We start from the raw sequence: 57,671 nt of genomic DNA, 5'->3' as shown, positions 1-57,671 counted from the left end.
TTCAGCAAGGCATTAAAACTGTGGGTCGACAGCATGTGCACTTCGTCGATCAGATAAACCTTAAAGCGGCCCCGGCTTGGCGCATACTGAACGTTATCAAGAAGTTCACGGGTGTCTTCGACTTTGGTGCGCGATGCGGCATCGACTTCAATCAGGTCAACAAAGCGACCTTCGGCAATTTCACGGCAGGCACTGCACTCACCACAGGGACGTGCACTGATGCCCTGCTCGCAATTAAGGCATTTGGCAAGAATCCGGGCGATGGTCGTTTTACCGACTCCGCGGGTACCGGTAAACAGATAAGCATGATGCAGGCGCTGCTCATTGAGGGCATTAATGAGCGCTTTCAGCACATGCTCCTGCCCCACCATTTCATCAAAGAAACGTGGTCGCCACTTTCGAGCAAGTACTTGATAACTCATGAATTTTCCAGCACCAGAGATTACGCAATGAGGCGCATAATACCTTGTAAGGAGGGGAAAGTCAGGAGAATTTGGAGATGACCTCTACCAGCCACACCCCGGCACACGAGTCAGCCACTACCGTTGCTCCCTTCCGGGCCTGGCGGGGTTCGCGGCGTATCGTTGCGAGGGGACCAGCAGAGGCCACCATAACGACCCGATGAACATCAGGTGGCGGCACATTAGCGAAAACTCATTGAGATATCAAGCAGTTATCTGATTTTCAGCCATCGACCAGCGCACTGCTGAGATTTAAATCCTGCAATGCATCAACAAAACGCTTCAGCCGCTGCTGTGGCCCCAGCATTTTCGGGCGTGAAAAATAATCCGACATAGTTCCCGAAATACGCTGTTCAACGGTTTGACCGGCAAAGTAAACCCGCAGCATAACCGTCTGACGACTGGCAATGCGGTCCAGCTGATCCGGCGTAGTCACAAAATAGCCGCAAGAAGCGCCGGCAACCGCATCTGAACGCTGCAGCGTTAATATTTCATGCTCACCATCAAGATAAAGCACCAATGGTTTGTCTGCATCGAGCTGACGCTTGCGGAGATCACATAATTGCAGCAGCGGATCATTGCCACTCTGCCACTCCGCACCCAATGACAACTCAGGCATGCCATAGAGCGGCACGGGATTGAGACTCAGCTGGCCAGATGATTGATTCAGATCGCCAGGTGCTGGCGCATCAGTCATGGCAGCAGACGTCTTTGCCTGGCCACCACTTACGCAGGCAGTCAGTGATAAAAGAAGGGTCAGGCCGATAATGCCCGTTCGCATTCCATGCACAACGATATCCTTTCGTTAATACGTATCCGTTGGTATGAGTTCAGTTTAGTGAACAAAGGAACAGTAATGCAATTGACCAGCTGCGCCACAACGGCAAATACCGCTTAAGACTGAAAAATCACAAATGCAGCCAATGCTTCAGCGCCAGCTCCAGGACATCCGCCCTTGCCAGATTCAGCTCCGCGCAAACCTCGTCCAGACGCCCAACCACCTGCGCATCGAGCTTCACCTCCAGCCGGTGCAGACCGCGCTCCTTGTCACGCTGGCGCTGGGTCCTTTTGTTAAACCGACACTGCTGCGAACGCTCATACGGGTTACTGCGTGGCCGGCCCGGACGACCGGGGGCAAACATATCAATAGTAGTTCTGTCTTCTGGCTGAACGGACATGCATCCCCCGCGATAGTCAAAGCGGCGCAATTATCACCAGCGACGGCAGAATTGCAACGCCGGCCGACTTGCCAAGCACCGCTGTTCTCAATACTGTACCGCCTTTATCCGCCGATATTGACGACTCCGAATGGCCAAATCCCAAACTGCTGTTAACGCTTCCGCCCTGACACAAAGCATCAACCCATCTGCCCTGACCTTTGCCGACACCCGCGAACTGGAAACTTTTCAGGGGGTTCTTGGACAAGACAGAGCGGTCAATGCGATTCAGTTTGGCGTTGCGATGCAGCGCCCGGGCTACAATATTTTTGTGATGGGTGAGACCGGCACCGGCCGCTCATCCTATGTGCGCGATTACCTGAAAAGCGAAGCAAAACGTCAGGCGACACCCAGCGTCTGGTGCTACGTTAATAATTTCCGCAACCCGCGGGAGCCTCAGGCCGTAGAAATGCTGCCTCAGGAGGCCGGTATATTCCGCCAGCAGATCAGCGAACTGATTGATCAGCTGCTGGCCACCTTTCCGGCCGCTCTTGAACACCCGACCTATCAGCAGAAAAAATCGGCCATTGATTACGTTTTCAACCGGCGCTATGACAAAGCCATTGAGCATGTCGAACGTGAGGCACATAAGCGTGGTGTTGCGGTTTACCGAGACTCCAGTGCCATCAGCTTTACCCCCATGCGCGAAGGCAAGGCGCTCGACGAAACTGAATTCGCCCAACTGAGCGAAGAAGAACGTGAAGGCTTCCATAACAACATCGCCGAGCTGGAACAGATGCTCAGCGATCAGCTGGCCGAACTGCCCCAATGGAAACGCGAAAGCAGTAATGACCTGCGCCAGCTGAATCAGGAAACCATCAAAAATGCGATCACACCGCTGATCGAACCGATCCGCAATCGCTTTGAAGGCCATGAAAAGCTGCTGGCTTACCTGCAGGACATGGAAGAACACCTGCCCAGACTGGTCCTGGAAGAACTGGTCGAGGAACGCCTGCTGGAATTACGTGAAGAATACGTTAAACGCAGCAGTCTTGAAGAATCGCTGATGCCCAATATCGCCACACATCATGTGGAAAACAGCGGCGCCCCCGTCATTTACGAACCACACCCAAGCTATGCCAACCTGTTTGGCCGTATCGAATACGCCAATGAACAGGGCGCACTGGTCACCAACTACCAGCGCATCTGCCCCGGCGCACTGCACAAAGCCAATGGCGGCTACCTGATTCTGGATGCGGAAAAGGTATTGTCTGAACCTCTGGTCTGGGACGCACTGAAACGCGCACTGCAATCCCGCCAGCTGAAGATGGAGTCGCCCTACTCCGAAATGGGTCTGATCAACACTACCACCCTGCTGCCAGCGGTTATTCCGCTGGATTTCAAACTGGTTCTGATCGGCTCCCGCCAGGTGTATTACCTGCTGCAGGAATACGATGAAGACTTTAAGCGTCTGTTCCGTGCCGTTGTCGACTTTGACAGCGATCTGCCGCTTAACGATGACCATCTGCTGGCTTATGCCCGCCTGCTGAAAAGCCGCATCGAAGAACAGGGTTATGCCGATCTGGATCAGAGCGCCGTGGTACGTATGGTCCGTTACAGCGCACGCCTGGCAGAGCAGCAGGATGTTCTCAGCGCCCGCATTGGTGAGCAATTCGACCTGCTTGCTGAAGCCGACTTTATTCGCCAACTGGCTCAGGACGAACTGATTTGCGCCGATCATATTGATCGTGCTCTGGCGGCTAAGTTTGAACGCACCGGACGGGTTTATGACAAGCTGTTCGAGCAGATGCTTGATGGAACTGTACTGCTGGAAACCAGCGGCAAAGCCATCGGTAAAATTAATGGCTTAACCGTAATGTCATTGGGCGATACCAGTTTCGGCTCGCCGGCACGTATTACCGCAACCGTTTATCCGGGCAGCAAAGGCGTGGTCGATATTGAGCGTGAGGTCTCTCTCGGCCAGGCAATTCACTCCAAAGGGGTGATGATTCTCAGCGGATTTCTCGGCAACCGTTACGCCCAGCGCTTTCCGCTGGCCATTTCGGCGCATATCGCCATGGAGCAGTCTTACGGATACATCGACGGCGACAGCGCCTCACTGGGCGAACTGTGCTGTCTTATTTCAGCACTGATTCACTCTCCGATTGAGCAGAGTTACGCCATTACCGGTTCGGTCAACCAGTATGGCGAAGTCCAGGCTATTGGTGGCGTAAATGAAAAGATCGAAGGCTTTTTCCGCCTCTGTGCCGCGCGCGGCCTGAACGGCGATCAAGGGGTTATCATTCCCGCCTCCAACCGCCTGAATTTAATTCTCAATGACGATGTGGTCAGAGCCGTTGCCGCAGGAAACTTCCATATTCACTGCGTTACCCATGTCGATCAGGCGATTGAAATCCTGATGAAACGCAAGGCCGGGAAAATGAACAGCAAAGGGGAATTTCCGGCCGGCAGCGTTAATGGTGACATTATTGCCCGCCTGGAAGCCATTGCCCGTATGGGCGAAAAGCGTCAGAGTGACTGAACCAGACCGGCCCGCTAGCGGGCCTGTAATAACCACCGGATCAGGCGCTGCCGATCCAGTGGTTTGCCCTGCACATCATCCATACCCGCCTGCAGACATTGTTCCCGCTCGGCATCGACAATACCTGCAGTGAGTGCCAGCAAAGGCTTGCTGTAACCGGATTCACGCAAGCGTCTGGCCGTGGCCGGACCATTCAGTTGCGGCATATGGTAATCAAGCAAAATTACATCCGCGCAGATATACGACCCCGATTCCAATAACGACTGACCATCGGCAAACAATTCGACCTGCGCCCCTGCCTGCTCCAGAATCCTGCGGATGATTTTTTGACTGGTCGGATCATCTTCACCCACCAGAATCGTCCAGCCAGCAAGAGCCCCATCCTGATCAGCGTTATCTGCCGCCGCATCATCAATAGCATGTCCGGGCTGCAACGGCACACGCAGCCAGAAACGGCTGCCATGCCCAAACTCACTGTCAGCACCAACACTGCCTCCCATTAACGTGGCCAGACTGCGCGATAAACTCAGCCCCAGCCCCGTGCCGCCGTAATGACTTGCCGTCTGAACACTTTCCTGCTCATAGGCGTTAAAAATATCGGCCAGACGCTCTGCACGGATACCCTTGCCATTATCTTCAACCTCGGCTATCAGCTCATACCCACCGGCAACGTTCACACAGGTGATCCGCAGAGTAATCCGGCCGCCCTCGGGGGTAAATTTAAAAGCATTGCTGAGATAATTAATAAGCACCTGCTGAATGCGCTGAGCATCACCGCGCACCCAGGTCACCAGATCTGCAGTGCATTCAACCTGAAAGCGGATAGATTTCTGCTGCATGCCGGCCGCAAAAATAGCACTGACCTTTTCCAGTAATTTCGGCAGATTAAAGTCGTGAACATTCAGTTCCAGCTTACCGGCCTCTATTTTGGCAACATCCAGTACATCGTTCACAATATCCAGCAGTGCTGAACTGACATAACGCAGATCCTGCAACAGCTCTGCCTGCTCTGCCGACAAGTCTGTTGCAGACAACAATTCAACAATACCAGCAACACCATTCAGCGGAGTGCGGATTTCATGGCTCATATGCGCAAGAAAATCCGTCTTTGCCAGCGAAGCCTGATCAGCAAGCCGACGCTGATGTTCGGCATCAGCAACACGCCGCGCCAATTCTTCTGCGCGCAGAATATCGCTGTAACTGCGAATAGCCGCCGTCAGCGATAAAAACATCCGCCCCTGAGTAGCATCGGATTTAACCAGATAATCGTTAATGTCATAATCCTGCACCACCTGTCGCTCAGGCGCATACCCAGCCTGACCTGTACGCAAGAGAATTCGGATACGATGATTATTCAACTGATTACGGATATGCCCGACCAGACGCAGACCGGCATCATCACTCTCCATCACCACGTCCAGTAAAATCACTGCGACATCAGGACGCAGAGCCAGAAGCTCCGAAGCCTGAGCTGCGCTACAGGCTTCCAGTATTTCCAGCGGGCGATCTTTATAGCGAAAACGGGAAAGTACGAGGCGGGTAACCTGCAACACGGCTTCATCATCATCAACCACAAGCAGAACAATCCGCTCAGGCAGGAAGCTGTCGACCGACACAGGTGAAGAAGCTGCTTCGTTATTACTCACAGCCAGCCCCACCGGGAATGATAATTAAGTTCAGCAACCGTTTACGTCCTTGAGGTATATAACAGAGTTAAGCAACATCCGGCCGATAAGCCAAGACCGCAGCAAGACAAGCAGCAGAGCCAGATGCTGCCAGTCAGACAAAAAAGCCGGGGCTATATTCCCGAATATTGATATCACTGCAACATTTGCGGACAAATTTACATTCGGCTTTCATGCTGCCCAATACAGAGCAGACAAATTATCCGGATTTTCCGCATAAAAAGAACAAACTGTCCTTATTTGACCAAACACCACCAAACCACACCACCAATACAAAAGCCGCTGCCCTGATCAGAATACACAGGCATAAAAAAACGGGCCGCAGCCCGTTTTTTTATGCCCGGCGTATCAGCCGTTAATCATGCTCTTTTTCAGAGATTTCTGGATCGGATCTTCAGACAGCCAGATACCAAACAGAGCCTGTTTGAACTTAAGCCCCTTAACATTCGATTTCTCTTCACCGTTACGATAAACGGTTACACCGCTTTCCGGGGTATAAGCCAGCTCATAAACATCGCCTTCTTTTACCTCATCACGGAACGCCTTGATCAGCTCCTCCACATCATTTTCAATAGGTGCAAGGTTGCCGCCGGTTGAACGTACAAAGCCGTCACGGGTGGATTCCGACATACGCTTGCTGTTGATCATACCGGACACAATATGCAGACGAATGGCCATTGGCTCATCGGCAGCGATAATTGCCGCGGCATCATTGCTTTTATTGCCGAGGTACAGTGCCGCAACGTATACATCAAGAAAGAATTTTGAACGGACACCAGCACCATTGAGAGTCAGCTCCTGACCGTTAAGGGTCAGCTGCTCAGCTATTTCAGCACCTTCTAACTGTCTGGCGTTCGCATTGAATATCAGGCCGAGAGCCAGCGTGAGGCCCAGTAAGATACGCATCATGGGAGAATTCCTTAGTACTTGTTTTTATTAATAGTTAACTGACGTTTTTTATTGGCCGTACTTCAGATGCAAATACCCGCATTTCTGATATCACGACAGCCAGTGCGGAATAAAAATCAGCGTGCCGATAATAACAGATGCCAATGCTGATACCAGTACTGCAGCTGCGGCCAGATCTTTGGCTTTGCCAACCAGAGGATGATGGGAAGGATGGAGCGCATCAGCCAGTGCTTCCAGCGCCGTATTCATGGCTTCAAGTGACAACACCAGAGCCATCGACAAAATAAGCACAGTCCACTCTGCCGGTGCCAGACCAGTCAGGCAGCCCGCTGACACAACCACGACTACAGCCAGCAGATGAACCTGCGCATGAGGCTGAGTACGCAGCATATAGATCAGACCGGAAAAAGCATAACCAAAGCTCTGCCGGCGCCGGACAAGCCATCGGATCATAGCAGCCCACATCCACTGATCAGGGAAATAAAAAAGCCGGCAAAAGATCACCGGCTTTGAGTTCAGCGAAACTCTTTGAGATTTTTACTGACAAACAGCAGCGTCAGCCCAACCAGATTCTCGCCCACATCATAAAAGCGGTCATCAAGCTCGGCGATATCATCAGCGTATTCGCTTTCAATATGATCGAACATCTGAATACGCTCGTCTTCATCTTTCGGGATTTTTTTCCCATCAAATAAAGCAATCAAACGCTCCAGCAGGGTGTATGTTCCCTTTGCTTTGATTTTCTCCAGCGCTTCGAGAGTTTCCTCTGCATACGCTCCTACGTCGTGGTGGATAAACTGAACGAAGCCACCGTTTTCCATTTCCTTTAACAGGTTATCGATACAAAAAACGGTTTTCTCTGCATCCGTCAGCGCTTCAAATCCTGACTCAGCTTCCTTGTCGTAAATGACGTCGGTAATCTGAAGAAATGAATCAGTTTCATCGGCAACATCAAGCGCTGCCTGAATCTCCATGTTCATAAATCCTACTCGTAGTTCTCTTTTATTAGGTCAAATGGTTAAGCCACAATAGCTTACCCTTATTTATTTGACAAAGGTTTTAAGAGACAACCACTTTCAGGGGTTTATGGCCAACAATTCTTTAATCCGCTGAGCCGTCTGTTCAGGCTGTTCCATTGGGAAGCAGTGGCTGCCCGGCGCCATTTCAAAGCGGATATGCTGATTGGCTTTAGCAGCTTTGCGCGCCGACTTAAGAATAAACGGATAGCTGTCAGCAGCCACCAGAATATCCACCGGCACCCTCACCCGGTGCACTGCCTGCCACAACCCTCGCGGATAAGAACCAAAGATGGCGGCCTCCCAGGCAGGATTACAGGCCAGTTCAAGCCCTTCTGAGGTCGGCTTCGTTGCTCCCAGAATAAAACCTTCGAGTGCTGCAACATCCCAGTTACGGTACAAAGACTTACGCTGCAGATCCTGACGCAGACTGGCCGCATCCGGCCAGACCGAACGGCGCCCCTGCACGGCTTTCACCAGAGCACCGCGCTTCCATAAGCCGGTTTTACGGGCCAGACGCTGAAACAGCAGAATCTCAGCGGAGAACAATACCGGGTCAAGCAGAATGATGCGCTCAAACAGATGCGGGCGCTCAGCCGCCAACATCAGCGTCATAACCCCACCCATTGAGTGGCCGATACCAATGGCCTTACGGCCACCATTACGCACTTCCAGAGCATCACCAACCCGGCGTGCCATACGCAGCCAGTCCGGCATATGATGCGCAGGCTGTTGCGAGCCACCGTGCCCCGGCACATCAGTCAGCAACAGATTCCAGTCCGACGGTAGGGCATCCGCCATAGGCACCAGCGTGTGAGCACTGAAACCATTACCATGCAGAAAATGCAGTAACGGCGCCCCATCAGCCCCCTCACGCTGAAGACCATGCAGATCACGGCTCTGCCCATCCCACCATGAGGTCAATGTACTGAACATGTTCGATTCAACAGACATAAACTGGTAACAACTCTGAGAGAAAAATAGCGGCGCCTATAGTAACGGCTGCGCCCGGTGATAAAAAACCTTTATATCAGCACGACACAAAAGCCAGCATCGGGCATAACTGCCAGCAATAATGCAAAAAACGCCATATCGACCGGTATTTGTCCGCATTGAAGCGGCAGGAACAGAATAATACTTCCGACAGATTCCACTCCTGCTGATTATTTCCTAGGCTTGGAAAAGCAGAACAAACAGGGAGAAAATCATGACCGCACGTACTGTTCTTAACGCACTGGAAGCAAACCGCCGCTATACCGACCTGAAAGATGCCGAAGCCCGCCTGGATCAGGCGCGCCGTGACCTGGACGCCGGCGCTATTAACGCAGAGGAGTACAGCAATATTGCCGACGTTTGCCGCAAAATCATCCGTGCCAGCAGTGACGGCTGATTAAGCCGCCACAGGCACACCGCTGTGAAAGCGAAATTCAGCATCGGGGGATTCGATCAGTTCACGCTCGAACTCACGGAATTCCGCCACCCGCTCAGCAATGGGCGCATCCGCATACTGCGCAGCCAGCGCCAGATAATCCTGATAATGACGACCTTCAGAGCGCAACAGTGAGCGGTAAAATTTTGCCAGCACGTCATCCAGAAACGGCGCCAGCTTGGCAAAACGCTCACAGGAACGGGCTTCGATAAAGGCGCCGACAATCAGCACATCCACCAGTTCATTTATCCCCCCCTTGCGCACCTGCTCACGCAAGCCCGCCGCATAGCGCGACGAGGATACATGGCGGTAAGCAATGCCACGGTCTTTCATGATGTTAACAACCTGCTCAAAATGCAGTAGCTCTTCACGCGCCAGCTGGCTCATTTTTTTCAGCAGATCTTCGCGATCGATGTGCTTATAAAGCAGATTCATCGCCGTGGTGGCGGCTTTTTTTTCACAGTTGGCATGATCAATCAGCAAGGTCTCCTGATTATTCAGAGCCTCATCGATCCAGGCATCCGGTGTTACACACCCGAGAAAGCCATTAATCTCAGCCAATACATCTTTCACGCTCATAAACCATCCTCAATCATGGTTTCCAGCACCGCCCGGGCATTGCCTTCAATCGGCACGGCTTTCTGAGTTTCCGAATCCATCAGGCAGAAAGTGACCACCGCATCGGCAATCAGCGTGCTTGCCTCACCGTTTTCCAGCAAACGGACTTCCTGCACCATCTGCGCACTTTTATTACCGATTTTTTCCATCCGCGTGCTGATACGGATAACTTCACCCGCATACGCCGGACGACGGTAACTGATGTTGATATTGGCCACGACAAAAGCCAGATTCTGCGCTTCAAACAGCTGAATAAACTGATGACGGTCGAAGTAATCCCAACGCCCCTCTTCCAGAAATTCCAGATAGCGGCCGTTGTTTACATGGTGGTAGATGTCGAGGTGATAACCCCGGACTTTGATATCGACGGACATACAACGTCCTCACAGAAAAGGCGGCGATTTTAATCAATCGGGCCGCCGAGTGCCAGCCGCCCTTGCTCCAACGTTTTTTGCCCCAGCACTTTTTTGACCCAAGGCTCAGCCGCCCACTATCTGAGGTCTCAGCGGCCGTTTTGCCAGCGCAGATCGTGCAGGTTGAACCCCAAAGGCACATCGGTTCGCAGCCTTGCCAGAACCCGCGTCAGCAATGCCGTCGGCCAATGCTCATTCAGCGCGTTACGTACTTTGGTATCACACTGCTCACGCTGCACCAGCAACACATCCAGCGATCCGAACTGATCCAGCAGATGACCAGCGGTTTTCGGGCCAATACCCGCCACACCGGGCAAATGATTGGTACTGTCGCCGGTCAGCGCCCAGAAATCGGCCAGTTGCTGGGGCTTCAGGCCAAATTTCTGCTCAACCATCAGCTCATCCCAGGTAAAGCGGTCAAAATGATTACGTACACTCAGGCGTGGATTCACCAGCTGGCAGAAGCCTTTATCGGTCGACAGAATCGTCACCTGCAGACCGGCAAAAGCAGCTTTACTCGCCAGTGTGGCCATCACGTCATCGCCTTCCCAACCGGCCAGGTCGAGGCAAAACACGCCTGACTGCTGAAAATAACGCTGCATATCGGCCAGATCGTGTTGCAAGGCTTCTGGCATCGGTGGCCGGCCCAGCTTGTAATCCGGCCATAATTCATGGCGCCAGGTCTGGCATTTCTGCTCAAATACCATCGCCACATGCGTAGCCTTGGCGTATTCCGCATTACGCGCAATGGCACTTAAACAACGGCTGCGGGTCGCCTCCAGCGGTAATTCGGTGTCGGCCGCCGCCGCATAAATACGGCGGATCAGGTTCATTGCATCAACAATTAACAGGTGCATTACTTTTCCTCAGCGTCCACGTGCTCAGCAGCATCCGATTGCTGTTGCGCCTGCCACAATGCGGCATAGGCACCGCCGCCGGCCAGCAATTGCTGGTGGGTGCCCTGCTCGACCACCTGACCATTCTCCAGCACCGCAATACAATCAGCATCAACCACCGTCGATAAACGGTGAGCAATAATCAGTGCCGTATGACCACGCGCCACTTCGCGGATTTCGGCCATAATGCCGCGTTCGGTATGGGAATCGAGCGACGAAGTCGCTTCATCAAACACCATAATTGCCGGGCGTTTAAGCAGCATACGGGCAATGGCGATGCGCTGTTTTTCACCGCCGGACAATTTCAGCCCACGCTCACCAACCACGGTATCCATACCATCCGGGCATTCATTCATCAGTTTCTGTAAATGCGCCATACGGATCACCTCAGCAAGTTCAGCATCTGTTGCCTCGGGGCGGGCGTACAGCAGGTTATTTTTCAGTGTATCATTAAACAGCACCGTATCCTGCGGCACGATGCCCAGTGCCTGCCTTAATTGTTGCTGCGGTACCGACTGTATGGGCTGACCATCAATCAGAATCTCGCCCTGCTGTGCATCGTAGAAACGGAATAATAATTTGGTCAGGGTCGATTTACCGGCACCGCTGGAACCAACCACCGCCAGTGTTTTTCCGGCATCCAGGGTTAAATTCAGGCCGCGTAAAATAGGTCGCTCCGGCTGGTAGGCAAACTGAAGATTACGGAATACCACTTCACCCTGACCAACCTGCAGGGTTCCCGTGCCGTTATCTTTGACCGCTGACTGCTCATCCAGCAGCTCAAACATACGCTCGATATTGGCCATCGACGCTTTAATTTCACGATAAACAAAACCCAGAAAATTCAGCGGTACAAACAGCTGGAACATAAAGGCATTCACCAGAGTAAAGTCACCCAGAGTCATGCGGCCAATCAGTACATAGTAGGCTGCGAATAACAACATTGAGCCCATCGCGACACTGACAATCAGCGCCTGCCCGCTGTTCAGGCTGAACAGCGAAAAGCGGTTCATACGCCGCGCCTGCTCCCACTGCGCCAGCGAGCTGTCATAAGCCTCAGCTTCGCGCTGCTCGGCGGTAAAATATTTGACCGTTTCATAATTCAGCAGGCTGTCTAGGGCGCGGGCATGGGTGGTGGAATCCATACGGTTGGCTTCACGCACATAATGGGTACGCCATTCCGTTACTTTTACCGAATAGGCCACATAAGCCACGACCGCTACAGCGGTAATAATGCCGAATACCGGCGGATAGTTGGCCAGCAACAAGCCGATCACCAGAAACAACTCGAGGAAGGTCGGAATAATATTGAAGATCATAAAGCGCAGCAGAAAACTGATGCCGTTGGTGCCACGCTCAATATCACGCTGCAATGCGCCGGTCTGGCGGTTTAAATGAAATTCCAGGCTCAGGGTATGCAGATGCTCAAACACCTTCAGCGCCATGCGCCGCATGGCCCGCTCAGTAACCCGGCCAAACAATAAATCACGCACCTCGCCCATAAAAACGTTTAAAAAACGCACGGCGCCATAAGCCAGCAATAAAGCCAGCGGAAACCATAACCACCAGTCCACCGGATTAATGGCCTGTTTGTCGACCGCACTCAGGTGATCGACCTGATATTTCAGCAGAAACGGCATCGACACACTGGCCAGCTTCGCCCCCACCAGACACAACAAAGCAGCAAGAACGCGCCAGCGATGCTCCATCAGATACGGCCATAGGTTTTTCACCCAGTGCCAGCCGCGGTAACGGTCCGGAGGAGTATCGGGCAGCGACTGGGAAGATTTCATCGAATTGTTACTCTATTCTGGTAAAGAGGACGGCTGAGCAGAATAAGGATGCAGCCAACGTGATTCAACGGATTTACCAAATTAATAAAGCCCTGCCCGAACTGACCGAACTGGAACAACTCATTGAGCAAGGCCGCCATCATCTGCGGGTATCCGTTCCTGCTCATATCCAACAGGGTTCATTCAGATTGCCGTTTTATGTGCTGGAAATGGGCGCCACCACACCACTGGCTCCGACACTGGCACTGATCGGCGGCGTACATGGTATCGAACGTATTGGCAGCCAGGTGATTTTATCGTTCTTACGTACCCTGCTGCGCCGCCTCGACTGGGACCCTACCGCCATGGAAATGCTGGCTCAGATCCGGCTGGTGGTTATTCCGATCGTGAATCCCGGCGGCATGTGGAATAACAGCCGCGCCAACCCTAACGGCGTTGATTTAATGCGTAATGCGCCGGTCGATGCAATTGGCAGCACACCCTTTCTGGTCGGCGGACAGCGCATCAGCCGTCACCTGCCCTGGTATCGCGGACGCAAAGGCGAACCTATGGAGACGGAGAGTCAGGCCCTGATCGACAGCATCCGCGCCAGTCTGAAATATCAGAAACACTGCATCACCCTCGATTGCCATTCAGGGTTTGGCTACAAAGACCGCATCTGGTTTCCCTACGCCAAAAGCACCGAACCCTGGCCCGGACTGCCGGAAGCCTGCGCCCTGACACAATTGTTTGAACACAGCTACCCCAGCCATAATATGTACCTGTTTGAGCCTCAGGCGCACAGTTACACCACTCATGGCGATCTGTGGGATTACCTGTATGACGACTACATGGCACAGCAACCTGATGGCCTTTATCTGCCGCTGACACTGGAAATGGGCTCCTGGCTGTGGGTGAAAAAAAATCCGCGCCACCTGTTCCGTTACCACAGCCTGTTTAATCCGATTCTGCCGCACCGGCATCAGCGTATTCTGCGCCGCCATTTCACTCTGATTGAGTTTTTAATGTCAGCAGTGCGCAGCATGCCCACCTGGGCACCTGACAACGCTGCCGATAAACAGCAGCTGTACCAGCGCGCCTGCGACCGCTGGTATCCATACAACCGTAGCGGCCCCAACCTCTGAAGCGGAACTTTCAGCCCCGGCGCTTGCCCGAAATAGCGCCCGGCCAGTATCACGCCAGCAAATACACCACAAACACATCACAGCGCCGCAGAAACATCGTATGATAGCGGCCTTTATCTGATCACTAACGGAAAGCGCTAGTCACATGTCTGTATTCCGCCCTCTGCTTACTGCCTCTGCCGCTCTGACGATGCTGGCAGCCACCACCGTCCATGCCGAACTGAACGCCAATCTGGGTCTGACTTCAGAATACGTTCGCGATGGTGTCAGTCAGACCGGTGGCAATGCAGCCCTGCAGGGCGGCCTGACCTTCCGCCATGACAGCGGTTTTTACACCGGCCTGTGGTCTTCTGGTCTGGACCGCAAAGGTGATCATGCCACCTACGAGCACGATGCCTTTGCTGGCCTGTATCTGCCGCTGAGTGATGGTATTGCGATGGATATTTCCGCGACCCGCTACACCTTTGCCGGCGACGCCAGCATTCAGGATCAGGCCTACAGTGAAGGAACGCTGCGCCTGCTGGTCGACGATGCCCTGACACTGGGCTGGCGCCACAGCGATTCTTATCTGGATTCAGGATTTGCCAAACGCAGTCTGGAACTGGGTTACACCATCCAGACCGATAGCTTTTCGATTGAGTTTTTTACCGCCCAGCACCGCTACCTGGAAATCAACGACGACTTTAATTTTGGCGGCGGACACAGTGATGATTACTGGCAATTCCGCGTCGGCGTTGAACGCAGCTACGGTCCGTACGACTACCGTCTGAGCATCGACCGCACCAATCTCAGTTCAGATTACGATGCCGGCACCACACTGCAGTTCAGTGTGCACCGCTATTTCAACTTCTGGTAACGGAATAACCTGATATGCGCATGGATGCTCAGCAGGACACTCAACAATCCCAGCCCGAATGGGTACTGATCCGCGGCCTGATCCGCAGCCGCTTTCACTGGGGTGCCTTTCCCGACCAGTTGCTCAGCCAATTACAACAGCAGCAACTGGCACCATCGGCATTACTGCTGCCGGAGCTGGCTGGTAATGGCGAGCGCTTCCGCGATAAAACCCCCTTCAGCATTCATAATATGATGCTCGACATCCGCCATCAGGTGCAGAAACTCAGTCCGGACAATACCCGTCCGCGGGTTCTTGTCGCCATTTCGATGGGCGCGATGATCGCCAGCGAATGGGCACGCTGCTATCCGCAGGAAGTCGCCCGCCTGCACCTGATTAATACCAGTTTCAGTAATTCTTCGACGCCCTGGCAGCGGATGAAAATCCGGCCATTATTAGGATTTCTGCGCAGTTTACGCAGTTCAGACAAGCTTGAAGCCGCCATTCTGAAGTGGACGCTGAATATGAAGGACAGCGAATGCCTGCTGCCGCTGTGGTGTGATTATGCCGCCGCTCATCCGCTGTCATTACGCAACGGCCTTGCCCAGTTACTGGCCGCCAGCCACTTCCACGGCCCGGCCAAGGCTCCCCTGCAGGATGCTTTTTTCTATAACAGTCTGGCCGACCGTCTGGTAGATGCAGCCTGTACACGCCGCATTGCCGAACGCTGGCAGAAAAATCTGCTCAGCCATCCCAGGGCGGGGCACGACCTGCCGATGGATGATCCGGATTGGTTAATTCAGCAGATCATTGCGAACGAGCAGACATCCATGGCACACAAAGATCCGTCTCAGCTTCCGCGCCCCGCTGTCGCTGACATAAACCACTGAACACGGGCGCAGTGATGTTCAGCAAAGCATCACTGCCCTGTAAATGAACATCGACCCCACGCGGGAACTGCACCTCGCCGTTATCGGCAACGCCTGATGGAAAACTCAGCACGTTGCGGTAGTACCCCAGAAGCTCCGCACCTTCGAACACCAGCAGGCTGAAAAACTGCTCGTAATCATCACCGCGCACCCGCTCAAGGCCAATCAGCGTGCGCTGATCCAGCCGGCCAAAGTAATAAAACGACATAACGTGATCGTTCGGGCTGTCATCGAGCAAGGCCGAGTTGCGGGTATAGAGATAACGCTCGACCCACTCAGGCGTTACCTGAACGGCCTGATTCGCGGTTTCAGCGCTGACCATTTCAGACGTGACCGCTTCAGCTGCAGTCGCCGGAGTAACCAGCAACTGCCAAAGCAGAAGTGCAAACAGCGTGGCAAAACGTGGCAGAAAGACCATCCTGCTTTCTGCGCCCCGCCGGGGGGAGGTGTTGCCCCGGCCTGACCGGGACAACAGAGTGAACGGCAACAGCATCCGCCAGAAACTCCTGTTCAATAACGGTTCAATCTACCCTTTGACAGCCATCCTGTTGCATCCGTCCGATGCCACAGTGCAACAGTTCAGGGCTGCGTCAGTTCCAGCTTGGTGCCCAGATATTTCTCCAGATCCGGCAGTACGAACGCATCATCTTCGGAAATAAAGCTGACCGACACCCCTTTTGCCCCGGCACGCCCGGTACGGCCGATACGGTGCACGTAATCTTCCGGGTCTTCCGGCAGGGTGTAGTTGATCACATGGCTGACGCCGTCAACGTGGATACCGCGACCGGCAACGTCCGTTGCCACCAGAATGCGGACGTGGCCGGAACGGAAACGTTCCAGTGTTCGGATACGTTTTTCCTGCGCAACTTCACCCGACAACAGCACCGCCACATGGCCGTTTTTGTTGAGTTTGTCACACAGATTACGGGTCAGGTCACGACGGTTGGCGAAGATAATACAACGCTCCGGTTTTTCGTCGGCCAGAACCCGTTCCAGTTGTTTGTATTTGTCACTCTCAGCAACCAGATAGCAGCGCTGCTCCACCCGATCGGTCGCGACCTGTTCAGGCTCAATCACCACTTCCAGCGGGTCCGTGGTCCACTGATCAATCAGGATGCGCACATCGTAGTTGAAGGTGGCGGAGTACAGCAGCGTCTGACGCTGATCTTTGGTGGGCGTGGCGCGGACAATGCGGCGCACATCCGGAATAAAGCCCATATCGAGCATACGGTCGGCTTCGTCCAGCACCAGCACTTCAACCTGATCGAGGAACACATCCTGACTGCGCATAAAGTCAATCAGACGGCCCGGCGTTGCCACCAGAACATCGACCACATGGTTACGCAGCTGTGCACGTTGCTTCTCGTAGTCCATACCACCAACGATGGTAACAACGTTCAGTCCGGTGTACTTCGCCAGACCTTCCGCGTCTTTACCGATCTGCATCACCAGTTCACGGGTCGGCGCAATCACCAGAGCACGGGGTTCGCTGGCAAAACGTTCTTCCGGCTTAACGGTGAGCAAGCGGTTGAGAATGGTGAGCAGAAAGGCTGCGGATTTACCGGTACCGGTCTGCGCCTGACCAATGGTGTCGCGGCCACGTAAAGCGGCTGGCAGACTTTCTGCCTGAATCGGGGTGCAGTACTGGAAGCCCAGCGCATGAATACCGCGCATCACAGAATCCGGCAGATCCAGATCGTGGAAGCGGGTTTTGGCCGGGTCAACGTCTACTTTGAAGTCATCGATGGACCATGGTGTATCGTCAATGGCCGGGCGCTGCTGGTCGTGCTTGCCGCGCGTCTGGGACTTTTTGTTGTCCGCCTGACCGCCATGGTGAGGCAGATGGGCCGCTTTGTGGGTGTCTTTGGCTGGCTGATTGCTTTTTTTACCGCCACGCTTGGCGTTTTTATTGTCTTTTGCGCTGAGATCCGCGGGCTTTTTCGCCCCTCGGCCCTGCGTTGCGGGCTTACTGCCCGATCCCTGTTTTCCGGCCGGTTGTTTCTTACCGGTTACGGCCTGCAAAAATTTCTTTAACAAAAGCTACTCCGCTTCTAAATTCGTTCCGGTGCAAACAAGTGCACACCAAATAGTGACTGGCGCTGATAATAATCTAACAGCGCCTTTTTTAATACTTCTGCCCGTGGTGGCAGGCCATGCTCGAGGTAATGACAGGCCTGGACCCAGACGGCCTGGCGAAAACGCGCAAGCCCGGATTCTACTGCGGCGGAATCACCATTCAGGTTGTCGGTGCTGACATAAAAGCGCCGGCCACAGGCCTCCGACAGAATCCACTCTACCGCCTGAGGTTTTACCTCCACCTGCTCAAAGGCGCGCTGCTGCTGTGCGCTGCGGCCATCCGGTTCATACCAGTAGCCAAAATCGACCAGTTTGCGCCGCTCCGGCCCGGCAATACACCAGTGGCTGATTTCATGCAGCGCCGACTCATAAAAACCATGGGCAAAGATCAGCCGGTGCTGCGCATGCTGGTCATCAGCCGGCAGATAAATGGGCTCGTCGTCACCAGCCATCAGCAGGGTATTTTCTGTTTCCTGAAACAGACCGTTGAACAGCCGCATCAGATCGTTGATATCAAGTGGAATCGTCATAAACCAATAACAATGTATTCACAGAACAGCACTGGTCTGTACCGCACTTTCAGGGCAAAATGCGCAGATTCTCAACAGTGCATTTTTGTATTCGCAGCCAGCGCTGTTGTCCCCTGCGACCCTATTGCTTGCTCAGAACCCTGAGCTGCGCACGGACACTACCGGCATGACGTTCAAAGCTCAAGAAATAAGAGCCCTGCTTAAACTGACTTTTCCTATTCTGGCGACCCAGCTGGCGCAGATCGGCATGGGCACCGTTGATACCCTGATGTCCGGCTATGTCAGCACCCGCGATCTGGCCGCCGTCGCCATTGGTACCAGCCTGTGGCTGCCCACCTGGCTGTTTCTCGCCGGTGTATTGGTAGCATTGTCGCCACTGGCTTCCGGCCTGAACGCCGCGCGCCGTAACGACGAACTGCCCAATCTGCTGGCCGCGGCGCTGTGGGTGGGAATTGTACTGGGCAGCCTGGCGGGTCTGTTGCTCGGAGCCGGCTCTTCCGCCCTGCCGCTGCTGGTGGATGATCCGGTTACTGCGCGTATTGCCGCGGAATACACTCTGGCGATTGCCTTTGGCATGCCCGGCGCTGGCGTGTTTCTGGCCTACCGTTTTTACGCCGAAGCACTGAACGAGCCGGGTCAGGTCACCCGCATCATGCTGACCGGCTTGCTGATGAACGTACCGGTTAATGCCATTTTTGTTTACGGCCTGTTTGGCATGCCGGAACTGGGCGGCGTTGGCTGCGGCATCGGTTCCAGCCTGATCTTTGCCGGCATGGCCATCGCCATGGCGCGCAATACCCGTAAAAAGCGCTTACCGGCAGAATACCCTCTGTGGCGCCATGTGCTGCGCCCGGTGAAGGCTCAGGTAAAAGAAATGCTGCAGATTGGCGTACCCATTGGCGTGGCGATTTTCTTTGAAGTCAGTCTGTTCTCCGTGATTGCCCTGTTCCTGACCGAACTGGGCCCGACCATTGTTGCCGGCCATCAGGTGGCGCTGAACCTGTCGTCGCTGACCTTTATGATCCCGCTCAGTCTGGGCATGGCCTTAACCGTACGCGTGGGCCACTGGCTGGGTTCCGGCCAGTATGTTCTGGCGCGGCGCACCGCCTGGATTGGCATCGGTCTGAATCTTGGAATTTCGATGTTTAACGCCAGCGTGATGGTGCTGTTTGCTGCCAGTATCGCCCGCCTCTACTCGCCAGACCCGGCCGTAGTCTCTACCGCCGCTGGTCTGCTGTTATTTGCCGCGGTGTTCCAGTTATCGGATGCGATCCAGGTCGCTGCAGCCGGTGCTCTGCGCGGGTATAAAGATACCGTCGCCGTGATGCTGATTACCTTTGTTGCTTACTGGCTGATCGGCCTGGGCCTTGGTTACTGGCTGGCGTTCAGTGAGCAAATGATGATGGGAGCCGAAGGCTTCTGGACCGGTCTGGTGGTCGGATTAAGCGCTGCCGCCGTCGCATTGGGCTATCGTTTGTACAGGATCAGTCATCGTCCGGATACGCAAACCGATACTCAGCCAGCCAGTTAAACAGACTCCCAGCCAGACACCGGGCCAGATATCCGGTCCGGCGGACTGAGGGCTTGCGGTTACGACATGACGACCTGAAATCCACCACACAGGAGCCGCAGGTTGTCTTATTCACTGAAGTACAGGCTTAGCTATTGGTTTAACTATCCACGCCGCTGGCTGAAACGTTTATTACTGCTGACCGGAGCCTTGTTCTGGCTGCTGCTGTTATCTTCTGTCGCCTGGCTCAACTGGCTGTTACAGGATGTGCCGGACGCTGCGCAGCTTAATATGAAGAATTTGCAGCAACAGGCCATCAACCGTACAGAGCAACGCCTTGAACAGGCCAGCGGCATTGATGTGATTACCCCGCAATGGCTGCCACTGGATGCCATCAGCCGCAATCTGGTATATGCCGTGGTACTGAGCGAGGATGCCGATTTTTTCAGCCATCAGGGCATCGATTATGACGCCCTCCTCGCCGCACTGGGCGAAAATATCAAACAGCGCGAATGGAAATACGGCGCCAGCACCATCAGCCAGCAGGCTACCAAGAACCTGTTTTTCGACGACCAGAAAACCCTGACGCGCAAATTTCAGGAACTGGTTGCTACCCGCCATCTGGAACAGGCGCTGAGCAAAAATCAGATTCTGGAGTTGTACCTGAATATGGCCGAATTCGGCCCCAACCTGTATGGCATCGCCGCTGCCAGCCATTACTATTTCCGCAAACCCGCCGCCGGGCTGAACGCTGCCGAAGGCGCTTTTCTCGCCCTGCTGCTGCCATCGCCACGGCGCTACCACTACACTCTGGTGCAAAACGGCAACTGGTCTCCGAGCCTGCGTAAAAAAATGCAGCGCATTCTGCGCGATATGCGCTTTAAGGATTACATCAGCAGCGAGCAGTACGACGACTTCCGCAGCTGGCGTTATGCGGGGCTGCCAGACGACTGAGCCTGACTGCAGTAATCCATAGCCAACATGATAAACTGCCGGTTTTTCTGCCCGCCCACACAGTCCGGATTACCATGAGCATCAGCATTTCATCTTCTGCCTCACCGCGCATTGCCGTGATCGGTGCCGGCCCTGCCGGTCTGATGGCCGCCGAACGCATAGCCCGCCAGGGTCTGGCCGTTGAGGTGTTTGATGCCATGCCCAGTGTGGCGCGCAAATTCCTGCTCGCCGGTGTCGGCGGTATGAACATTACCCACGCCGAAGATTACGCAGATTTTGTCAGCCGTTACGGCAACGCCAGCCACTGGCTGCGGCCGATGCTGGATGATTTTACCCCGGATAATCTGCGCAGCTGGATTCATGAGTTGGGCATCGAAACCTTTGTCGGTACCTCCAACCGCGTGTTCCCCAAAGATATGAAAGCCGCCCCGCTGTTACGCGCCTGGCTGCACCGTCTGCGCAGCCAAGGCGTCAGTATTCATCCGCGTCATCGCTGGCAGGGCTGGCAGATGGAAAACGGCAAACAAATCTGGCGTTTCAGCACGCCAGAGGGCGAAAAGCACCAGCAGTTCGATGCAGTGGTACTGGCCTTAGGCGGCGCCAGCTGGCCTCGTCTTGGCTCCGACGGTCAGTGGTACAGCCTGCTGACACAACAGGGCGTCAGCATTGCACCGCTACTGCCCAGCAACTGTGGTTTCGAGTTGCCCTGGAGCGACTTTATCCGCGAGCGTTTTGGCGGCACGCCACTGAAAAACATTGCCTTATCGCTGACCGACATCCATGGCCAGCCATGGTGCCGTAAAGGCGAATTTATCGTCAGTCAGTACGGTATTGAAGGCAGTCTGGTGTATGCCCTGAGTGCCCCGCTGCGTGACCTGATGCTGAGCAAGCAATCAGAGAAGCAGCCAGGCAAACAATCAGACAAGCCGGCGCAACTCTGGCTCGACTGGCTGCCACAGAACAGCCATGAACAGATCATCAGTAAGCTGCAGCAACCGCGCAAAGGCATGAGCTTCGCCAATGTACTGCGCAAAAAACTGAACCTGCCAGCGATCACCAATGCATTACTGAAGGAGTGCTGCCCGGAGCTTGATCTGCACGATCATCAGGCCGTCGCCGGTGCATTAAAATCCATGCCACTGCCCTGCCCGACGTCCACACGCCCGCTCGCCGAAGCCATCAGCAGTGCCGGAGGTGTTACACAAAACGCCGTTAATGAAGATCTGATGCTGAGCGCCCTGCCCGGTGTCTTTGTTGCCGGGGAAATGCTCGACTGGGAAGCGCCGACCGGTGGATATTTATTAACGGCCTGTTTTGCCAGTGGAAAGCGTGCCGGTGATGGTGTCTGCAACTGGCTTGCCAGCCACAGCGAATAATGCGGAAAGATAACGCCGGGGCTTCTCTCCACAACAACCAATGCTAAAGTTTGAAGATAAAAGAGCGCAACCAACACAGCACGACACGACACGACACGACATACCACAACACAGGACCCGTTGAATGGAAAACAGCTACAGCCATCTGGTGCATATTCAGAGTCACGACGAACTGCGCCTGTATGAGCTGATCCCCAATGTTGTCTGGATTTTTGATCTCGACCGTCACGGCTGGTGGTGGGGCAATCAGGCGGCCATTGATTTCTGGGGGCTGAAGACCGTCGACGAACTGATTAATAAAGATCTGTCCGGTGACACCCAGGGTGCCAAAGACCGCACCGCACAAACCTTCGAACTGGCGGCCCGTCAGGGGCTGACCATCGATCCCTGGACCACCTACCCTAACGGCAAGCCAAAAACCCTGCATATGATGCACCGCGCCGTGTTGCTCGGCCCGCAAAGACATCGGGGCATCATTGCCTATATCAACGAAGAAGTGAATCTGGGCGAAACACCGGAAAATCTGCTGCTGGTCGAAGCCATGCGTTACACCAATGTGCTGGTCACCAGCTTCACCTTTGACGGCGCCATGGTGATCGAAAACCCGGCAGCAACGGAGGCCTACAAACAGATTAATACAGCGGCACTGACGGATGGTATTACGGAATTTTCCGTACGTTTTGCCGACCCGGCAGAAGGCGCCCGTTGTCTGGAAAAAGCCATCGCCGAACGGGGCGGCCGCTGGACACACCGCATGCAAACCTCTGCCGGACTGCGCGACCATACGCTGGATATCCGCATTACCCGCCACCCGCTGAGTGGTGATTTTCTGATCCTGATGTCGGAATACGATGTTACCTCACTGCATAAAGCCCTGCAGGATGCCCGTGAGGCGCAGGAAAAACTGCAGCAGATGGCCTACTACGAAGCTCTGACCGGACTGCCGACCTTACATTTATTTCAGGATATGGCCCGCGCACAACTCACCCATGCCAAGCGGATGAAGGAAAAGCTTGCGGTCATGTTTATCGACCTCGACGGTTTTAAAAACGTCAACGACAGCTATGGCCACGAAACCGGCGATCAGGTACTGAAAGATGTGGCGCAGCGTCTGAAAGATAAACTGCGCGCTTCCGACCTGCTTGCCCGTTTTGGCGGCGATGAATTTGTCGCCCTGCAACTTGATGTAAAAAGCGCCGATGATGCCATCCTCTTTGCCGAAAAAATTATTAGCGTTCTGGCAGAGCCCATAGTGACCCAACAAGGCAATATTACAATCGGCGCCAGCGTGGGTATCGCCCTTTATCCGCAACATGGACAAGATCTGAAAACACTGATCAACAAGGCCGACAAAGCCATGTACCGGGTAAAGCATGCTGGCAAAAATGGTGTCCGGTTGGCCTCCGGCGATGAGTAATGACAGGAATCAAGCAAGGATCTGATAATACTAATTAAACAGGCCCCAACAGGCACAGGGAGGATTTATGCAAGACAGTGCTTCACCCTGCACCCGTAACTGTTGCCTTAATGATCAGGATATTTGTCTGGGCTGCTACCGTTCACTGCGTGAAATTCTTTTTTGGCAATCGGCCAGTGCGGAAGAAAAGCAGATGATTCTGCGCAATTGCGCAGAACGGAAACAGAAATCAGGAAAATAAAAAGACATTAAACCGAGAAAAGAGGCATAAAGGAAAAGCACCCTCTGATTATTCCACTGGCATTTTCGCATGGCCACTGCTGTCCCACAGCTTGGAGTGACATCGCGTCACTCCAAATTGCAGCATTAATCGACAACTGTTTTTCAACCTGAAACGCCTTTCCGGGGCAAGCCCCTGGCCCCCTGCAAGGAGAAGTATCTCCTTACGATCCTCTCTTTTCGGCGCGTCCGGCTTCATCCAGCCAACTGCAATGATTATGTGGCACGCAAAACAATTCGCCCCGGAACGACTCTTTTAAGTACCAACAATTTGTATCGTTCCGGGGCCGGGTTTTGCTCTGAAGGCCACAGAATCATCTGGTTGTCTGGCGCCGCACGATCGCCGGTTTGAGCAATCCGCTCAGCCGTATTCCAGAGGAAACCGTGTTTGAGACATGATATTTCAAAAATGCGTTTGATCTGAAAAACGGCATCGCGGTGACGGTGTTCTGCGCCTCTGGGGCCGCCGCAGAAACCGATGATATTTCTGGTCTGTCCGCAGGGATGCGGACAAGCGGCTCCGGCCATGGATGGCCGATGAGGCGCGCGGCCAGTAAATATCAAGGTTTCAAGGGTGACGGTCCAGAAAGCGCGAAGCTGGGGTCGGCCCGCCGGCAAGGGGATAAGTTCCCCTGGGAGGCATTGGGCCTGGATGTTAAAAAATGCAGTTTTTGCCAGCTGCGGTGCTGATTAAAAACTATGGGACAGTAGCGGGATCATGGGCAAGGATTGGAATGCACTTTATGAATGGCATTAATGCGTTCAAGTATCTCCGCCGTTAATACCACATCCTCCGAATCAATATTTTCCTGCAACTGCTCCATAGTAGTCGCGCCAATAATATTCGAAGTCACAAAACCCTGCTGAGTAACAAAGGCCAGCGCCAGAGTCACCGGACTGATTCCCAGATCCGTTGCCAGGTCGACGTATTTCTGCACCGCCTGTTCCGCATGCTCACCCTTATAACGGCTGAAACGTTCGAACAAGGTGATGCGCCCTTTAGGCGGCAGCTGGCCGTTCAGGTATTTACCACTGAGCACACCAAAGGCCAGCGGCGAATATGCCAGCAAACCAACCTGTTCGCGGTGAGAGACTTCCGCCAGGCCAACTTCATAGCTGCGGTTCAGCAGATTATAAGGATTCTGAACGCTCAGAGGTCGCGCCCACTGATTCTGATCAGCAATCTGCAGCACCTTCATCGTGCCCCAGGCGGTTTCATTCGACAGACCGTAATGGCGGATTTTGCCTTCGTTAATAAGTTCCTGCAGCGCGCTCAGTGTTTCTTCCAGCGGTGTGCTTTCAAGCTCCTGATGTTCGTAGCCCAGTTTGCCAAAAAAATTGGTTGGCCGTGCCGGCCAGTGCAGCTGATACAGATCGATATAATCGGTCTGTAAACGTCGCAGGCTGTTTTCTACAGCTTCACGGATATGTGCACGGGTCAGTTGTGGCCCATTGCGCAGATGAGTCATCCAGTCACCCGGGCCCGCTACTTTACTGGCCAGAATAACCTTGTCGCGGTTTCCGCTTTTAGCAAACCAGCTGCCGATGTACTGCTCAGTACGCCCCTGGGTTTCGCCCTTCGGCGGTACCGGATACATCTCAGCGGTATCGAAGAAATTAATACCACGCTCCAGCGCATAATCCATTTGCTGGTGTGCTTCCGCTTCCGTGTTCTGCTCACCCCAGGTCATGGTCCCCAGGCAGAGTTTGGTTACCTGTAAATCGCTGTTACCCAATGGTCGCTTTTGCATCCGTTATTCTCCGCTGCCAGTTTAATGGCCGCATTATGAAGAACTGAGCAGCAACTGATAACCCTGAACGCCTGAACACCCTATGCAGGAAATATGAACAGTAGCGTTTCAATAAAAATCGACTTGATAGATAACGGTATAAAATTTATCAAGCGCAGCGGCCAACACGCAACGACCCTCAGCCCCTGACGAAACCGTTCCAGGGTTACAGTTACACGAAAGATAACGGTATAAATAAAAACAGCATGGCGACAAACGACCGTTGCCTACCAAGCACTTGCTTGGTAATTTGATTTTAATAACGATATTTAAATAACAGCAACCGGCCAAACAGGCCGGTACCACGCACACCATGGGGACGCTTTATGCCGTATCAATCAACGCTGCGCGCCGGCATCTTTGCCGGCAAAACCTTAATTGTTTCCGGAGGCGGCAGTGGCATTGGCCGCTGCACTGCCCACGAACTGGCTTCTCTGGGCGCCAACATTGTGCTGATCGGGCGCAACGAAGACAAACTGCACAGGGTATTGGGCGAAATTCTCGAAGATGGCGGTCAGGCCTGCTGCTACAGCCTGGATATCCGCGATGAAGAAGCCGTGACCGCCACCATTGCCACCATTGTGGCTGAGCACGGCCCGATAGCCGGTCTGTTTAATAACGCCGGCGGCCAGTTCCCCTCCCCGCTTGAGTTTATTAACAAAAAAGGCTTTGAAGCGGTACTGAATACCAACCTTACCGGTACCTTTTTGATGATGCGCGAAGTCTATCGTCAGTCGATGCAGAAATACGGTGGCGCCATCGTCAATATGACCGCCGACAACCTGAACGGCATGCCGGGAATGGGGCATTCTGGGGCTGCCCGTGCCGGGGTAGAAAACATCACCAAAACCGCGGCCTGGGAATGGGGAAAAAGCGGCGTACGGGTTAATGCCGTCGCACCAGGCTGGGTTGCCTCCAGTGGCTTTGATACCTACAGCCCGGCAATGCAGAAAACCATCCGCAACCTGCGCCATCACGTACCGCTGAAACGCATCGCGACCGAAGCCGAAATCAGTTCTGCTGTCTGTTTTTTATTAAGCGAAGGCGCCAATTTTATCAGCGGTGTCTGCCTGCGTGTCGATGGCGGATCATCGATGGGTTCGGCACCGGCCATTATTCCGCTGCCGGATAAACCTGCCACCAACAGTGAATCATTCAACGGTTTTCATCGCTATGAATTACCCGATGTGCTGAAAAATAACGACTAACGGAAGGAACCTCATATGCTGACGTTTGACTCGCTGCGATTAGCCAGCCCCTATTACAACGACAACCATGCCGAATGGCGCAGCCAGCTGCGTAAATTTGTCGAACGCGAAATAATGCCCCATGTCGACGACTGGGAAGAAGCCTGTGATTTACCGCAAGCGCTGTGGCATAAAGCGGCCGAGGTCGGCCTGCTGCAACTGGGCTATCCGGAACAATACGGTGGTCTGACTGAAGGCACCGATATTTTTCATACCATTATTGCCGTGGAAGAACTCAGCCGTACCGGCGCCGGTGGTATTTATGCCACATTAATGGTGCATGGTATTGGCCTGCCACCGGTCGTGCATTTTGGCAGTGATTATTTAAAAAACATGGTCATTGCGCCGGTATTAAGTGGCGAAAAACATATTTCATTGGCCATTACCGAACCCGGCGGCGGTTCAGACGTTGCCAACCTCAGCACCAGTGCCGTGCGCGATGGCGACCACTATATTATTAACGGCAGCAAAACCTTTATTACCGGTGGTATCCGTGCCGACTGGTACACCGTTGCCGTGCGTACCGGCGGCGAAGGTGTGGGCGGTATTTCCATGATATTAGTGCCGGCCGACGCCGCAGGCTTCAGCCGTACGCCATTAAATAAAAAACAGGGTTGGTGGTGTTCGGACACAGCGACCTTGTATTTCGATAATGTACGGGTACCGGCCAGTTATTTAATTGGCGCTGAAAATCAGGGGTTTATGCCCATCGTACATAATTTTAATAATGAACGGCTGGCGTTAACCGCCGGTGCTTTAGCCAGTGCCAAAGTCTGTATCGAAGAAGCTGCCGCCTGGGCAAAAGAGCGCAAAACCTTTGGTAAACCACTCAGCAAACATCAGGTTATCCGCCATAAATTTGCCGAAATGGTGCGCCAGGTGAATGCAACTCAGGCTTATATGGACAGCTGCGCCTGGCAGATTCAGAACGGCAAAGCCAAACCCGCCGATATTGCCTTATTAAAGGTGCAGGCCACCATGGTGATGGAATTCTGTGCCCGGGAGGCATTGCAGATATTAGGTGGTGCGGGCTATATGCGCGGCTGTAAAAGCGAGCGCATTTACCGTGAAGTACGGGTTAATGCCATTGGTGGCGGCTCGGAAGAAATTATGCGTGATCTGGCCGCCCGTCAGCTCGGTCTTTAATACCTTCAGGACGATATTGGCGTCGTCCGGCTTAATTGCCGGCGACGCAAAACAATAATCAGCATCAGCGCCATACAGGCCAGCGCCACCGCCAAAGGAAACAGCAGCGTAACCCAGGAATAATGCTCCAGAGCTGCAACCACCAACAGATTACGTAATAAAAATAAGGCAAAAAAACCGAGCGATTCTGACTGCGGATACGCCCAGGCTTTACGCAGTGTCGGGCCAAAGCCGAATAAATCCACGGTGGTTAAAATAATAACCGCCATTAATGCAGAATCACTGAAATACCAGAATGGCAGCGACGATAAAGCCGCAATAAAAAATAACCAATCCAGTTTTGTGATAGCCAGATCACCCCGTTTTAAAAACGCCAGACAGGCGATAAACAATGTGATACTGGCCGATAAGCCTACCGCCCAGGCACCCGCCCCACCGTTATCACTCAGTTGCGCGAAAAAAACCACCAGAGTGGTAATTCCCCAGATCACCCAGGAAAACACATGGGCCTTAATCGCACCGGTCAGAATTCCGCGGATATAAGGTAAAAAAGCGCTGAAAGTAATGACCATCGCCAGAGCACTGGCGAGTACTTTAAAAGACATCATTATTCTTCATCCGGGTAATTCAGGGTCGGTTAAAACGGCAACGCTGGCAATTCAAACAACCGGCGGCGGTAACGGTTAGCCAGCACACGATCCGGCAAAATATCAATCAGTTCAACCAGCCGTGCCTGCACCTGCTGATAGTCAGCGTCCTCTGTAAGCGAGGTAGACGCCTGCGGGTTGTCGTGGCAACGGGACTGTAAAAACTCCAGCAAGGACTCCAGGGCTGCCGGATAATTCCCCTCCGCCGCCAGAGCACCCGAAAGCGCCAGTACCAACTGTCCATGCTGCGCGTCCGGGTGCGCTAATTGCTGACGCAACACGCTGATATCATCCGCCGGCTGTTGCCACTGCTGGCGCTGTAACGTCAGCCGGGCCTGTGCCTGTTGCAGTTTCGGTTCGCGCAACACACTGAAATCGGCGGCGGCCAGCCAGCCTTCAGCCAGCTGAATCAAAGCACCACGTTCTGAACGCGGCAAGCAACCAAGCCCTTCCAGCAAGACATTCAGAATATCGGCCAGCATCCGTGCTGTACTGCCCTGTGCACCACAGGCAAGCTGGCAGGCCTGATTCAGACTGAATGCCGCCTGATCCGCATCAGCGGCAGCAAAGGCACGCTCTGCCTGCTGCAGACAGCCGGATATCAGAGCACTCTCCTGCGCTGGCTGCCTGAGCCAGGGCTGAATAAATGCGCGGATCTGTGATTCGGTGAGTGTCTGCTGAAAGCGATCAACCTCCATGCCGTTCTGCAGCAACAGAACCGCCGGCAGACCTTTAACCGCAAAGCGCTGCTGCAGCTCGGGTGACTGTTCTGCATCGACCTTGAACAACAGTATCTGCCCGTTAAGCTCCAGCACCAGCTTTTCCAGCAATGGCAGAATTGCCCGACAAGGCGCACACCAGCTGGCCCAGAAATCGAGCAACACAGGAACCCGGGCAGCGGCCAGCTGCGCGGTCAACTGCTCTTCGGTCAGCGATACAATCCAGGGAGGTTCTGCCAGAGCTGGCGCTGAGGGTTCCGTCATAGTGAACGCATAAGTGTCTGCAAAGCTGCGTATCCTAACGCTCTGAAGATTAAATGCCACAGCAGATAACCCAGTGAGTAACAAATACAGCCGGCACAATTCCGCGGATTGATAACCAGATCGAACCAAAAGATAACGGTATAAATCAGTAAACCATACGCACAAAATACGGCAATCCTGAGGTATACTCGCCCAGACCCGGCCAAACCCAACCAGCAGCGAAAAGCCCCATGACCAAACCCGCACCGTCCAGCAACAAACATCCTGCAGGCACGCCGTCACCGGCCAGTTCAGCAAAGAATATCTGGCTGGCCCTGCTGGTCAGTGTCTGGCTGCTGGCAACCCTGGCCGGCTTATGGTGGTTTCAGCAACAGAACGTCCGCCCCTTTGTGAGCAACAACGACGATACCCGTTTCTGGCAGGCCAGCCAGGTCGGCCAGATGCTGCAGCCGTTACTGCAGCAATTGCCACCGTCTGCGATCCCGGAAGGCACAGACGAACCCGTGCTTTTGCTGCATTTCTGGAACCCCGATTGTCTGTGCAACCAGCTCAGTCAGCGCCATTTTGATGGCCTGATCAGTCAGTTTAACCCCGGGCAGTTACGTATCGTGGTGATTGCCGCTCCGGGCACCAGCGATGAGCAGCTACAGAATTTCCGCCAGCTGAACGGTACCCGTATGGAAGTGATGCGCCAGCCACAGGGCCTTGATCTGCCCCTGCCCAGCAGTCCGGCGCTGGCTTTGTTAAGCCCGCAAGGTGAACTGGGTTATTTTGGCGCCTACGGCTTCGGCGCGCTGTGCACCGTCGCCAATGATGACTTTTTCCCGAATATTGTGCGCGAACTGGGCACAAAGGGTTACGGCCCTTTTGCTAACGTAGCGGGTGATGGCTGTTTCTGCGCCTGGCCGTCAGAGAAAAAAGCAATCATTGCAATGCCCGACTGAACCCCGCAGGCTCAGTCCCTGCCCGCGCGCAGTTGGCGGCGAACCTTAGCCATCGCATGCAGCAACTGACGCTGTTGTTTTTGTATCTGGTGTTTATCCACCTGCGGCTGATACAGGCTGCGGTTAATCTCTCCGGCCAGCCAGCGCAGCAAGCTCTGCTGCTGCGGGCAATGCTGCTCAAGACGCTGCAGATAACTGCCCGCAGTTTCTCCAGCCTGCGGCTCTACCCCCAGTTTTTGCCCTTTTTCCTGCAACCGCTGCCAGCTGCGCATAAAAGGTGACAAGGGCACCGGGCGCTGGCGCCACCAGACAACCAACGAAGCCAGCAGGAAGAAACCGCCAAAGCTGCCACCCAGCACATAAAGTCCCTGCTGATAGTCTTCCAGCCCCAGCCAGCCATTAAGAAAACTCTTTTGCCGCTTGCCGTCATACGACAGCACCCACAGCTGCCAGTAATAGTTCAGGCTGTCCATTTCCATACGCAGCTTGTTTAACCAGCTGACACCTTTAAAGCGATGCGGTGACAGCAGATTATCCTGCAGGAAGGTCCCCTCTTCAGCGACCGCACGCTCCAGACCGAACTCAATACGCTGCGGCGCAACCGCCGCCGTCGGATCAACCCGCACCCAGCCCTGCCCGCTGAGCCAGACTTCCGCCCAGGCGTGGGCATCGTACTGACGCACGGTTAAATAACCATCGGCAGCGTTCCATTCGCCGCCCTGATAGCCGGACACCACCCGCGCCGGAATCCCTGCGGCACGGGCAAGAAACACCAGCGCACCGGCATAATGGGCACAGAAGCCGCGACGCTGATTAAACAGAAAGTCGTCAATCTCTTCGCTACCCATTAGCGGTGGTTTCAGGGTGTAGTAAAAATCCTGCTCACGGAAATGGCGTAACAACCCATTAATGTACGCGGCATCATCAACCGCCTCTGCACGACGCTGCTGCGCCCAGGCCCGCGCCTGAGGATTACGATCACGCGGTAATTGCAGATTCTGGCGTTGCTCAAGCCCGGCCAGGCCATCTTCACTGATGCTGACCGAAGGCCAGGACAGTGCCTGATAACGCTTACGCTCATGTAATGGCCGCCGCACAACCAGGCGGTCATCCATCGTCATGCCAATGCGCTCTTCCTGCGCAGCAACACCACGCAGGGCAAACAGCCACTTCTGGCTGGTTGCCTCCTGAATAATTTCATAACGAATCAGCCCTTCAGCGTCCGCCGGCGGCTGCCAGCTTTGCGGATACCACTGGGCTTCAGAGGTAACGCCGCTGGGCTGCCAGCGCCGGCCATCGTAGTCATCCAGAACCAGTGCACGCCAGTAAAGCTGATCGCGGGCAGGTACCTGGCCATCACTGAACGACACACGGAAAGCCAGCTCATCGGACTGACTGAGATCGGCAATATCACCCGGCGCCATTTCTGCCGACAAACCGGTTTTTGCCTTACCTGACTGCAGCGCCATGCTCCACAGCGGCGCTAGGCGCGGAAACAGCAGATACAACACCAGCATCAGCGGCAGCGACATCAGCAGAATGGCCGCCGCCAGCTTTGCTGCGCGACGGCTGCGGCGGACACTCGGCGCATCATGGGAGAAACCGTTCTGATGCAGGGCAACCAGCGCACTGGTCAGCAACCACACTGTCAGAATGCCGTATAAACCCGCCAGAATGCCCTGATCAAAGAGAAAGCCGGTGCCGAGCAGGAAGTAGCTTAAAAAAACCACCACATAGCCATCGCGGCGGTTTCGCATTTCCAGCAACTTCAGCAAGCTGGCGGCAATCAGGAAGGCGGCCGCACTTTCCAGAGTAAAGGTTTTCTCAAAGGCCACTACGACCGCGGCCGACGCAGCGAACACCGCCACCGCTTTGGCCCAGCGGTTTGGGTAGGATAATCGCCCCAGATGCGTCAGCCCGCGCCACACCAGAACAAACAGCGCCAGCCCCCACATCCACAGTGGCAGGTGCTGTCCGTGCGGCAGTAAAGCGGCCAGATTACTGCCCAGCAACCACAACAAGGCGCTGCGCGGAATCTGCAGATCGGTATTCGGATGACCGGTGCTGCTCATTAATCCCCCGCTTCGACTCATAGCGCCCCCCGGTCAAAACCATACAGGGCCAGCGCTTCGAGACAGCGGTCACGATGACCGTCACTGTGATCCGGAGCGATTTCTTTACCCGGCAGACGCAGGCCGTAACGCCAGCCCAGCTGGTGTGCCTGTAAAACCCAGCCACACAGACGCGACAACCGCACTTCTGTGCTTTGCGGCGCTAGCACATCCCAGTCGAGCCAGCAGGTGGCGCCTTCGTCATGGTCAAAATCTTTGCTCACCAGACCTTTGCCGCGGGCCAGCTGTTTCCAGGCGATCTGGCGCATGGAATCGCCGGGCTGATAATTTCGCAGCCCCTGAAAATCCTGCTGACCGGACACACTGGATGGCGCTCCGGCCAGCTTATCTCCCTGCTCACCGGCAGCAAACACAAAGGGCACGGTTTCCGGTTTCGGGTACACCAGCGCGTTAAAGTCGAGTTTTACCCAGGTCCAGGTATTGAACAGCCCCAGCGGAAAGCGCGAGTCCAGCCGCAGGCGTTCAGCCTGCAGCGGCCCACGCTTATGAGTGCGGAAACTCAGCGCCAGCGAACGGGTCTGGGCAGTATCGACATCGGTCAGTTGTGACGGATTATCGGGAAAACCCAGCAGCAAGGCTTCATGAAAGCGCTTGGGAGCCGCGATCAGGCGCAGCGGTAGCTCAATCACATCACCGGCAAAACAGGGATACGCCCGCCCGGCTGCCAGCGTCAGTCCGGACAGGTTACGGAAAGTGAACATCATCGCCGCCAGCGACACACTGAACAGCCAGAAGGTCAGGCCGTAAATCAGGCTGTTCTGGTAGTTAATCGCCGTCAGCAGAAGGACAATCAGCAACAGCGTGAACAGCAGCCCGGTACGGGTTGGCAGAATAAAAATGGACTTATGATTAAGCGTTACCTGAGGCGCCGGCGGAATACGCCGGTCAAGCCAGCGTTTCCAGCGCGCGCGCCAGCGACTGGCGAGTGTCGTCATACCAGAACCGGCACCGTATTGAGGATACGTTGCGACACGCTGTGCGCGCCGCCATCGGCCGCTTCTGCCAGGCGATGATCAACCACCGCCGGCAGCACCGCCTGAATATCCTCCGGCAGCAAGTGCTGACGGTTACCATCCACCAGAGCCCAGGCCTTGGCACTGCGCAGCAAAGCCAGCGCACCGCGCGGTGATAAACCGTACTGAAAGCCCCCCTCATAACGGGTAAAAGCAATAATGCGCTGCACATAGTCCAGCACACTGGCCGAGGCCTGCACGCTGTTTACCTGCTGTTGCAGCTGCGCTAATTCCTGCGTGGTTAAAAGCGGCTTGAGGTTGCTGGCCATGGTGCGGCGGTCACGTCCTTCGAGCAGTTCGCGTTCAGCCTTCTCATTGGGATAGCCCAGCTGAATACGCATTAAAAAACGGTCGAGCTGAGATTCCGGCAACGGGAAAGTTCCCGATTGCGACACCGGGTTTTGTGTGGCGATCACGAAAAACGGCATAGGCAGTGGCCGGGTTTCCCCTTCCACCGTCACCTGCCCTTCTTCCATCGCCTCGAGCAACGCACTCTGTGCTTTAGGCGTTGCGCGGTTAATTTCATCGGCCAGTAATAACTGGGTGAACACCGGCCCCGGATGAAAACGGAAGCGGCCAACATCCGAACCGCTTTCACGCTCAAAAATACTGACGCCAAGAATATCGGCGGGCAATAAATCAGAGGTGAACTGAATGCGGTTATATTGCAGACCCAGCACACCAGCCAGAGCGTGGGATAAGGTGGTTTTGCCCATGCCGGGCAAATCTTCAATCAGCAGGTGACCACGGGCCAGCAGACAACTGAGCGCCAGCTTGAGCTGCTCTTCTTTACCGAGAATGACAGCACTGAGTTGCTCAAGCGCACGTTGAATAGGAGTGGTCATAGTGTTTCCTGTTACTGCCCGTCATAAAGCTCAAGCATAAGTGACTCAGGGTTGCAGGGAAATGGGCAGACACTCAGGCTGAGGAAAGAAGCACAGAATTGCGCGTAAAGAATGGTCAGACTGATAACCGTACGGGGAAAAATGAGACCAAAAAAAACGGGAATAACCTGGGTTATTCCCGTTCTTTTTTACTCGCGGATATTCACAGTGCGTCCAGACCGCGGGCCAGATCGCGCTGAATATCATCGATACTCTCCAGACCCACAGCAACACGCAGCAACGCCTGAGAAATACCGGCTTTCTGCCGTTCGTCTTCACTCAACCGGCCATGTGTGGTGGTACCCGGGTGAGTAATGGTGGTTTTAACATCACCGAGATTAGCGGTAATAGAAATCATGCGGGTGGCATCCACCACCTTCCAGGCTTCTTCACGGCCACCAATCACTTCAAAGGATAAAACACCGCCAAAACCACTCTGCTGTTTTTTCGCCAGAGCATAGCCCGGATGATTTTCCAGACCGCAATAATTTACGGTTTTTACTTTCGGATGCTGCTGCAGCCATTGCGCCAGCTGCATTGCATTCTCGCTGTGCGCTTTCATGCGCAGCGACAATGTTTCCAGACCTTTGGTGAACACCCAGGCATTAAACGGGCTCATGGTCGGACCTGCTGAACGCAGTACACCAATAACAGGTTCAATCAACTCTGACGAACCAACAACCGCACCACCGATACAACGTCCCTGCCCATCGATGTATTTAGTGGCAGAATGCACCACCAGATCGGCACCCCACAGCAAGGGTTTTTGCAACGCCGGAGTACAGAAGCAGTTATCAACCACAAATAAAGCGTTAGCCTCTTTGGCGATCGCAGCAATGCCTTCCAGATCAGCCACATCATTTAATGGGTTGGATGGTGATTCCAGAAAAAATAAACGGGTATTTTCCCGGGTTTTATTTTTCCAGTCGTTCAGATCCAGCAGATCGACATAATCGATCGACACATTAAATTTACGCAGGAATTTTTCGAACAGCATAATAGTGCTGCCGAACACACTGGCTGAACACAATACGTGATCACCGGCTTTCAGATGAGCAATCGCCACCGCGTAAATAGCCGCCATACCGGAAGAAGTTGCCGCACAGGCCTCGCCGCCTTCCAGTGCTGCCAGACGATCTTCAAAGGTACGTACCGTCGGATTGGTGTAACGCGAATAAACATTACCCGCTGACTCGCCACCAAAACGCGCTGCGGCTTCAGCAGCAGAATTAAACACGTAACTGCTGGTCGGAAAAATCGCTTCAGAATGTTCGCATTCTGCACTGCGTACCTGACCGGCACGAACAGCCAGCGTCTCAAAGGCGCAGCCTTCGAGATCTGACTGATAACGATCATTAAATTGCGAAAAATCGTTCATAGCACACCTGTTTCCCGGAATTCAGCTTCAGGACTCTGCTTCGTTGTGCAGATCAATGGCAACATTTTCTACCGCTGCACGCTTGCCTTTGCTGGCATCGTTACGCAACTGTGACAGACGATCAAAGTAGGCTTCATTGATATCGCCGGTCACATATTCGCCGGTAAAGACCGAACAATCGAACGAGCGCGCTTCGGTTTTACTGCCTTCCAGACAGGCACTGATCAGGTCATCAAGATTCTGATACACCAGCCAGTCGGCACCGATTTCTTTGGCAATTTCATCGGTGCTGCGGCCATGGGCAATAAATTCTTCTTTCGCCGGCATGTCGATACCGTAAACGTTCGGGTAACGCACAGCAGGTGCCGCCGAGGCGAAGTACACTTTATTGGCACCCGCTTCACGTGCCATTTCAATAATCTGTTCGCAGGTGGTACCGCGCACAATAGAATCGTCAACCAGCAGAACGTTTTTACCGCGGAATTCCAGATCCAGCGCGTTCAGTTTTTGCTTAACCGATTTTTTACGCTGCTGCTGACCCGGCATAATAAAGGTGCGGCCGATATAACGGTTTTTCATAAAACCTTCGCGATATTTCACGCCCAGTTTATTCGCCAGCTCCAGTGCCGAAGAACGGCTGGTATCCGGAATCGGAATAACCACATCGATATCATGCTCCGGATACTCGCGCATGATTTTTTCCGCCAGTTTTTCACCCATACGCAAACGCGCTTTATACACGGCAATACCATCAATGATGGAGTCCGGACGGGCAAAATAAACGTGTTCAAAAATACAGGGCGTCAGCGAGGTATTTTCTGCACATTGCTGGGTAAACAGTTCGCCTTCTTCGGTAATAACAATGGCTTCACCCGGAGCAATATCGCGCTCAAGTTTAAAGCCCAGCGCATCCAGTGCTACCGATTCAGAAGCCACCATGTATTCCGGCCCCTGAGCGGTATCGCGGCGACCAAAGATCGCCGGGCGGATACCGTTCGGATCACGGAAAGCCACAATGCCGTAACCGCTGATCATGGCGACGACAGCATAGCCACCACGGATACGGCGATGAACATTTTTCACTGCTTTGAAAATCACTTCCGGCGATGGCTGCAGTTGCTTCTGTTCCTGCAGTTCATGGGCAAAAATATTAAGCAATACTTCCGAGTCGGAGGTGGTGTTGATATGACGCAGATCTTCGCGATAAATATCATCCGCCAGCTGTTCGGTATTGGTCAGGTTGCCGTTATGCGCCAGAGTAATACCGTACGGTGAGTTCACATAAAACGGCTGAGCTTCCGCTGAGCTTGAGCTGCCGGCGGTCGGGTAACGCACATGGCCGATCCCCATATTACCGGTCAGACGCTGCATGTGACGGGTACGGAACACGTCGCTGACCAGACCGTTATCCTTACGCAGAAACAGCTTATTTTCAAAGCTGGTAACAATACCGGCAGCGTCCTGGCCGCGATGCTGCAACACCGTCAGGGCATCATAGATGGCCTGATTAACATGGGTTTTGGCAACGATCCCCACAATTCCGCACATGCGCGTATAACCTCAGCAGAAACTAAAAACTAATTGGTAAGAGACATCACCTGATCTGCAGCGCCCGGCAGCGTTTTACGTGCCCAGTCAGCCAGCGTGGTCAGATGAGGAATAAAGGTTGAGTCCTGCCACCAGGCATCCTGGGGCACTAACGTAAACTGCAGGCCGTAGACGATGGCAACCAGCACCACAAGGCCACGGATCAGGCCGAACACCATACCGAACACCCGGTCGGTACCGCCCAGGCCGGTCATACGCACCATTTCGACCAACAGGTGATTTACCATGGCGCCGATGGTGACCGTACCGGCAAATAAAATAACAAAGGCAAGGATCCAGCGTACCGAGTTGGTTTCCACCACTCCGTCCAACAGAGTCGCGAGGTTGCCGCTGAACAGACGGGCAATGATAAACGCTGCTATCCAGCTGGCCAGAGACAGAGCTTCTTTGACGAAGCCACGCTTCAGACTGATCAGACTCGATACCGCCAGTACGGCCAGTATCACCCAATCAATTACCGCCATTGATCGCCCCGGAGCTGGAAATTGGAAAGCGCGCAGTATACCAAAGCGGCCCGCTTAGGAAAGCAGTACTTGGCCTGAGGCAGCGAAGTTACATGCTTTCCGGCTTCGCCGGCCAGAGATAAAACCGGCCGGAAGAATGGCCGGCTCAGGATTCGGCACGGTAACGTTTGATATGAATATCCTGCTGCTTCAGCTCTTTGCGCAGCTGTTTCTGCAAAGTCTCAATCTGGCTGCGCTGCAGCTCCGGCCCGACGTAAACCCGGGTCAGCTTATCGCCGGTAAATTCCTGGGTATACGCCTTGTAACCTTTGGCACGCAGCTGATCGCGCAATGCAAAGGCATTTTTCTGTTCCGAGAAAGCTCCCAGCTGCAGCGTCCAGGCATAGGGCAACTGGTTGCTGTCGAGCTCGGTACGGTCGCTTTGTCCACGCGGAGGGGCCGGGTCGTTCTGTTCAACCACATCCGTGTCCGGCACTGCAATCTGCGCGGCGGCTTCGCCAGAAGCCAGCTGCTCCAACTCAATACGGACCCGGCGTTCATCTTCAACACGGGACCATTCCGGCATATCCGGCATCGGTGGAATATCGCTCTGCAAGGCCAGCTGGCTGCGCGAACCATCCAGTACAATTGGCAAAGCAATGGCCACCGCGATCACCGTAACAAAGGCACCGAGAATGCGTTTTTTCAGATGTTGTTCCATTGCCCCTTCCCTTCTGCCTCCTGTTGCTGCATCCACTCCAGCGCGGCCTCTACCGTATAAAAAGAGCCACACACCAGCCAGTGACCACTGGCCGGTAGCGCATCCAGAGCCGCGGCGACCGATTCAAAACAGTAAGCCGCCTTAGCCGTTAATGCCTGCGCACGTTCCAGCAACTGTTCCGAACTCAGCGCCCGGGGCCCTTCGAGTCCGGCCAGATACCAGTGTTCACTGGCCGGCAAAGCCTGAATCACTTCATTAACCGGCTTATCGCCCAGCATCCCCAGCACAATGCCATCCACCTGTTGCAACTGAGCGCCGATATAGGCCGCGGCCTGCTCATTATGCGCAACATCCAGTGTCAGCTGCAGACGCTGCTCCGCCTTCTGGCGCACATAGTGCTGCAAACGACCGGCGACCTGTAACGAGCCAACCACACGGGCAACGACAGCTTGCTCCGGAAGTTGCCCCAGCACCGCCAGAGACTGCACCGCAGTCGCGACATTATGATAAGGAATATGCGCCCCCGGCAGTTGCCAGGTATGCAATTCACCATTCTGCACAAAACGCAGCTCTAACCCTTGCTCAGAGCGCCCGATAAAGAAATCTTCATCACGGCACAGCCACTGTGCACCAATAGCATCAGCGGTTTCTTTTGCCGTTGCCGGTGGCTGTGGCTGACCACACACCAGCGTTTGCCCGGGCCGGGCAATGGAGACTTTTTCGTAAGCAATCTGCTCCAGCGTATCCCCAAGCCAGGCCTGATGATCAAGACCAATACTGGTTACCACGGAAATATCCGGCTCAGCAATATTCACCGCATCCAGGCGTCCGCCCAGACCGATTTCCAGCACACAGGCATCCACCTGCTGTTGCTGAAACCAGTTGAGCGCAGCCAGGGTACCAAACTCAAAATAGGTCAGACTGGTATCACCACGCTCCGCCTCAACCGCACGGAAACTGGCACAGAGTTCATAGTCAGAGGCTTCCACGCCATTCAGCACAACCCGCTCGTTATAACGGCGGATATGCGGCGATGAATAAACCCCGACATTCAGCCCCTGCTCGCGCAGTAAAGCGGCCAGCAATGCCGAGGTTGTGCCCTTACCATTGGTGCCGCCAACCAGAATCACCAGCGGCGCCGGGCGCAGACAGCCAAGCCGCTCGCCCACCGCCTTCACCCGCGCAAGACCCAGATCGATCTCGCTCGGGTGCATGGATTCCAGTCGCTGCAACCACTGCTCAAGGCCGGCGGTCTGAACATCAAAGCTCATGCGTTCAGGCATCCAGCGCTGTGCGCATGCTGCCAACCAGAGCAGATACCGCATCCTGCGCCGCTTTGGCGTTATCAGCGTTAGCCGCAATCAGGTTAACGATGGCAGAACCCACAATCACCCCATCACAGACCTTACTGACGGCCGCTGCGGTTTCGCCGGTATTGATACCGAAACCCACGCCAACCGGAATAGAAACATGCTTGCGGATACGCTCCAGATTGCGCGCAACATCATCGACATCCAACGCTTTGGAACCGGTTACGCCTTTCAGCGATACGTAATAGACATAGCCGCTGCCGGCATGGCCGATACGCTCAATACGCTCGTCTTTGGTGGTCGGCGCGATCAGGTAGATCATGTCGAGATCGCGGGATTTGAAGAACCCTTCAACATCCACCGCTTCTTCCGGCGGCAGATCAACCATCAACACGCCATCAACACCGGCTTCAACCGCAGCGGCGGCAAAGGTTTCGTAGCCCATGCGCTCAACCGGATTCAGATAGCCCATCAGCACGATGGGCGTGTTGCTGTTGGTTGTACGGAACTCCGCCACCATCGCCAGTACATCGTGCAGTGAGGTGTTATGCGCCAGCGCACGTTCACAGGCCAGCTGAATGGTCGGGCCATCCGCCATCGGATCGGAAAACGGCACGCCCAGCTCAATGATATCGGCACCGGCGTCAACCAGTGCGCGCATCATAGGTACGGTCGCGTCTTTCTGTGGGTCGCCAGCAGTAATGTAGGGAATCAGCGCTTTTTTACCCTGAGCTTCCAGGCTGGCAAATGCATTTTTAATACGGGACATCTCAGTCTCCTGAATTCTGTTTAACCTCAGCGGACATCTCCGCTGAGCGATAAAATTGTTTTTGCTTGGTCTTCTGGCTACTACACCCCAGAGGCACGGGGCGTTATGAGCGATGAAGATACAAGGCAAGAAACAGCGAAAGAGCGGAGTGTATATCTCCTACATGAGCATCTTGAGCTGTTTCTTAACGCCGTAGCTTCGAGCGCAATAGCACCGAACGGCTTAAGCGGTGACTCCATCCAGCGTGGCAATGGTATGAATATCCTTGTCACCACGACCGGAGAGGTTCACAACAATCACCTGATCCGGCTTCATAGTTGCCGCCAGCTTCATCGCATAAGCCACCGCATGGGAAGACTCCAGCGCCGGCATAATACCTTCCAGCTGGGTCAGCTTATGGAAGGCATCCAGCGCCTCATCATCGGTTGCCGCTACATACTGGGCGCGACCAACATCCTTCAACCAGCTGTGCTCAGGGCCCACGCCCGGATAATCCAGACCGGCGGAAATGGAATGCGTACCCATAATCTGGCCATTCTCATCTTCCATCAGATAAGTACGGTTACCATGCAGCACACCCGGACGGCCTTTGCTCAACGGCGCAGCGTGATCGTCGCCGTCCAGCCCCAGACCGCCGGCTTCAACACCGTACATAGCCACTTCGGGATGTTTGATGTAAGGGTGGAACAGACCGATCGCATTAGAACCACCGCCAACGCAGGCAACCAGCGCATCCGGCTGGCGGCCGAACTGCTCAACACTCTGACGCTGTACTTCGCGGCCGATCACACTCTGGAAATCACGCACCAGCATCGGGTACGGGTGCGGCCCAGCGGCGGTACCAATGATGTAGAAAGTATCATCGACGTTGGTTACCCAGTGGCGCATGGCTTCGTTCATGGCGTCTTTCAGGGTTTTGGTACCGGACTCCACCGCTTCAACTTCGGCGCCTAAAAGCTTCATACGGTATACATTCAGCTTTTGCCGCTCAACGTCAGTCGAGCCCATAAAGACTTTGCACTCAAGACCAAAACGCGCGGCAACCGTCGCGGACGCCACACCGTGCTGACCGGCACCGGTCTCGGCAATGATTTTCTTTTTGCCCATAAACTTGGCCAGCAATGCCTGACCAATGGTGTTGTTGATCTTGTGCGCACCGGTGTGGTTCAGGTCTTCACGCTTCAGATAAATCTGCGCACCACCACAATGGGCGGTCAGTCGCTCGGCCAGATACAGCGGCGACGGACGGCCGACATAATGGGCCAGGTCTTTATCGAAAGCGGCCTGAAAATCGGCATCGTCACGCAGTTTTTTGTAGGTTGTTTCCAACTCATCAAGCGCAGCGCTCAGGGTTTCAGAAACAAAGCGGCCGCCATGAATACCAAAATGGCCACGCGCATCAGGCAGGTCGAGATCAAAAGGATTGTTGGTCGACACAGTACACCTCATTAACAAATGCTGTCATTTTGCCGTGATCTTTCACACCCTTGGCCGCTTCAACCCCGCCACTGACATCCACTGCAAAGGGAGCCACCTGGCGGATAGCAAGGCCTACGTTTTCGGGGGTCAGACCACCGGCAAGAATAATTGGTTTGGTTTGCTGATCAGGTACCAGCGCCCAATCGAAGGTTTCGCCGGTACCGCCGGGAACACCCGGCTTATAGCTGTCTAGCAGAATTGCCAGTGCGCCTGGGAAGCGCAGGCACGCCTCCACCACATCCGACGCTTGCCGGACACGGAGGGCTTTGATGTAGGGACGATTGAATTGACTGCAGAAGTCATGTTCTTCATCACCGTGGAATTGAAGTAGGTCGATTCTAACGCTATCCAGAACCTTTTGCACCTCAGCAGCATCCGGATTGACAAATAACGCCGTCACAGTAACAAAAGCCGGAACCGCTGCCACCACCGCCTGCGCCATGGCGATATCGACCGCGCGCGGGCTGGGCGCATAAAAAACCAGACCAACGGCGTCAGCCCCTGCTGCAACAGCGGCAGCGGCATCTTCGGCACGGGTCAGACCACAGATTTTAATTCGGGTGCGTCGATAGGAGGCAGACATAACAACTTCCGGACAATAAAGCCGGCATGATAGCAAGGCAGGCGCTGACATTCACCACGCCAGCATTGCCCAGCAAGAGGATCAGGTGCGATTCAGATCAGGTTCAGAACCGGCTCAAGCAGCGCCGGACCATAAGGCTTACAGGGAATATCAAACTGTTCCGGATAATCCACACCGACAAAGTACAACCCTTCTCCGGGCGCGGTCACCCCGGCCTGCTTGCGGTCGCGGGTAGCCAGCACTTCAGCCATCCACTCCACCGGCTTGTGCCCCTCCCCGATTGGCAGCAGGACACCGACAATATTGCGCACCATATGATAAAGGAACGCACTGGATTCAAGCTCCAGCATGATGATATTGCCCCAGCGCTTCACCTGAATATGATGCATGGTTTTGACCGGTGATTTCGCCTGACAATCTTTGGCACGGAAGGCCGAGAAGTCGTGCTCACCAATCAATGCCTGCGCCGCTTCGTGCATACGTCCCGCATCCAGCGGGTAACGCCACCAGGTCAGCTGATCGTGCTGCAGCGCCTGTTTGGTCGGAGAATTATTAATCAGGTAGCGATAACGGCGGGCGCGGGCTTTGAAACGTGCGTGAAATTCTCCATCAATCGGAGACACCCACTGCAATGCAACACCGTCCGGCAGATTGGTATTCACGCCCATCAGCCAGCTGTATTCCGTACGCACTGCATGACTGTCGAAATGAATTACCTGACGGGTTGCATGCACACCGGCATCGGTACGCCCCGCACAGACAATCTCAATCGGGTGGTTAGCAACTTTCGAAATGGCCGCTTCAAGAGCGGCCTGAATGGTGGGTTCGTTGTGGTGTTTTTGCTTCTGCCAACCGTGGAAACGGGCACCGTTATATTCCACGATGGCAGCGTAACGCTGCACACCGGAGGTAAAACCAGACATTAAAGACTCTATCAGGCCAGATTATCCATCAGACTGCGGGCATCCGCTTTCTGCTGATCCGAGCCTTCCTGAACCACTTCCTGCAGCAGTTCACGGGCACCATCGAAGTCTTCCATGTCGATATAGGCACGGGCCAGATCCAGCTTGGTTGCACACTCATCGGTGCCAGCCAGGAAGTCAAATTCATCATCCGCAGCCGCCAGCTCATCCAGATCGATATCGCCATCAACGCTGACATCCAGATCATCCGGAATGCTTGGATCAACGCGCTCTTCGGCCACTTCCAGCTGATCATCCACAACCGGGACATCATCAGCATCGAATCCGTCCAACTCAGAATCCAACTCAGCCAGATCAGCAGAGAAGTCCATTGTTTCTTCTTCAGATTCACCGGTTTCTGCCGCGAGGGCATTCAGATCATCATCAGAATCACTGGTATCAAATGAGAACTCATCTTCATCCGCTTCCGGCGCAGCACTAATTGAACCCAACTCCTGCTCCAGGGCTTTCAGGTCGTCATCACCATCAGCCTCGGCAAAACCGGTATTTTCTTCCATTTCGAAGGAAAGATCGGACAGCTCACCGGAACCTGCAGCATCACCATCTAGCAGACTCTCCAGATCGGAAAGATCAGAATCAGCAGCGACAGGAGCCGATTCACCGCTGTCAAAATCAAGACCGAAATCGTCTTCAGCTGTCTCTTCAGCAACAGCCGCAGGCTCTTCTGCTGCATCATCTGCCGACAACGAGCCAAGGTCGAACTCTAACGAGTTACTTTCATTATCCGCTTCAACAGAAGCGACTTCAGGTTCATCTGCAGCAGGTGTTTCCGCGCCGAAATCACCAAGATCAAACTCAAGACCATCGTCTGCGGCAGCAGGCTCAGCGGCGATATCAAAGTCGTCCTCACCTTCAGCCGACTCAGCTTCCAGCTCAGACACAGATTCGTTCAGGTCAAATTCAAGTCCATCATCCAGATCCAGCGTCGGCACTTCTTCCAGACCCGACTCAGCCTCACCCAGATCCAGAACCGCATCGGTATTTTCTTCGGGCATATCTTCAGAAAGATCCAGCGCATCACCGAAATCCAGGGCATCAGCAAAATCATCACCCATAGAATCATCCAGCGCCGGAATGTCATCATCCAGAGACAGACCAGAGTCAGCCGCCACACCTGCTGCCAGTGCACTTACAGCAGCCGCTGGTGCGATTGGCGAAGACAGACGATTGCGCAGCTGCTCAGCCTGCTGAGATGCCGCACGGTCGCCCAACTGGTTCAGACCAGCTTCAGCAACAGCAAAAGCTTCCGCCTCATCCATTTCGACATAGACTTCCAGCAATTTCAGACGCAGGTCAGAACGGCTCGGTTCTTTTTCGATAGCATCAGACAGCAGATCAACCGCCTGCTCAAACTTGCCGTAGGCAATATAGATATCGGATTCGCTGATGACATCTTCAGTCTGAGCGACCGTTTCAAAATGATCTTCGTGGTGCTGGGTATCATCCAGATCATCACCCAGATCGATATCTGCGTGATCTGCATCCAGATCAACATCCCCGACAGCCAGTTCATCATCATCGAAATCGAAATCGTCGAGGCTTGATGGATCAGCATCTACATCAGCAAACGCCAGCTCTTCATCAGTAAATTTTTCTTCCTGCTTCGCAGCCTTACGCTGTTTCAGAGTACGGGCAATCAGCAGACCAAGCAGAACCAGCACACCAAAACCGGCCAGCGGATACTGCGGATTACTGAGCATCTGATCCAGTAAGGTTGGCTGCGGACGCTGCTGTTCTTCCTGCTGTGCCAGCATGGCCGCAATACGTTCACGGCGAGCTTTCTCTTCTGCAGCTTTCGCAGCCACATCGGCTTCAGATACAGCCTCAGCTCCATCTGCCACAGCAGCACTGTCGGCAGGCTGGGAATAGTTGAAATCAACAGACTCACCGGCAGGCGCCGCTTCCGGCTCTGCAGCCGGAGCCGTTTCCGCCACTTCAGCAACCGGCTCAGCTACAACGGTTTCCGCCTGCTCAGCAACAGCTTCTGCCGCCTGTTCTGCTCCGCCGACCTGCATGGTTGCCAGTTGATCGTCTTTCAGTGAAATCAGACGCTGCAGGGTATTGATCTGCTCTTCCAGAGACTCCAGGCGCTCACGTAACTCCTGATTTTCACGGCGGCTTTTATCAACATTTTCCAGCGCAATGGCGAGATCATTTTCCAGTGCCTGCTGACGGCCACTGCCCGCGCCCTGACCAGCATCACCACTGGCTCCCGCCGATTCAGCATTGTCACTCTGAGCCGACAACAGGCGGACTTCGCCACCGTCTTTTGCTGTTGCAGCTGCCACTGCAGTACCCGCGCGACCTGTCGCATCAATCTGCGCAGCACCGGTATTCAGTGCACGATTCTGACGATCCACTTCGGCAACGGCCTGACCGAAAGACACACGTTTGATAGATTCTGCATCCGGAATACGCAACACCTGATGCGTTTTCAGGCGGTTAATATTACCAGCGATAAAAGCATTCGGATTTTCATTCTGAATCGCCACCATCATCTGCTGCGGCGTTACGCCACTGGCAGGACGGGTTTCAAGAGCAATCTGCCATAAGGTGTCGTTTGGCTGAACTTTATACGTGCCAGGAGCGGCAGGTTCACTTTCCCAGCGATTCACTGCGACTGGCTGTGCCGGAGCAGCAATCGTTGTGGTTTCAGCAGGAGCACTGACCACAGAACTCTGACCTGCTGGCGTTGTTACCAGCGGCTGAATAGATTCTTCCTGGAAGGTTGGTGGATCCAGCAACAGGGTGTACTCGCGCAGTACACGACCCGATGGCCAGTTCAGCTCAACCAGAAAGTTAAGAAAAGGTTCGTTAACCGGCTCACGTGAGGTCAATACCACACGGTCACCTTCAACTTTGAATGTGATTTTGGTCAGGAAATATAAACGGTCAACGCCTGCGCGTTCAAAGTCACTGGCTGATGCCAGAGCCGGTTTAATTTCCCATTGCGATAAGCCATCGGTTTCAACCAGCTCGATTTCTGCCTGCAGAGGCTGATTCAGTGCCGACTTGAGAGTCAGTTCTCCCAAACCCAACGCCAGTAGCTGAGATGAGGCCGTCAATCCTCCGACCAGCATTAAGGTGTTCGCAAGTAGGCGCTTCATTGGTGCTTCCTTGTTGTCATACGGCGATTATTCGCCCCGTATAGTATCGAAAAACAATTTCGTCGAGATATTCCTGACCCAGCTTACTTATAGATTCCGTTCATAAGCGGCATAAGTATCAAATATAAAACGGGATTACGCAATCTTTTGGCCTCTGGCACCAAAACAAATACGATAGGAAAGAACGAGTTAGGTCACACTTTAGAGAAAATAAATGAAAAAACGGGGCCAGAGCCCCGTTTTTAATCAGCCAAATCAGGCACTCTTCAACAGAATGCGCAACATTCTGCGAAGTGGCTCAGCCGCGCCCCACAGCAACTGATCACCCACGGTAAAGGCTGAAATATATTCAGGCCCCATGGTCAGCTTGCGGATACGACCAACCGGAATACTCAGCGTACCGGTCACTTTAGCTGGCGTAAGTTCCTGCATACTGGCTTCACGCTCGTTCGGAATAACCTTCACCCACTCATTATGAGCCGCCAGAATCTGTTCGATTTCAGCAACCGGCAAATCCTGCTTGAGTTTGATGGTAATTGCCTGGCTATGGCAACGCATCGCACCCACACGAACGCATAAACCATCAACCGGAACAGGCGCAGCGGTTGTGCCCATAATTTTGTTGGCTTCAACCTGCGCCTTCCATTCTTCACGGCTCTGACCGGACTCCAGCTGTGAATCGATGTACGGAATCAGACTGCCCGCCAGCGGCGCACCGAACTGAGCTTTCGGGTATTCATCACTGCGAATGAATTCAGCAACCTGCTGATCGATTTCCAGAATGGCCGAAGCCGGGTTATCCAGTTTATCTTTCACATTAGCGTGAATAGCGCCCATCTGACTGATCAGCTCGCGCATATTCTGCGCACCGGCACCGGAAGCTGCCTGATAGGTCTGCGGAGCAACCCACTCCACCAGCCCTTTCTCAAACAGACCGCCCAATGCCAGCAGCATCAGACTGACGGTACAGTTACCGCCAACATAGGTCTTGATGCCGGTTTTGATGCCGTTTTCAATCACATTCAGGTTGACCGGATCGAGTACGATAATGGCGTCATCCGCCATACGCAGCGAAGAGGCTGCATCAATCCAGTAGCCATCCCAACCCGCAGCACGCAGCTTCGGATAAACTTCCTTGGTGTAATCACCACCCTGACAGGTAATGATCACATCAAGAGTTTTTAACGTATCAATATCGAATGCGTCTTCCAGCAGACCGCAATCTTTTCCGCCAAATTGCGGCGCGGCCTGCCCTTTTTGCGAGGTGGTAAAAAACACCGGCTGAATCAGGTCAAAGTCACCTTCTTCCTGCATACGTTGCATCAGCACGGAACCCACCATGCCGCGCCAGCCTACCAAACCTACTTTTTGCAAAGCCATTTTTAAACCTCTTGCAGGGCAGCTACCACTGCCTCACCCATTTCTTTGGTACTTACTTTGGTCATGCCTGCGGAGAAAATATCACCGGTACGCAGACCTTTATCGAGCACTTTACTCACTGCCTGTTCAATAGCATCGGCCGCTGCGGCCTGATCCAGAGAATAACGCAGCATCATCGCCGCGGACAGAATCGTCGCCAGCGGGTTAGCGATTCCCTGACCAGCGATATCCGGAGCAGAACCATGACAAGGCTCATACATACCCTTGTTGTTCTTATCCAGAGACGCCGAAGGCAACATGCCGATCGAACCCGTCAGCATCGCTGCCGCATCCGACAGAATATCACCAAACATGTTGCCGGTGACCATCACATCGAACTGTTTTGGTGCACGCACCAGCTGCATGGCTGCGTTATCAACGTACATATGTGACAGCTCGACATCCGGATAGTCTTTTGCCACTTCGTTCATAACTTCGCGCCACAGCACGGTTACTTCCAGCACGTTGGCTTTATCGACAGAGCACAGTTTTTTACCGCGTTTCTGCGCCGATTCAAACGCGACCTTAGCGATACGGCGGATTTCCGATTCGTTGTATACGTAGGTGTTGTAACCTTCGCGCTCACCGTTTTCCAGCGTGCGGATACCGCGTGGTTTACCGAAGTAAATACCACCGGTCAGTTCACGTACGATCAGAATATCCAGACCGGAAACCACTTCAGGCTTCAGCGAAGAGGCATCCGCCAGCTGCGGATACAGAATCGCCGGACGCAGGTTACCGAACAGTTCCAGACCCGAACGCAGGCCCAGCAGGCCTTTTTCCGGACGCAGCTCACGGTCTTCAAGGTTATCCCACTTAGGACCACCCACCGCCCCCAACAGAATCGCATCTGCGGCGCGGGCTTTATCCATGGTCACATCCGGCAGCGGCGTGCCAAACTCATCATAAGCAGCACCGCCCACCAGTGCGTGTTCCATATTCAGGCCCAGATCGAAGCGCTGATTAACAACGTCCAGCACTTTAACCGCTTCAGCAACAATTTCAGGACCAATGCCGTCGCCCGGCAGAATCAGAATATTTTTAGACATGTCATTTTCCAGAATCAGAAGCCGGGCACTTGCGCACCCGGCAGATAATCAATTTCAGTTTCAGGCGCCAAACAACCAGGGGGCCTGCTGACGACGGTTCTGCTCATAAGCACGGATATCATCCGCATCCTGCAGCGTCAGGCCAATATCATCCAGACCATTGAGCAGACAGTGTTTACGGAACGCGTCCACCTCGAACGGAATCTCTTCGCCATCCGGGGTAATCACTTTCTGCTGCGCCAGATCGATGGTCAGCTCGTAACCTTCATTCGCCGCGACAGCTTTGAATAAACGGTCAACCGTTGCGTCATCAAGTACGATCGGCAACAGGCCATTTTTAAAGCTGTTATTGAAGAAAATATCGGCATAGCTCGGTGCAATAATCGCACGGAAACCGAAGTCTTCCAGTGCCCAGGGGGCGTGTTCACGACTGGAACCACAACCAAAGTTTTCCCGTGCCAGCAGCACAGACGCGCCCTGATAACGCGGTTGGTTAAGCACGAAGTCCGGATTCAGCGGGCGACCGGAGTTATCCGCATCCGGCTGACCTTCGTCCAGATAGCGCAGCTCATCAAACAGATTAGGACCAAAGCCACTGCGTTTGATCGACTTCAGAAACTGCTTGGGAATGATCATATCGGTATCGATATTGGCACGATCCATCGGGGCAGCAATACCCTTATGTACGGTAAATGGTTTCATCTTTGCTCCCCTTATAACTCACGCACATCAACAAAGTGACCGGCAATCGCGGCCGCCGCGGCCATCGCCGGACTCACCAGATGCGTACGGCCACCATAGCCCTGACGACCTTCGAAGTTACGGTTCGAAGTAGACGCACAATGCTCACCGCTGCCCAGCTTGTCGGCGTTCATTGCCAGACACATGGAGCAACCCGGCTCACGCCATTCAAAACCGGCTTCGATAAAGACTTTATCCAGACCTTCAGCTTCAGCCTGCGCCTTCACCAGACCAGACCCCGGAACCACCAGCGCCTGCTTCACACTGCCAGCCACTTTACGGCCTTTGGCCACATCGGCGGCGGCACGCAGATCTTCGATACGGGAATTAGTGCAGGAACCGATAAAGACCCGATCGAGTTTAATATCGGTGATTTTCTGACCCGGTGTCAGACCCATATACTGATACGCACGCTCAAAACCGGAGCGCTGAACCTCATCTGCAGCATCGGCCAGAGTCGGCACAGTACCGTCGATGGTGGTGACCATTTCCGGCGATGTACCCCAGGTAACCTGTGGCTTGATATCTTCCGCACGGATTTCGACCACCTTGTCGAATACCGCATCATCATCGGATACCAGATCTTTCCAGGCGGCCAGTGCCATCTCCCACTGCTCGCCTTTCGGCGCGTAAGGGCGGCCTTTTACGTATTCAGAAGTAATGTCATCAAATCCAACCATGCCGACACGGGCACCGGCTTCAATGGCCATGTTACACATGGTCATACGGGCTTCCATACTCAGTGAGCGGATCGCAGAACCACCGAACTCCATCGCCGTGCCATTACCACCAGCAGTACCGATCACTCCAATGATGTGCAGCACAACGTCTTTACCGGTGATACCGGCACCCAGTTCACCGTCGACGCGGATCAGCAGGTTTTTCATTTTGCGCTGAATCAGACACTGGGTCGCCAGTACGTGCTCAACTTCAGAAGTACCAATACCGTGCGCCAGTGCGGCAAAGGCACCGTGAGTCGCGGTATGGGAATCACCACAGACAACGGTCATGCCCGGCAGAGTCGCACCCTGCTCTGGCCCGACCACATGCACGATACCCTGACGTTTGTCGGCCATTTTGAATTCAGTGATACCGAACTCATCGCAGTTTTCATCCAGTGTTTTTACCTGAATACGGGAAACCGGGTCCTGAATACCGGCAATGCCGGATTCACGCTCAGCCGAGGTAGTCGGTACGTTGTGATCAGGAGTCGCCAGGTTGGCGTCCAGACGCCATGGCTTACGCCCGGCAATACGCAGGCCCTCAAACGCCTGTGGCGAGGTTACTTCGTGCAGCAACTGACGGTCGATATAGATTAATGCGGTGCCGTCATCACGTTCTTTAACAACGTGCTGCTCCCACAATTTGTCATACAGGGTTTTCCCAGCCATCGGGATGTCCTCTCTCATCAGGGATGTTTTTGGTATTGCCTAAGGATACGCCTCCTGCTAAACAACTCAAATTCATATTATTTCTAGTTTGAATTCCAATCAGGAATCCAAACAGAGCCTACTGCGGACAAAGTTTATGGATACCCAGGCACTCAAAGCCTTTCTTGCCGTTGCAGAACAACGTTCGTTCTCGCTCGCCGCCGAACAGCTGCACCTGACCCAGTCAGCGGTCAGCAAACGCATCCAGCTACTGGAGCAACAGCTGGGTAATGCCCTGTTTGACCGCCACAACCGCACCATCAGCCTGACCGAAGCAGGTCATGCGCTGCAGCCCAAAGCGCGGCAGATTCTCGATCTGGTGGCCGACACCGAGCTGCGGCTGATGAATCTGGGCGGCGAAGTCAGTGGCGTCTTATCCCTGGCGACCAGCCATCATATCGGCCTGCACCGCTTACCACCGGTACTACGGGAATTTGTCAGCCGCTATCCGTCCGCCCAGTTAAACCTGAGTTTTATGGGCTCGGAACGGGCCTACCAGGCGGTCAACCTGCGTCAGGTCGAGCTGGCCCTGACCACATTGGAAGCCAACAATGATCAGGTGCCGGAGGGTATTGAAGCCCTGCCGCTGTGGCAGGATGACATGGTATGTGTGTGTGCTCCCGGCCACCCGCTGGCAGCCATTGCACACCTCAGCCTGCAGGATCTGGCGCAGGCACCAGCAATTTTACCGGAGCCGGATACCATTACCTTCCAGCTGCTTGAGCGGGTGTTCCGTCAGGCCGGGCTTAATCTGCATGCTCCCATGCCAACCAACTATCTGGAGACCATTAAAATGATGGTTTCTGTTGGCATGGGCTGGAGTCTGCTGCCGCAGAGCATGCTCGACGAACAACTGGTACGGCTGCCCTGGCCTTCTGCACCGATCCGGCGCCAGCTTGGACTGATCCATCTGCGTCACCGCACCCTCAGTAACGCTGCCCGGGCTTTCATCGACATATTGTCACCTCCGGCATATGACGAGCTGCAAACACAACACAATATGACCCAAAACAAGGCCGGTGTAAGCGCAAAGCGCTAGTGTTAGGGTATTCCTGTGCCGGACACATTATTTTAAGGAGAAAGTCATGCTGGATATCAATCACATCCTGGTCGTATTGGACAGCGAGCACCCGGAGCAAATTGCGCTTGATCGTGCGCTGTGGCTGGCACGGTCTCTGGAAGCAGACCTGACCCTGCTGACCAGTACTTACGAAGCTTACTGTGAAGATCATTCATCCCTTGATCAGGAAACCCGTACCCGGGTGAAGCAGGCCCTGCTGGATAAATCGGAAAAGTGGATCAACAGCTTCCTGCCTGAAGCTGAAAACAGCATTTCAATCAGTACCGAGGTGCACTGGCAAAAGCATCTGCACGATGCCGTCATCGAGTCCATGCGCCATAAAGATTTTGATCTGGTGATTAAAGGTACACAGCCGCACAACCTGCTTGACCGGATATTCACCCACACCGACTGGAATTTGCTACGCCACTGCCCTGCACCGGTGATGCTGGTAAAATCCGCCAAACCCTGGGCACAGAACCGCGTTCTGGCGTCCGTTGATGCGACCTCCGGCGATACCGGACACCAGATCATCAACGATAATATTCTGTCTTTTGCCGAGCACCTGTCCGATCATTTTGACACCGACCTGCACCTCGCCAACTCATACCCGCTGGTTGCAGTAGCCTTTGCCATGGTGCCCGAAGTTACCGCACCGGATGACATCCAGAAGTACATTACTGAACAACACGAAGAAGCCTGCGCTGCGCTGGCGCGCAAATACAATATTCAGCCCGACCATGTGCATATTGGTGAAGGTGATGCTGACAGCGTGATCGCTGGCATTGCCAAAGACATCGATGCCGACGTCGTGGTCGTTGGCACCGTGGGGCGCGAAGGCATTGCCGGTGTATTAATCGGCAACACCGCTGAATTACTGGTCGATAAAGTAGCCTGTGATGTAATTGTCATAAAACCATCCGATGGTGTTAAGCCAGACGCAGACTAAGGACGTGACTATGACCGCTGATCTGATCAGGGAAGAAATATTAACGGCGACCGCCAACCATCCGCACATGCGCCGCTTATTTGAGCGGTCGCTGCTGCGCCCGGCACTGCCAACAGCGGTAGTACACCCGGTCACAGAGGACTCATTAAAAGGCGCCCTCGCGGCTCACCGCCTGGGCATGATGCAGGCCATTCTCGTCGGCCCGGAGCATAAAATCCGTGAGTGCGCAGCCCAGAATGATATCGACCTGTCTGATATTGATATCCGCGACACCGAACACAGCCATGAAGCTGCAGAAGTAGCCGTCAGCCTGGTGCGCAGCGGAGAAGTCCGCGCATTAATGAAGGGCAGCCTGTCGACTGACGAATTACTGGGTGCGGTATTACACAAAACCACGGGAATTCGCAGTGAGCGCCGTATCAGTCATGTGTATTATCTGGATGTGCCGTCTTACCCCAAAGCACTGTTTATCAGCGATGCGGCTATTAATATTCACCCTGATTTACGAGCCAAAAAAGACATTGTCTGCAATGCCATTCAGATGGCTCAGGCAATGGGCATCAGCCTGCCTAAGGTTGCGATTTTAAGTGCCGTCGAAAAAATCAATCCGGATATCCCCAGCACACTGGATGCTGCGGCACTGTGTAAAATGGCTGACCGCAAACAAATTGTCGGCGGGTTATTAGACGGCCCCCTGGCCTTCGACAATGCCATCAACCTTGAGGCTGCCAACAGCAAGGGCATTGACTCACCCGTTGCTGGCGATGCCGATATTTTAATTGCACCAGACCTGGAGTCCGGCAACATTCTGGCCAAGCAATTAATTTATTTAGGCAATGCTCAGGCAGCCGGAATATTAATGGGAGCACGTGTGCCTATTATGCTGACCAGCCGTGCAGAGAAAATGGCCGGCCGGCTTTTATCCTGTGCGCTGGCACAGGCAGCCGCCCTGCCATTGGTATAGCGCTATCGTTATACTGCCGGGCAACTCAACAGGTTTTATACGATGAAAACACTTTTGATTGTTGCCCACACACCATCCCCCAATACTGAGCGATTATTGCAGGCCTGCAAGACCGGCTTTAAATCAGCAGAAACTGAGAACAGCCAGTTAATCATACGAACAGCTTTTAAAGCCAACGCGCCCGACACTCTGCAGGCCGACGCTGTTCTTCTGATAACGCCGGAAAACCTCGGCTATATGAGCGGCGCATTAAAGGATTATTTTGATCGTATTTATTATCCCTGTCTGGAAAAAACACAGGGGACCCCCTGCGCAGCCATTATCCGCGCGGGGCATGATGGCACAGGAACAAGACGCGCACTGGAAGGTATCACTACCGGCCTGCGCTGGCGCTGGGTCCAGGAGCCACTGATTTTACGCGGTGACTGGCAGGAAGACTTTTTACAACAGTGTGAGGAGTTATGCGCCGCCATAGCCGCCGGGCTCGACAGCGGAATAATCTGAGGAGTTATTAGCGCAAAGCAAAAGCCTGAGGTTCTTCGCTGTAGTTATCCATAAAAGCAATAAAGTCACTGGCAGCCATCGGCTTGGAAATATAGAAACCCTGCAAGGTATCGCAATGCTGCTCCAGCAGAATCTGCCACTGACTGGCCGTCTCCACCCCTTCCGCAACGACCTCCAGATGTAATCGTTTCCCCATTGCGATAACCGCACTGGTCAATGCACGATCATGCAGATCGGTGGCAATCTGATCGACAAAAGAGCGGTCTATTTTAATTTCCGTGACCGGTAACTTATGGATATAGGACAGCGACGAATAACCGGTACCGAAATCATCAACCGACACACCGACACCCAGCGCACGCAACTGTGAAACCTGCTGAGCTGCCCGCTCAAAATCATTAAGGACGGCGGTTTCGGTTATTTCCAGCACTAATTGCTGTGGCGCCAGATCATAGCGCCGGATTAATTCAGTCACCTCAGTAATCATCGCAGGATCAAGCAGGTGCTCCGGAGATAAATTAATGGATATGCGCAATGGCCGGGAAAACTGCTGGGAAATCTGATGAATAAACGCACAGGCTTCTGCCATTACAAAGCGATCTATTTGGCGTACCGCCCCGATAGCTTCCGCGACAGGGATAAATTCAGCCGGACTGACATTGCCCAGAGATTTATTCTTCCAGCGTACCAGAGCCTCAGCACCGATTAATGCCCCGGTACGACAATCAACCTGAGGCTGGTAGTGCACCTGCATTTCGTTGCGCTGCCAGCAACCATCCAGCTGACGTTCCAGCTCTTTGCTGCGCCGGCTTAACGCAGCAATATCGTCAGAATAATGAACAATACAGTTACGCCCATCACCTTTCGCCTGATATAAAGCGGCATTGGCTTTACCCAGCAGATCATTAGGATCGATAGCATCCCGGGGGAAATTGGCCACGCCGATACTGGCAGAAACCGAAATAACCCGGTTATGAATTTCGAATTCCTCTTCCAGCGCAGCCTTGATCGCCTGCGTCAGAACATCCCGGCCACGGAAGCTCAGTTCATTACGGAATACAACCAAAAATTCATCGCCCCCCTGCCGTGCCAACCAGTCCCCCGGAGACAAAATACTTTGTAAGCGCTGAGGAACCAGTTTTAACAATGCATCGCCGATGGCATGACCATGCTGATCATTAATGCGATTAAAATAATCGAGATCGATAATTAACAGAGAAAACGCGACTTCCGGATCGTCGAGCATGCTTTCTTTCATCAGATGAAGCAGACGCGCACGGTTCAATAACCCGGTCAGCGGATCATGATGAGCCTGAAACAGAAGATTATGCTGATAAAGTTGCTGCTGACGAAGCACAATGCGGTGCACGCCAATACTGCCTAACAGCAAAGCAAGAAAAGCGAGCAGCGCAGGCTCAATACGGTCACGCCAGGCTTGCCAGAGCGAAGACTGCGGCCGCACCACAAGATTAAAAAGGTCATCCCCGATACGGGAATAATGGACACGATAGGTCAGACGACTGCGATCCTGCTTCCAGTCATGAACCAGCCAGCCTTCATCAGACTTCGAGTCTGTGATCTGTTGCATAAGCTCCTGCATGAATGCACGCCCGGCATGACTGTCATAAGCATTAAAGACCGGCACCGCATAACGCGGCACACCATCAGAACTGACGATAACAACCGATGTATCCGTTCCCAGATCAACTCCATCCCAACGAGCCAACCGGTCTTGCAGGCGAACAAGCCCTGTCAGTACGGCTAAAACCTCGCCGTGATAACTGTCGCGAACAGCATAAAACAGCGGCAACATCCATTCGCGACTGCTGTTTTGCCAGACTGGCGGGCCGGTAACAACATCTTCGGAATCCAGCGCTTTACGGAATAAACGAGAAGACTGCTGTTGCAGATTGGGCAGAGTTACAGAATTGGCGTGAGATTCACGCGGCGTTGTGTACAGAACCATTTGACCATCACTGCGGGCCAAACCAAGACTGACGATACCAGGCATAAAAAAAGCGACTTTTTCCAGCGTATCGCGCCCGGCATCAGGTTGCTGCAGCGCATTCAGAGCCAGCAACTCCTGCCCCAGAAGATTAAAGGATTCACGTCGGGCGATCATAACGGAGCGTGCATTCTGCAGAGCAACACGATTAATGTGCGCAATTTCGTTGTCAAACACACTGCGGCTGACAAACCAGCTCTGCACGGCAAAAGTCAGCAACAACAACGTCAGAACAAAAATTGCCAGGGGTAAAACCCAGCCAGAGGCGCGGAAATTTAAGATATTCAGCAAAAGCTAACCCCACCCCTCAAGAACAATGATTTATTAAACGGACGATTCCCAGATAACCACAAAGGTTAGCAGGTGAAGTTACAACTCGACACATGCAAATGGTAACAATTGGCAACAGTTATAGATTCCTCTGTAGCCGGCAG

Annotated in this window: 53 protein-coding genes and 1 other RNA gene (1 of these 54 only partly in view); 17 read left to right on the top strand and 37 right to left on the bottom strand. The window is 54.0% G+C overall.

From position 1 onward, the window contains the following. The 4 genes from dnaX to ybfE form a co-directional block, all read right to left on the bottom strand. Window positions 1-422: part of a DNA polymerase III subunit gamma/tau coding region (gene dnaX / locus LGT44_RS19425; protein WP_230333681.1), annotated on the bottom strand (this coding region is incomplete at its 3' end). 710 nt of the annotated region lie to the left of the window's left edge; the window shows 422 of its 1,132 annotated nt. Window positions 423-504: 82 nt separating this feature from the next. Beyond that, window positions 505-601, bottom strand: an RNA gene (gene ffs / locus LGT44_RS19420) — signal recognition particle sRNA small type. A gap of 83 nt (window positions 602-684) precedes the next feature. Beyond that, a complete protein-coding gene (locus tag LGT44_RS19415) occupies window positions 685-1,158 on the bottom strand; it encodes a hypothetical protein (RefSeq protein ID WP_230333679.1) in 474 nt (157 codons plus the stop codon). A gap of 211 nt (window positions 1,159-1,369) precedes the next feature. Continuing rightward, window positions 1,370-1,639 carry a LexA regulated protein gene (gene ybfE / locus LGT44_RS19410; protein ID WP_225692788.1) on the bottom strand — a complete coding sequence of 90 codons (270 nt, stop codon included), beginning with the start codon at window positions 1,637-1,639 and terminating at the stop codon, window positions 1,370-1,372. Between the two features lie 130 nt (window positions 1,640-1,769). Here ybfE and LGT44_RS19405 point away from each other — a divergent pair, with 130 nt between their 5' ends. Continuing rightward, complete coding sequence (locus tag LGT44_RS19405; RefSeq protein ID WP_225692789.1) at window positions 1,770-4,160, top strand: Lon protease family protein; 2,391 nt, start codon at window positions 1,770-1,772, stop codon at window positions 4,158-4,160. A gap of 14 nt (window positions 4,161-4,174) precedes the next feature. Here LGT44_RS19405 and LGT44_RS19400 read toward each other — a convergent pair whose 3' ends face one another. The 5 genes from LGT44_RS19400 to LGT44_RS19380 all read right to left on the bottom strand — a co-directional run bounded on the left by LGT44_RS19400 (window position 4,175) and on the right by LGT44_RS19380 (window position 8,706). Further along, a complete protein-coding gene (locus LGT44_RS19400; protein ID WP_230332050.1) occupies window positions 4,175-5,806 on the bottom strand; it encodes a response regulator in 1,632 nt (543 codons plus the stop codon). A gap of 387 nt (window positions 5,807-6,193) precedes the next feature. Continuing rightward, window positions 6,194-6,754: a chalcone isomerase family protein gene (locus LGT44_RS19395; protein ID WP_230332049.1), complete on the bottom strand. Its 561-nt coding sequence runs from the start codon at window positions 6,752-6,754 to the stop codon at window positions 6,194-6,196. A gap of 90 nt (window positions 6,755-6,844) precedes the next feature. Continuing rightward, entirely contained in the window at window positions 6,845-7,207 is a 363-nt protein-coding gene (locus LGT44_RS19390) for a diacylglycerol kinase family protein (protein WP_230332048.1), read from the bottom strand. A 62-nt stretch (window positions 7,208-7,269) separates the two neighbouring features. Beyond that, window positions 7,270-7,734, bottom strand: coding sequence for a DMP19 family protein (locus LGT44_RS19385; RefSeq protein WP_145468848.1), 465 nt, complete (start codon window positions 7,732-7,734; stop codon window positions 7,270-7,272). Between the two features lie 96 nt (window positions 7,735-7,830). Beyond that, entirely contained in the window at window positions 7,831-8,706 is an 876-nt protein-coding gene (locus tag LGT44_RS19380) for an alpha/beta fold hydrolase (RefSeq protein ID WP_230332047.1), read from the bottom strand. Window positions 8,707-8,977: 271 nt separating this feature from the next. On the opposite strand from LGT44_RS19380, the gene LGT44_RS19375 reads away from it, so the two are divergent. Further along, a complete protein-coding gene (locus LGT44_RS19375) occupies window positions 8,978-9,160 on the top strand; it encodes a hypothetical protein (protein WP_145468850.1) in 183 nt (60 codons plus the stop codon). On the opposite strand, the gene miaE is transcribed toward LGT44_RS19375, so the two are convergent. From miaE to LGT44_RS19355, 4 genes are all read right to left on the bottom strand, one after another. Further along, on the bottom strand, window positions 9,161-9,778 hold the full coding sequence (gene miaE, locus LGT44_RS19370) for a tRNA-(ms[2]io[6]A)-hydroxylase (RefSeq protein ID WP_230332046.1): 618 nt from the start codon (window positions 9,776-9,778) through the stop codon (window positions 9,161-9,163). Beyond that, the gene (locus LGT44_RS19365; protein WP_230332045.1) at window positions 9,775-10,191 is read right to left on the bottom strand and encodes an acyl-CoA thioesterase; all 417 of its coding nucleotides are present in this window, start codon (window positions 10,189-10,191) and stop codon (window positions 9,775-9,777) included. Before LGT44_RS19365 ends, miaE begins: the two co-directional genes overlap by 4 nt. Window positions 10,192-10,319: 128 nt before the next feature. Further along, window positions 10,320-11,087 (bottom strand): flap endonuclease Xni, encoded by a 768-nt coding sequence (gene xni, locus LGT44_RS19360; protein WP_230332044.1) that lies wholly within the window; start codon window positions 11,085-11,087, stop codon window positions 10,320-10,322. Beyond that, window positions 11,087-12,919, bottom strand: coding sequence for an ABCB family ABC transporter ATP-binding protein/permease (locus LGT44_RS19355; protein WP_230332043.1), 1,833 nt, complete (start codon window positions 12,917-12,919; stop codon window positions 11,087-11,089). The genes xni and LGT44_RS19355 overlap by 1 nt, the downstream gene beginning before the upstream one ends. A gap of 59 nt (window positions 12,920-12,978) precedes the next feature. On the opposite strand from LGT44_RS19355, the gene LGT44_RS19350 reads away from it, so the two are divergent. From LGT44_RS19350 to LGT44_RS19340, 3 genes are all read left to right on the top strand, one after another. Continuing rightward, complete coding sequence (locus LGT44_RS19350; protein ID WP_145468854.1) at window positions 12,979-14,043, top strand: M14 family metallopeptidase; 1,065 nt, start codon at window positions 12,979-12,981, stop codon at window positions 14,041-14,043. A 145-nt stretch (window positions 14,044-14,188) separates the two neighbouring features. Next, a complete protein-coding gene (locus tag LGT44_RS19345) occupies window positions 14,189-14,899 on the top strand; it encodes a TorF family putative porin (protein WP_145468855.1) in 711 nt (236 codons plus the stop codon). A gap of 14 nt (window positions 14,900-14,913) precedes the next feature. Beyond that, window positions 14,914-15,768, top strand: a complete 855-nt coding sequence (locus tag LGT44_RS19340; RefSeq protein ID WP_230332042.1) for an alpha/beta fold hydrolase — start codon at window positions 14,914-14,916, stop codon at window positions 15,766-15,768. Here LGT44_RS19340 and LGT44_RS19335 read toward each other — a convergent pair. From LGT44_RS19335 to LGT44_RS19325, 3 genes are all read right to left on the bottom strand, one after another. Beyond that, window positions 15,686-16,225 carry a hypothetical protein gene (locus LGT44_RS19335; RefSeq protein ID WP_230332041.1) on the bottom strand — a complete coding sequence of 180 codons (540 nt, stop codon included), beginning with the start codon at window positions 16,223-16,225 and terminating at the stop codon, window positions 15,686-15,688. The two genes, LGT44_RS19340 and LGT44_RS19335, sit on opposite strands and share 83 nt — an antisense overlap. Before the next feature lie 161 nt (window positions 16,226-16,386). Then, complete coding sequence (gene rhlB, locus LGT44_RS19330) at window positions 16,387-17,574, bottom strand: ATP-dependent RNA helicase RhlB (protein WP_255449030.1); 1,188 nt, start codon at window positions 17,572-17,574, stop codon at window positions 16,387-16,389. 284 nt (window positions 17,575-17,858) lie between these two features. Then, the gene (locus LGT44_RS19325; protein WP_230332040.1) at window positions 17,859-18,413 is read right to left on the bottom strand and encodes an elongation factor P hydroxylase; all 555 of its coding nucleotides are present in this window, start codon (window positions 18,411-18,413) and stop codon (window positions 17,859-17,861) included. A 166-nt stretch (window positions 18,414-18,579) separates the two neighbouring features. On the opposite strand from LGT44_RS19325, the gene LGT44_RS19320 reads away from it, so the two are divergent. The 5 genes from LGT44_RS19320 to LGT44_RS19300 all read left to right on the top strand — a co-directional run bounded on the left by LGT44_RS19320 (window position 18,580) and on the right by LGT44_RS19300 (window position 23,911). After that, entirely contained in the window at window positions 18,580-19,944 is a 1,365-nt protein-coding gene (locus tag LGT44_RS19320) for an MATE family efflux transporter (protein ID WP_230332039.1), read from the top strand. 102 nt (window positions 19,945-20,046) lie between these two features. Then, entirely contained in the window at window positions 20,047-20,877 is an 831-nt protein-coding gene (gene mtgA, locus LGT44_RS19315) for a monofunctional biosynthetic peptidoglycan transglycosylase (protein WP_230332038.1), read from the top strand. Window positions 20,878-20,951: 74 nt separating this feature from the next. Continuing rightward, on the top strand, window positions 20,952-22,253 hold the full coding sequence (locus LGT44_RS19310) for a BaiN/RdsA family NAD(P)/FAD-dependent oxidoreductase (protein WP_230332037.1): 1,302 nt from the start codon (window positions 20,952-20,954) through the stop codon (window positions 22,251-22,253). Window positions 22,254-22,377: 124 nt separating this feature from the next. Next, a complete protein-coding gene (locus tag LGT44_RS19305) occupies window positions 22,378-23,670 on the top strand; it encodes a GGDEF domain-containing protein (RefSeq protein ID WP_230332036.1) in 1,293 nt (430 codons plus the stop codon). 67 nt (window positions 23,671-23,737) lie between these two features. Further along, window positions 23,738-23,911 carry a DUF1289 domain-containing protein gene (locus LGT44_RS19300; RefSeq protein ID WP_145468864.1) on the top strand — a complete coding sequence of 58 codons (174 nt, stop codon included), beginning with the start codon at window positions 23,738-23,740 and terminating at the stop codon, window positions 23,909-23,911. Window positions 23,912-24,665: 754 nt separating this feature from the next. Here the strand turns inward: LGT44_RS19300 and LGT44_RS19295 are convergent. Continuing rightward, on the bottom strand, window positions 24,666-25,700 hold the full coding sequence (locus LGT44_RS19295) for an NADP(H)-dependent aldo-keto reductase (RefSeq protein WP_230332035.1): 1,035 nt from the start codon (window positions 25,698-25,700) through the stop codon (window positions 24,666-24,668). Window positions 25,701-26,065: 365 nt separating this feature from the next. Between LGT44_RS19295 and LGT44_RS19290 the strand changes: the two genes are divergently transcribed. Both LGT44_RS19290 and LGT44_RS19285 read left to right on the top strand, forming a co-directional pair. Beyond that, a complete protein-coding gene (locus LGT44_RS19290) occupies window positions 26,066-26,947 on the top strand; it encodes an SDR family oxidoreductase (protein WP_230332034.1) in 882 nt (293 codons plus the stop codon). 15 nt (window positions 26,948-26,962) lie between these two features. Beyond that, the gene (locus LGT44_RS19285; RefSeq protein WP_230332033.1) at window positions 26,963-28,132 is read left to right on the top strand and encodes an acyl-CoA dehydrogenase family protein; all 1,170 of its coding nucleotides are present in this window, start codon (window positions 26,963-26,965) and stop codon (window positions 28,130-28,132) included. Window positions 28,133-28,137: 5 nt separating this feature from the next. On the opposite strand, the gene LGT44_RS19280 is transcribed toward LGT44_RS19285, so the two are convergent. Next, the gene (locus LGT44_RS19280; protein WP_230332032.1) at window positions 28,138-28,740 is read right to left on the bottom strand and encodes a hypothetical protein; all 603 of its coding nucleotides are present in this window, start codon (window positions 28,738-28,740) and stop codon (window positions 28,138-28,140) included. Between the two features lie 29 nt (window positions 28,741-28,769). Beyond that, the gene (locus tag LGT44_RS19275; protein WP_230332031.1) at window positions 28,770-29,762 is read right to left on the bottom strand and encodes a tetratricopeptide repeat protein; all 993 of its coding nucleotides are present in this window, start codon (window positions 29,760-29,762) and stop codon (window positions 28,770-28,772) included. A 230-nt stretch (window positions 29,763-29,992) separates the two neighbouring features. On the opposite strand from LGT44_RS19275, the gene LGT44_RS19270 reads away from it, so the two are divergent. Then, the gene (locus LGT44_RS19270; RefSeq protein ID WP_230332030.1) at window positions 29,993-30,706 is read left to right on the top strand and encodes a DUF6436 domain-containing protein; all 714 of its coding nucleotides are present in this window, start codon (window positions 29,993-29,995) and stop codon (window positions 30,704-30,706) included. Window positions 30,707-30,717: 11 nt separating this feature from the next. On the opposite strand, the gene LGT44_RS19265 is transcribed toward LGT44_RS19270, so the two are convergent. The 17 genes from LGT44_RS19265 to leuC form a co-directional block, all read right to left on the bottom strand. After that, window positions 30,718-32,778, bottom strand: a complete 2,061-nt coding sequence (locus tag LGT44_RS19265; RefSeq protein ID WP_230332029.1) for a transglutaminase family protein — start codon at window positions 32,776-32,778, stop codon at window positions 30,718-30,720. Between the two features lie 17 nt (window positions 32,779-32,795). Further along, window positions 32,796-33,773, bottom strand: a complete 978-nt coding sequence (locus LGT44_RS19260) for a DUF58 domain-containing protein (RefSeq protein ID WP_230332028.1) — start codon at window positions 33,771-33,773, stop codon at window positions 32,796-32,798. After that, the gene (locus LGT44_RS19255; protein WP_145468872.1) at window positions 33,770-34,696 is read right to left on the bottom strand and encodes an AAA family ATPase; all 927 of its coding nucleotides are present in this window, start codon (window positions 34,694-34,696) and stop codon (window positions 33,770-33,772) included. The genes LGT44_RS19260 and LGT44_RS19255 overlap by 4 nt, the downstream gene beginning before the upstream one ends. Window positions 34,697-34,898: 202 nt before the next feature. Beyond that, entirely contained in the window at window positions 34,899-36,113 is a 1,215-nt protein-coding gene (locus tag LGT44_RS19250; protein WP_230332027.1) for an O-succinylhomoserine sulfhydrylase, read from the bottom strand. 27 nt (window positions 36,114-36,140) lie between these two features. Next, window positions 36,141-37,661 (bottom strand): amidophosphoribosyltransferase, encoded by a 1,521-nt coding sequence (gene purF, locus LGT44_RS19245; protein ID WP_230332026.1) that lies wholly within the window; start codon window positions 37,659-37,661, stop codon window positions 36,141-36,143. Between the two features lie 29 nt (window positions 37,662-37,690). Then, window positions 37,691-38,185 carry a CvpA family protein gene (locus tag LGT44_RS19240; RefSeq protein ID WP_145468875.1) on the bottom strand — a complete coding sequence of 165 codons (495 nt, stop codon included), beginning with the start codon at window positions 38,183-38,185 and terminating at the stop codon, window positions 37,691-37,693. A gap of 145 nt (window positions 38,186-38,330) precedes the next feature. Further along, entirely contained in the window at window positions 38,331-38,885 is a 555-nt protein-coding gene (locus LGT44_RS19235; RefSeq protein WP_230332025.1) for an SPOR domain-containing protein, read from the bottom strand. Continuing rightward, the gene (locus LGT44_RS19230; RefSeq protein WP_230332024.1) at window positions 38,870-40,156 is read right to left on the bottom strand and encodes a bifunctional folylpolyglutamate synthase/dihydrofolate synthase; all 1,287 of its coding nucleotides are present in this window, start codon (window positions 40,154-40,156) and stop codon (window positions 38,870-38,872) included. The genes LGT44_RS19235 and LGT44_RS19230 overlap by 16 nt, the downstream gene beginning before the upstream one ends. 4 nt (window positions 40,157-40,160) lie before the next feature. Continuing rightward, window positions 40,161-40,964 (bottom strand): tryptophan synthase subunit alpha, encoded by an 804-nt coding sequence (gene trpA, locus LGT44_RS19225; protein ID WP_230332023.1) that lies wholly within the window; start codon window positions 40,962-40,964, stop codon window positions 40,161-40,163. A 222-nt stretch (window positions 40,965-41,186) separates the two neighbouring features. Continuing rightward, window positions 41,187-42,413 (bottom strand): tryptophan synthase subunit beta, encoded by a 1,227-nt coding sequence (trpB, locus tag LGT44_RS19220; RefSeq protein WP_145468879.1) that lies wholly within the window; start codon window positions 42,411-42,413, stop codon window positions 41,187-41,189. Then, window positions 42,379-43,026 (bottom strand): phosphoribosylanthranilate isomerase, encoded by a 648-nt coding sequence (locus tag LGT44_RS19215; protein ID WP_230332022.1) that lies wholly within the window; start codon window positions 43,024-43,026, stop codon window positions 42,379-42,381. The genes trpB and LGT44_RS19215 overlap by 35 nt, the downstream gene beginning before the upstream one ends. A gap of 92 nt (window positions 43,027-43,118) precedes the next feature. After that, window positions 43,119-43,949: a tRNA pseudouridine(38-40) synthase TruA gene (gene truA / locus LGT44_RS19210; protein ID WP_230332021.1), complete on the bottom strand. Its 831-nt coding sequence runs from the start codon at window positions 43,947-43,949 to the stop codon at window positions 43,119-43,121. A gap of 11 nt (window positions 43,950-43,960) precedes the next feature. Next, window positions 43,961-47,116, bottom strand: a complete 3,156-nt coding sequence (locus LGT44_RS19205; protein ID WP_230332020.1) for a FimV/HubP family polar landmark protein — start codon at window positions 47,114-47,116, stop codon at window positions 43,961-43,963. Between the two features lie 255 nt (window positions 47,117-47,371). Beyond that, window positions 47,372-48,496: an aspartate-semialdehyde dehydrogenase gene (gene asd, locus LGT44_RS19200; protein ID WP_145468883.1), complete on the bottom strand. Its 1,125-nt coding sequence runs from the start codon at window positions 48,494-48,496 to the stop codon at window positions 47,372-47,374. Window positions 48,497-48,498: 2 nt separating this feature from the next. Continuing rightward, the gene (gene leuB / locus LGT44_RS19195; protein WP_230332019.1) at window positions 48,499-49,584 is read right to left on the bottom strand and encodes a 3-isopropylmalate dehydrogenase; all 1,086 of its coding nucleotides are present in this window, start codon (window positions 49,582-49,584) and stop codon (window positions 48,499-48,501) included. A 60-nt stretch (window positions 49,585-49,644) separates the two neighbouring features. Further along, on the bottom strand, window positions 49,645-50,286 hold the full coding sequence (gene leuD, locus LGT44_RS19190) for a 3-isopropylmalate dehydratase small subunit (protein ID WP_230332018.1): 642 nt from the start codon (window positions 50,284-50,286) through the stop codon (window positions 49,645-49,647). An 11-nt stretch (window positions 50,287-50,297) separates the two neighbouring features. Beyond that, a complete protein-coding gene (gene leuC / locus LGT44_RS19185) occupies window positions 50,298-51,716 on the bottom strand; it encodes a 3-isopropylmalate dehydratase large subunit (RefSeq protein WP_230332017.1) in 1,419 nt (472 codons plus the stop codon). A gap of 136 nt (window positions 51,717-51,852) precedes the next feature. On the opposite strand from leuC, the gene LGT44_RS19180 reads away from it, so the two are divergent. The 4 genes from LGT44_RS19180 to LGT44_RS19165 are packed head-to-tail and all read left to right on the top strand — an operon-like array spanning window position 51,853 to window position 55,232. Beyond that, complete coding sequence (locus LGT44_RS19180) at window positions 51,853-52,794, top strand: LysR family transcriptional regulator (protein ID WP_230332016.1); 942 nt, start codon at window positions 51,853-51,855, stop codon at window positions 52,792-52,794. Between the two features lie 46 nt (window positions 52,795-52,840). Further along, window positions 52,841-53,764 (top strand): universal stress protein UspE, encoded by a 924-nt coding sequence (uspE, locus tag LGT44_RS19175; RefSeq protein WP_145468888.1) that lies wholly within the window; start codon window positions 52,841-52,843, stop codon window positions 53,762-53,764. A gap of 10 nt (window positions 53,765-53,774) precedes the next feature. Beyond that, window positions 53,775-54,728, top strand: a complete 954-nt coding sequence (locus LGT44_RS19170; RefSeq protein ID WP_145468889.1) for a bifunctional enoyl-CoA hydratase/phosphate acetyltransferase — start codon at window positions 53,775-53,777, stop codon at window positions 54,726-54,728. 42 nt (window positions 54,729-54,770) lie between these two features. After that, the gene (locus LGT44_RS19165) at window positions 54,771-55,232 is read left to right on the top strand and encodes a flavodoxin family protein (RefSeq protein ID WP_230332015.1); all 462 of its coding nucleotides are present in this window, start codon (window positions 54,771-54,773) and stop codon (window positions 55,230-55,232) included. 7 nt (window positions 55,233-55,239) lie between these two features. Here the strand turns inward: LGT44_RS19165 and LGT44_RS19160 are convergent, their stop codons facing one another. Beyond that, window positions 55,240-57,528 carry a bifunctional diguanylate cyclase/phosphodiesterase gene (locus LGT44_RS19160; protein WP_230332014.1) on the bottom strand — a complete coding sequence of 763 codons (2,289 nt, stop codon included), beginning with the start codon at window positions 57,526-57,528 and terminating at the stop codon, window positions 55,240-55,242. Window positions 57,529-57,671 lie beyond the last annotated feature (143 nt).

Origin of the sequence: Thalassolituus alkanivorans, from assembly GCF_020447205.1 — a bacterium.
In the GTDB taxonomy this organism is placed as follows: domain Bacteria; phylum Pseudomonadota; class Gammaproteobacteria; order Pseudomonadales; family Oceanobacteraceae; genus Venatoribacter; species Venatoribacter alkanivorans.
Note: the sequence above shows the minus strand (reverse complement) of the source record. Positions and strands in the feature narration are given on the sequence as shown.

What these genes read in the sequence shown, in the direction of transcription:
- LGT44_RS19390 (WP_230332048.1), bottom strand. Translation starts at nt 7,207, where the DNA reads ATGATCCGATGGCTTGTCCGGCGCCGGCAGAGCTTTGGTTATGCTTTT.
- LGT44_RS19180 (WP_230332016.1), top strand. Translation starts at nt 51,853, where the DNA reads ATGGATACCCAGGCACTCAAAGCCTTTCTTGCCGTTGCAGAACAACGT.
- truA (WP_230332021.1), bottom strand. Translation starts at nt 43,949, where the DNA reads ATGTCTGGTTTTACCTCCGGTGTGCAGCGTTACGCTGCCATCGTGGAA.
- LGT44_RS19270 (WP_230332030.1), top strand. Translation starts at nt 29,993, where the DNA reads ATGACCAAACCCGCACCGTCCAGCAACAAACATCCTGCAGGCACGCCG.
- asd (WP_145468883.1), bottom strand. Translation starts at nt 48,496, where the DNA reads ATGGCTTTGCAAAAAGTAGGTTTGGTAGGCTGGCGCGGCATGGTGGGT.
- LGT44_RS19335 (WP_230332041.1), bottom strand. Translation starts at nt 16,225, where the DNA reads ATGGTCTTTCTGCCACGTTTTGCCACGCTGTTTGCACTTCTGCTTTGG.
- LGT44_RS19310 (WP_230332037.1), top strand. Translation starts at nt 20,952, where the DNA reads ATGAGCATCAGCATTTCATCTTCTGCCTCACCGCGCATTGCCGTGATC.
- leuC (WP_230332017.1), bottom strand. Translation starts at nt 51,716, where the DNA reads ATGGCTGGGAAAACCCTGTATGACAAATTGTGGGAGCAGCACGTTGTT.
- LGT44_RS19275 (WP_230332031.1), bottom strand. Translation starts at nt 29,762, where the DNA reads ATGACGGAACCCTCAGCGCCAGCTCTGGCAGAACCTCCCTGGATTGTA.
- LGT44_RS19230 (WP_230332024.1), bottom strand. Translation starts at nt 40,156, where the DNA reads ATGAGCTTTGATGTTCAGACCGCCGGCCTTGAGCAGTGGTTGCAGCGA.
- LGT44_RS19385 (WP_145468848.1), bottom strand. Translation starts at nt 7,734, where the DNA reads ATGAACATGGAGATTCAGGCAGCGCTTGATGTTGCCGATGAAACTGAT.
- trpA (WP_230332023.1), bottom strand. Translation starts at nt 40,964, where the DNA reads ATGTCCCGTATTAAAAATGCATTTGCCAGCCTGGAAGCTCAGGGTAAA.
- LGT44_RS19290 (WP_230332034.1), top strand. Translation starts at nt 26,066, where the DNA reads ATGCCGTATCAATCAACGCTGCGCGCCGGCATCTTTGCCGGCAAAACC.
- LGT44_RS19340 (WP_230332042.1), top strand. Translation starts at nt 14,914, where the DNA reads ATGCGCATGGATGCTCAGCAGGACACTCAACAATCCCAGCCCGAATGG.
- LGT44_RS19280 (WP_230332032.1), bottom strand. Translation starts at nt 28,740, where the DNA reads ATGATGTCTTTTAAAGTACTCGCCAGTGCTCTGGCGATGGTCATTACT.
- LGT44_RS19260 (WP_230332028.1), bottom strand. Translation starts at nt 33,773, where the DNA reads ATGACGACACTCGCCAGTCGCTGGCGCGCGCGCTGGAAACGCTGGCTT.
- leuB (WP_230332019.1), bottom strand. Translation starts at nt 49,584, where the DNA reads ATGTCTAAAAATATTCTGATTCTGCCGGGCGACGGCATTGGTCCTGAA.
- LGT44_RS19395 (WP_230332049.1), bottom strand. Translation starts at nt 6,754, where the DNA reads ATGATGCGTATCTTACTGGGCCTCACGCTGGCTCTCGGCCTGATATTC.
- LGT44_RS19295 (WP_230332035.1), bottom strand. Translation starts at nt 25,700, where the DNA reads ATGCAAAAGCGACCATTGGGTAACAGCGATTTACAGGTAACCAAACTC.
- ybfE (WP_225692788.1), bottom strand. Translation starts at nt 1,639, where the DNA reads ATGTCCGTTCAGCCAGAAGACAGAACTACTATTGATATGTTTGCCCCC.
- LGT44_RS19375 (WP_145468850.1), top strand. Translation starts at nt 8,978, where the DNA reads ATGACCGCACGTACTGTTCTTAACGCACTGGAAGCAAACCGCCGCTAT.
- LGT44_RS19205 (WP_230332020.1), bottom strand. Translation starts at nt 47,116, where the DNA reads ATGAAGCGCCTACTTGCGAACACCTTAATGCTGGTCGGAGGATTGACG.
- LGT44_RS19305 (WP_230332036.1), top strand. Translation starts at nt 22,378, where the DNA reads ATGGAAAACAGCTACAGCCATCTGGTGCATATTCAGAGTCACGACGAA.
- LGT44_RS19215 (WP_230332022.1), bottom strand. Translation starts at nt 43,026, where the DNA reads ATGTCTGCCTCCTATCGACGCACCCGAATTAAAATCTGTGGTCTGACC.
- trpB (WP_145468879.1), bottom strand. Translation starts at nt 42,413, where the DNA reads ATGAGGTGTACTGTGTCGACCAACAATCCTTTTGATCTCGACCTGCCT.
- miaE (WP_230332046.1), bottom strand. Translation starts at nt 9,778, where the DNA reads ATGAGCGTGAAAGATGTATTGGCTGAGATTAATGGCTTTCTCGGGTGT.
- LGT44_RS19345 (WP_145468855.1), top strand. Translation starts at nt 14,189, where the DNA reads ATGTCTGTATTCCGCCCTCTGCTTACTGCCTCTGCCGCTCTGACGATG.
- LGT44_RS19170 (WP_145468889.1), top strand. Translation starts at nt 53,775, where the DNA reads ATGACCGCTGATCTGATCAGGGAAGAAATATTAACGGCGACCGCCAAC.
- LGT44_RS19380 (WP_230332047.1), bottom strand. Translation starts at nt 8,706, where the DNA reads ATGTTCAGTACATTGACCTCATGGTGGGATGGGCAGAGCCGTGATCTG.
- uspE (WP_145468888.1), top strand. Translation starts at nt 52,841, where the DNA reads ATGCTGGATATCAATCACATCCTGGTCGTATTGGACAGCGAGCACCCG.
- LGT44_RS19265 (WP_230332029.1), bottom strand. Translation starts at nt 32,778, where the DNA reads ATGAGCAGCACCGGTCATCCGAATACCGATCTGCAGATTCCGCGCAGC.
- LGT44_RS19320 (WP_230332039.1), top strand. Translation starts at nt 18,580, where the DNA reads ATGACGTTCAAAGCTCAAGAAATAAGAGCCCTGCTTAAACTGACTTTT.
- LGT44_RS19365 (WP_230332045.1), bottom strand. Translation starts at nt 10,191, where the DNA reads ATGTCCGTCGATATCAAAGTCCGGGGTTATCACCTCGACATCTACCAC.
- LGT44_RS19235 (WP_230332025.1), bottom strand. Translation starts at nt 38,885, where the DNA reads ATGGAACAACATCTGAAAAAACGCATTCTCGGTGCCTTTGTTACGGTG.
- LGT44_RS19415 (WP_230333679.1), bottom strand. Translation starts at nt 1,158, where the DNA reads ATGACTGATGCGCCAGCACCTGGCGATCTGAATCAATCATCTGGCCAG.
- LGT44_RS19355 (WP_230332043.1), bottom strand. Translation starts at nt 12,919, where the DNA reads ATGAAATCTTCCCAGTCGCTGCCCGATACTCCTCCGGACCGTTACCGC.
- purF (WP_230332026.1), bottom strand. Translation starts at nt 37,661, where the DNA reads ATGTGCGGAATTGTGGGGATCGTTGCCAAAACCCATGTTAATCAGGCC.
- xni (WP_230332044.1), bottom strand. Translation starts at nt 11,087, where the DNA reads ATGCACCTGTTAATTGTTGATGCAATGAACCTGATCCGCCGTATTTAT.
- LGT44_RS19255 (WP_145468872.1), bottom strand. Translation starts at nt 34,696, where the DNA reads ATGACCACTCCTATTCAACGTGCGCTTGAGCAACTCAGTGCTGTCATT.
- LGT44_RS19285 (WP_230332033.1), top strand. Translation starts at nt 26,963, where the DNA reads ATGCTGACGTTTGACTCGCTGCGATTAGCCAGCCCCTATTACAACGAC.
- LGT44_RS19250 (WP_230332027.1), bottom strand. Translation starts at nt 36,113, where the DNA reads ATGAACGATTTTTCGCAATTTAATGATCGTTATCAGTCAGATCTCGAA.
- LGT44_RS19300 (WP_145468864.1), top strand. Translation starts at nt 23,738, where the DNA reads ATGCAAGACAGTGCTTCACCCTGCACCCGTAACTGTTGCCTTAATGAT.
- LGT44_RS19240 (WP_145468875.1), bottom strand. Translation starts at nt 38,185, where the DNA reads ATGGCGGTAATTGATTGGGTGATACTGGCCGTACTGGCGGTATCGAGT.
- leuD (WP_230332018.1), bottom strand. Translation starts at nt 50,286, where the DNA reads ATGAAACCATTTACCGTACATAAGGGTATTGCTGCCCCGATGGATCGT.
- LGT44_RS19325 (WP_230332040.1), bottom strand. Translation starts at nt 18,413, where the DNA reads ATGACGATTCCACTTGATATCAACGATCTGATGCGGCTGTTCAACGGT.
- LGT44_RS19165 (WP_230332015.1), top strand. Translation starts at nt 54,771, where the DNA reads ATGAAAACACTTTTGATTGTTGCCCACACACCATCCCCCAATACTGAG.
- LGT44_RS19405 (WP_225692789.1), top strand. Translation starts at nt 1,770, where the DNA reads ATGGCCAAATCCCAAACTGCTGTTAACGCTTCCGCCCTGACACAAAGC.